34 protein-coding genes, 1 tRNA gene and 1 pseudogene (1 of these 36 running past the window's edge) are annotated in these 42,661 nt (G+C 59.1%); 16 read left to right on the forward strand and 20 right to left on the reverse strand.

The annotated features are described in order from the left end of the window. From LOM8899_RS08760 to purC, 8 genes are all read right to left on the reverse strand, one after another. Positions 1-958: the start of an Rne/Rng family ribonuclease gene (locus tag LOM8899_RS08760; RefSeq protein ID WP_093991885.1), read on the reverse strand. It extends 1,880 nt beyond the left edge of the window; the window shows 958 of its 2,838 coding nt (coding positions 1-958); the start codon lies at positions 956-958; its stop codon lies off the left edge, out of view. A gap of 426 nt (positions 959-1,384) precedes the next feature. Next, complete coding sequence (locus tag LOM8899_RS08765; RefSeq protein WP_211096175.1) at positions 1,385-2,011, reverse strand: transglycosylase domain-containing protein; 627 nt, start codon at positions 2,009-2,011, stop codon at positions 1,385-1,387. Between the two features lie 168 nt (positions 2,012-2,179). Beyond that, the gene (locus tag LOM8899_RS08770) at positions 2,180-3,514 is read right to left on the reverse strand and encodes a sigma-54-dependent transcriptional regulator (protein WP_168770503.1); all 1,335 of its coding nucleotides are present in this window, start codon (positions 3,512-3,514) and stop codon (positions 2,180-2,182) included. Positions 3,515-3,537: 23 nt separating this feature from the next. Next, positions 3,538-5,313, reverse strand: a complete 1,776-nt coding sequence (locus tag LOM8899_RS08775) for a sensor histidine kinase (RefSeq protein WP_093991817.1) — start codon at positions 5,311-5,313, stop codon at positions 3,538-3,540. A gap of 89 nt (positions 5,314-5,402) precedes the next feature. Next, positions 5,403-6,074: a phosphoribosylformylglycinamidine synthase subunit PurQ gene (purQ, locus tag LOM8899_RS08780; RefSeq protein WP_093991818.1), complete on the reverse strand. Its 672-nt coding sequence runs from the start codon at positions 6,072-6,074 to the stop codon at positions 5,403-5,405. A gap of 20 nt (positions 6,075-6,094) precedes the next feature. Then, positions 6,095-7,132: a zinc-dependent alcohol dehydrogenase family protein gene (locus tag LOM8899_RS08785; protein ID WP_093991819.1), complete on the reverse strand. Its 1,038-nt coding sequence runs from the start codon at positions 7,130-7,132 to the stop codon at positions 6,095-6,097. 4 nt (positions 7,133-7,136) lie between these two features. Then, entirely contained in the window at positions 7,137-7,376 is a 240-nt protein-coding gene (gene purS / locus LOM8899_RS08790; RefSeq protein WP_093991886.1) for a phosphoribosylformylglycinamidine synthase subunit PurS, read from the reverse strand. Between the two features lie 53 nt (positions 7,377-7,429). Next, on the reverse strand, positions 7,430-8,191 hold the full coding sequence (purC, locus tag LOM8899_RS08795; protein WP_093991820.1) for a phosphoribosylaminoimidazolesuccinocarboxamide synthase: 762 nt from the start codon (positions 8,189-8,191) through the stop codon (positions 7,430-7,432). Positions 8,192-8,329: 138 nt separating this feature from the next. On the opposite strand from purC, the gene LOM8899_RS08800 reads away from it, so the two are divergent. The 3 genes from LOM8899_RS08800 to bmt all read left to right on the forward strand — a co-directional run bounded on the left by LOM8899_RS08800 (position 8,330) and on the right by bmt (position 11,925). After that, the gene (locus tag LOM8899_RS08800; protein WP_093991821.1) at positions 8,330-8,644 is read left to right on the forward strand and encodes a DUF1476 domain-containing protein; all 315 of its coding nucleotides are present in this window, start codon (positions 8,330-8,332) and stop codon (positions 8,642-8,644) included. Between the two features lie 360 nt (positions 8,645-9,004). Beyond that, positions 9,005-10,897 (forward strand): phosphatidylglycerol lysyltransferase domain-containing protein, encoded by a 1,893-nt coding sequence (locus LOM8899_RS08805; protein ID WP_133064997.1) that lies wholly within the window; start codon positions 9,005-9,007, stop codon positions 10,895-10,897. An 11-nt stretch (positions 10,898-10,908) separates the two neighbouring features. Next, the gene (bmt, locus tag LOM8899_RS08810; RefSeq protein WP_093991823.1) at positions 10,909-11,925 is read left to right on the forward strand and encodes a betaine--homocysteine S-methyltransferase; all 1,017 of its coding nucleotides are present in this window, start codon (positions 10,909-10,911) and stop codon (positions 11,923-11,925) included. A 30-nt stretch (positions 11,926-11,955) separates the two neighbouring features. Here the strand turns inward: bmt and LOM8899_RS08815 are convergent, their stop codons facing one another. Continuing rightward, the gene (locus LOM8899_RS08815) at positions 11,956-13,278 is read right to left on the reverse strand and encodes an ATP-binding protein (protein WP_093991824.1); all 1,323 of its coding nucleotides are present in this window, start codon (positions 13,276-13,278) and stop codon (positions 11,956-11,958) included. A 42-nt stretch (positions 13,279-13,320) separates the two neighbouring features. Between LOM8899_RS08815 and LOM8899_RS08820 the strand changes: the two genes are divergently transcribed. From LOM8899_RS08820 to LOM8899_RS08870, 11 genes and pseudogenes are all read left to right on the forward strand, one after another. Beyond that, positions 13,321-14,229: an MBL fold metallo-hydrolase gene (locus LOM8899_RS08820; protein WP_093991825.1), complete on the forward strand. Its 909-nt coding sequence runs from the start codon at positions 13,321-13,323 to the stop codon at positions 14,227-14,229. A gap of 72 nt (positions 14,230-14,301) precedes the next feature. After that, positions 14,302-14,376, forward strand: a tRNA-Asn gene (locus tag LOM8899_RS08825). A gap of 652 nt (positions 14,377-15,028) precedes the next feature. Next, on the forward strand, positions 15,029-15,637 hold the full coding sequence (locus tag LOM8899_RS08830) for an alginate O-acetyltransferase AlgF (protein ID WP_133064998.1): 609 nt from the start codon (positions 15,029-15,031) through the stop codon (positions 15,635-15,637). A gap of 6 nt (positions 15,638-15,643) precedes the next feature. Then, entirely contained in the window at positions 15,644-17,032 is a 1,389-nt protein-coding gene (locus tag LOM8899_RS08835; protein ID WP_093991827.1) for an MBOAT family O-acyltransferase, read from the forward strand. 139 nt (positions 17,033-17,171) lie between these two features. Next, entirely contained in the window at positions 17,172-18,065 is an 894-nt protein-coding gene (locus tag LOM8899_RS08840; protein WP_168770504.1) for an alginate O-acetyltransferase AlgX-related protein, read from the forward strand. Further along, a complete protein-coding gene (locus tag LOM8899_RS08845) occupies positions 18,062-19,384 on the forward strand; it encodes an alginate O-acetyltransferase AlgX-related protein (RefSeq protein WP_093991829.1) in 1,323 nt (440 codons plus the stop codon). Before LOM8899_RS08840 ends, LOM8899_RS08845 begins: the two co-directional genes overlap by 4 nt. A gap of 158 nt (positions 19,385-19,542) precedes the next feature. Then, positions 19,543-20,934: an HlyD family secretion protein gene (locus tag LOM8899_RS08850; protein ID WP_168770505.1), complete on the forward strand. Its 1,392-nt coding sequence runs from the start codon at positions 19,543-19,545 to the stop codon at positions 20,932-20,934. Then, positions 20,934-22,520 carry a glycosyltransferase gene (locus tag LOM8899_RS08855; RefSeq protein ID WP_093991831.1) on the forward strand — a complete coding sequence of 529 codons (1,587 nt, stop codon included), beginning with the start codon at positions 20,934-20,936 and terminating at the stop codon, positions 22,518-22,520. The genes LOM8899_RS08850 and LOM8899_RS08855 overlap by 1 nt, the downstream gene beginning before the upstream one ends. 186 nt (positions 22,521-22,706) lie before the next feature. Next, a pseudogene (locus LOM8899_RS08860) lies at positions 22,707-23,051 on the forward strand (cupin domain-containing protein); the annotation flags it as partial. Between the two features lie 254 nt (positions 23,052-23,305). Then, the gene (locus LOM8899_RS08865) at positions 23,306-24,706 is read left to right on the forward strand and encodes a UDP-glucose dehydrogenase family protein (RefSeq protein WP_093991833.1); all 1,401 of its coding nucleotides are present in this window, start codon (positions 23,306-23,308) and stop codon (positions 24,704-24,706) included. 90 nt (positions 24,707-24,796) lie between these two features. Then, the gene (locus LOM8899_RS08870) at positions 24,797-27,277 is read left to right on the forward strand and encodes a DUF6923 family protein (RefSeq protein WP_093991834.1); all 2,481 of its coding nucleotides are present in this window, start codon (positions 24,797-24,799) and stop codon (positions 27,275-27,277) included. Between the two features lie 18 nt (positions 27,278-27,295). Here LOM8899_RS08870 and LOM8899_RS08875 read toward each other — a convergent pair whose 3' ends face one another. From LOM8899_RS08875 to LOM8899_RS08915, 9 genes are all read right to left on the reverse strand, one after another. Further along, positions 27,296-27,910 carry a response regulator transcription factor gene (locus LOM8899_RS08875; RefSeq protein ID WP_093991835.1) on the reverse strand — a complete coding sequence of 205 codons (615 nt, stop codon included), beginning with the start codon at positions 27,908-27,910 and terminating at the stop codon, positions 27,296-27,298. 187 nt (positions 27,911-28,097) lie between these two features. Next, positions 28,098-30,632 carry a response regulator gene (locus LOM8899_RS08880; protein ID WP_093991836.1) on the reverse strand — a complete coding sequence of 845 codons (2,535 nt, stop codon included), beginning with the start codon at positions 30,630-30,632 and terminating at the stop codon, positions 28,098-28,100. Positions 30,633-30,674: 42 nt separating this feature from the next. Continuing rightward, on the reverse strand, positions 30,675-31,184 hold the full coding sequence (locus tag LOM8899_RS08885) for a putative pterin-binding protein (protein ID WP_093991837.1): 510 nt from the start codon (positions 31,182-31,184) through the stop codon (positions 30,675-30,677). Positions 31,185-31,360: 176 nt separating this feature from the next. Further along, entirely contained in the window at positions 31,361-32,692 is a 1,332-nt protein-coding gene (gene glnT / locus LOM8899_RS08890) for a type III glutamate--ammonia ligase (RefSeq protein ID WP_093991838.1), read from the reverse strand. Positions 32,693-32,788: 96 nt separating this feature from the next. Then, entirely contained in the window at positions 32,789-34,132 is a 1,344-nt protein-coding gene (locus LOM8899_RS08895) for an FMN-binding glutamate synthase family protein (protein WP_093991839.1), read from the reverse strand. 10 nt (positions 34,133-34,142) lie between these two features. Beyond that, positions 34,143-34,826 carry a GltB/FmdC/FwdC-like GXGXG domain-containing protein gene (locus tag LOM8899_RS08900; RefSeq protein WP_093991840.1) on the reverse strand — a complete coding sequence of 228 codons (684 nt, stop codon included), beginning with the start codon at positions 34,824-34,826 and terminating at the stop codon, positions 34,143-34,145. 1 nt (position 34,827) lies between these two features. After that, positions 34,828-35,724: a class II glutamine amidotransferase gene (locus LOM8899_RS08905; protein WP_093991841.1), complete on the reverse strand. Its 897-nt coding sequence runs from the start codon at positions 35,722-35,724 to the stop codon at positions 34,828-34,830. 134 nt (positions 35,725-35,858) lie between these two features. Further along, positions 35,859-36,482 carry a helix-turn-helix domain-containing protein gene (locus LOM8899_RS08910; protein WP_093991842.1) on the reverse strand — a complete coding sequence of 208 codons (624 nt, stop codon included), beginning with the start codon at positions 36,480-36,482 and terminating at the stop codon, positions 35,859-35,861. 117 nt (positions 36,483-36,599) lie between these two features. Continuing rightward, positions 36,600-37,499 (reverse strand): SMP-30/gluconolactonase/LRE family protein, encoded by a 900-nt coding sequence (locus LOM8899_RS08915; RefSeq protein WP_093991843.1) that lies wholly within the window; start codon positions 37,497-37,499, stop codon positions 36,600-36,602. 197 nt (positions 37,500-37,696) lie between these two features. On the opposite strand from LOM8899_RS08915, the gene LOM8899_RS08920 reads away from it, so the two are divergent. Then, complete coding sequence (locus tag LOM8899_RS08920) at positions 37,697-38,464, forward strand: SDR family oxidoreductase (RefSeq protein WP_093991844.1); 768 nt, start codon at positions 37,697-37,699, stop codon at positions 38,462-38,464. Positions 38,465-38,479: 15 nt separating this feature from the next. Here the strand turns inward: LOM8899_RS08920 and LOM8899_RS08925 are convergent, their stop codons facing one another. Both LOM8899_RS08925 and LOM8899_RS08930 read right to left on the reverse strand, forming a co-directional pair. Next, a complete protein-coding gene (locus tag LOM8899_RS08925) occupies positions 38,480-39,436 on the reverse strand; it encodes a sugar kinase (protein WP_245820480.1) in 957 nt (318 codons plus the stop codon). A gap of 45 nt (positions 39,437-39,481) precedes the next feature. Continuing rightward, positions 39,482-40,225, reverse strand: a complete 744-nt coding sequence (locus tag LOM8899_RS08930; RefSeq protein WP_093991846.1) for an SDR family NAD(P)-dependent oxidoreductase — start codon at positions 40,223-40,225, stop codon at positions 39,482-39,484. Between the two features lie 458 nt (positions 40,226-40,683). Between LOM8899_RS08930 and LOM8899_RS08935 the strand changes: the two genes are divergently transcribed. Further along, positions 40,684-41,367 (forward strand): GntR family transcriptional regulator, encoded by a 684-nt coding sequence (locus tag LOM8899_RS08935; protein WP_093991847.1) that lies wholly within the window; start codon positions 40,684-40,686, stop codon positions 41,365-41,367. The last annotated feature ends 1,294 nt before the right edge of the window (positions 41,368-42,661 follow it).

Genomic DNA, 42,661 nt, shown 5'->3' on the forward strand with positions numbered 1-42,661 from the left:
CCTTCGTCCGCTGGCTGCCCGCCGTACGGATGATCAGCCCGGCGCCCTGCGGCACCTCCATGTGGCTGGCGATTTCCTTGAGCTTCTTGCGGTCCGCGATGTTTGTGATCTTGCGGCTGATGCCGCCGCCACGCGCCGTGTTGGGCATCAGGACGCAGTAACGGCCAGCCAGGGAAAGGTAGGTCGTCAAAGCGGCACCCTTGTTGCCCCGCTCTTCCTTGACCACCTGCACCAGCATGATCTGCCGGACTTTCACCACTTCCTGAATCTTGTAGCGTTTCGGGCGCGCCTTGCGCACCGGACGCACGTCTTCGCTATCGTCCTCGTCGGCGACGGATTCGATCGTCTCGTCCTTGTCGACCTGAGCCACGACGAGATCGGCGTCATCGGTGGCGTCGCTGTCGTCGTCCTCGCCCGCGGCGGGCGTTTCGACAGGCGTTTCGGCGACCAGTTCCATCGGAGAGGACCCTTCCGGCGCATCCCGGTCTTCCTTGCCGTCGTCATCCTCGTCGAGATCGATGGTTTCCATGCCGGAGACGTCGGCCGTCGCTACTGCGTCGCCCCCCGTCTCGGCAGCTTTGGACCGGCTCCGCGACCGTGAGCGACGCACGCGCTTGGGCTTGGCGCCTTCGCTTGCTTCGTCGCCATTGCCGTCGTCTTCGCTGGCGGCAAGCGCCCGCTCTTCTTCGAGCAGAGCTTCACGGTCGGCGACCGGGATCTGATAATAATCGGGATGAATCTCCGAAAACGCCAGAAAACCATGACGATTTCCGCCATAGTCCACGAAGGCCGCCTGCAAGGACGGTTCTACCCTTGTGACCTTGGCGAGATAGATGTTGCCCGCTAGCTGGCGGCGGGAGGCGCTTTCAAAATCGAATTCCTCGACTTTGTTTCCGTCAACCACCACGACGCGGGTCTCTTCCGCGTGGGTGGCGTCAATGAGCATTTTCTTAGCCATGTTATCCGTTCGCACGTCACCGTTTTTGAAGCCCCGGGGGGCGCCAAAGGCCGATGAAAGTGTCTGATTAGAGCGATTCGCGCGGCGGCATTCGACGACGGCCCAAGGGCCTTTGCGTCTTTGCCTGCTGTATTCGCGCGTTTCATCGCGTTTCTTCTCCGACCCCTGCCATCGGCAGGAGCCCATTCAAAGCCCGGCACTTGTCGTTGATACGCAAAGCGCCCGAGGGCAGGTCATCTGGCCCGAGTGGAGCCACATCCGTAAAACTGCCGAGAGGAGCGCGGATACGCTGCGCCACAACCCCAGGCAGAAAATCCAACCGCGCGGTCCCACGTCCCAGACATGGCCGCCCGTAGACCATACATAGGGTCTGTTCGCGTCAATTGACAATGCAAAAGTGGCGAAGCGCCGATCTTTCCGACCCTGCTAGAGATCGCAGCCCTCGAGCCACACGTCGCTGTGGCTCGCCGGTTCGCACTCCTCCTCCACGAGAGCGGCGATCCGGCCGGCACGCTCGATCAGCTCGGGAGCATCGACATCGGCGAGCTTCAGAGCCCCCGGCGCTATCATCACGGCGACCATCTTGAGGAAAGCGTCAAGCGGGACATCGCTCGGAGAGGCACCGAAATGGGCCTCACTCGCGGCGTAGAGCCCGTCGATCCACGTGCCGTCCGGCCCGGCGCCCATCGGAACCCGGTTCAGGAACAGCGCCAGGATCTGGGGTTTCGTCAGCGCCGCTTCCAGACCGATGGCGTATCCTGACTGGCGGATCTTGTGCAGACCGGGCGTGAAGTCCGCGAAACCGTCCGATTTGGCCAGACTCTGCGTGATGGTCGTCGCACCGGCACCTGGCGTGGTGAAATCGACACCATAATGGCTGCCGAAGGCCGGATCCTCGACCGCGAGAAGGATCGCCCGCCTATCAACGCCCAGCGCCACCCCACCCTGCCCTGCCGCGATAAGTGCATTGGCCTCTTGTTCGAGCGACTGCGCGTCGGCGCGTGCATCACGATAGCCGGTATAACCGTATCCCACGAAAAGAGCTGCGGCCAAGAAACATAGCCAAATGACAGTTCGGAATAGTCTTCGCATGGTAATCTCAATACGGTTTGGTGGCCTCGAAAGACCGTGGTGTTGGTATTGCCCTTCGGTGACCGGACAGCATTCTTCGTGGGAATATGATCATCTCCGGCGCCGACTGCTCAGCGCAGAAATTTGCCGCTACCCGACATAATCCGACCGTTGCAGTCCGTATTTGGCCATCTTTTCGTTGAGTGTCCTGCGCGGCAAGCACAGTTCGTCCATCACGGCGACGATGCTGCCCTTGTGCCGACGCATGGTATTGTCGATCAACATCCGCTCGAACGCCTCGACGAATTCCTTCAGCGGCTTTCCCTCGGTCGTCATTGCGGCCTGTGTCTCATCGGTATCGGCCATCAGGAGCGATGCGATCGTTCCTGTGCCGCGTCGGTTTTGCAGGACTGCACGCTCGGCCACGTTAATGAGTTGCCGCACGTTCCCCGGCCAAGGGGCTTGCAGGAGCTGCGCTGCCTCCTGGGCGCTTACCTCGGGGGCATCACAGCCATATTCCTCTGCATATTGCTCAGAGAGACGCGCAAAGAGCGTCAGGATGTCTTCGCCACGTTGCCGCAGTGGCGGAACGGTGATCCGCAGAGCCGCAAGTCTGTAGAACAGGTCGGGGCGGAGAACGCTTTCACAGGTCTTGCCTTCATCCTGAAGATTGCAGATGGCGACGATCCGGGTCTCGGCGGGCGTCCCCTGATCGTTGATCGCGGTCAGAAGGCGGGCCTGCATGGCCTGCCCCAGTGCCTCGATATCCTCGAGCACCAGCGTGCCACCGCGCGCCTCCTCGATCGCAGGCAGACCCTCGTCTTCGGCCGTGGGGCCAAAAAGGCGCCGGGCGAGAGTCTCCTCGTCAAAAGCCGAACAACTGATCAGAACGAATTTCTTTGACGCACGCGCACCGACAGCATGCAGCGCATGGGCGATCAGCGTCTTGCCGGTTCCGGTTTCGCCTTCGATCAGCACGTGTCCGTCAGCTTGGCCCAGATCGAGGATATCTTCCTTGAGCCGTTCCATGACGGGGCTTGCGCCGATCAGTTTCTTCATCAGAGCCGATCCGTCGCTGAGTTCGCGGCGGAGCGCCCTGTTGTCGAGCGTCAGTCGCCGGGCGACGGTCGCCTTCTTGGCCAGTTCGGTCATCCGGTCGGGATTGAACGGCTTTTCGAGGAAATCGAAGGCGCCGATCCGCATCGCCTCGACCGCCATCGGCACGTCGCCGTGACCGGTGATCATGATGACGGGCAATGTCGAATCGACCGACTTGAGCTTCTTGAGGAGTTGCATCCCGTCCATGCCGGGCATCCTGATGTCGCTCACCACGATGCCGGGATAGTCGGGGTTCAGCCCACGCAGGGCGTCTTCTGCACTGGCGAACGTTTCGGTATCGAACCCCGACAGGGCCAGCCACTGGCTGATCGACTGGCGCATGTCTTTTTCGTCGTCAACGATTGCGACTTTCATGGATTTGCTCATTGGCCGGTCCTCATGACTTGCATTCATTCCGCAGCGGAAATCTCTTGCTCTTGCTCTAACACCGGAAGTTGCACTTCAAATACGGCGCCACCGGCAGCCGCATTGCGCGCCGTCAGACGTCCACCAAGGTCGTTGACGATGCCGGATGAAATAGCAAGGCCCAAACCCACCCCATCACCGGGTTGTTTGGTCGTGTAAAATGGCTCGAACAGGTTCTCAAGATCTTCGACGCCGGGACCATTGTCGCGCACCGTCAACACGACCGTCTCGCCTTGGGCCAGCAAGATATCGATCTTGGGATCGCGGATCCCTTTGGTGGCATCCAGTGCATTGCGCAGAAGATTGATGATCACCTGTTCCAGTCGCAGCCTGTCCCCGAGGATCATGACGGGATCCGATGGCAGCGTGCGTGTGATATCAACCGAACGGGTTTTCAATTGCGGCTCCATCATAGCCAACGCGGCGGACACACAAGCCCTTGTATCCACTGGCTCAAACGCATCCGAACCCTTGCGGGCATAGCTTTTCAGTTGCCGCGTGATTGCCCCCATCCGGTCGATCAGGTCGTCGATCCGCTGGAACGACGACAAGGCCTCATCCGGCCGTTTTCGTGTTAGCAGGAGCCGCGCTCCGGCGAGATAGGTCTTCATGGCCGCCAGCGGCTGGTTCAGCTCGTGGCTGACGGCAGCCGACATCTCGCCCAAGACGGCCAGCTTGGAGGACTGTGCAAGCGTTTGTTCGGCCACTTCCAGAGTGCGCTCGACCTTCTCTCTCTCGGCGATTTCCTGCTGGAGCCGAGCGTTCAATGCGCGCAGTTCTGCCGATTCCCTTTGGAACAACACGAGCCGCGAAGCGGTCTTGCGCGAGGATACCCAAAACCCCATGGCGAGCAGGATCGCGAATCCCATGATCTCGAGCGCCAGCACGCCGTTCACACGTTCCCGGACCGAGGTGTAGGCCGTATAGCTGACCATCGTCCAACCCTGGAACGGCACGCGCAATTCGCGCCGCATCACCGCTTCGCCCCGGACGTAGGCATCGACAGGCAAGGCAGACCAATCCTGCGTCGCGCGGATTGCCCGCTCGATGGCTGAAGGCGCGGATTGCACCGCGAGCGCGGTGTCCTCCTCTTGCCCGCGCCAGCGCGGCTCCGTCGCCAAGATGATCTTGCCCTCGCTGTCCGTCACCAGGACGGCGTCGACCGTGCCCGCCCACGACCGCTCCAGCTTGGCCAGGTCGACCTCGACGGAGATCACGCCGAGCGTCACACCTGTCGATTCGATCCTGCGGGAATAAAAGAAGGCGTAGCCGGCGGTCTCACGCGGGATCGAGCTGAAGACGGTTGCGTTGGATTGCTGTGCTTCGACGAAGTAAGGCGCCTGGTCGTGGAATTCTCCGAGACGATTGCGGTCCGTCGCCGCGACGACGCGTCCGTCCCGGTCATAGAGCATGATCGACGCCGCGCCGATTTCATCGACGAACGACAACAGTCGCAGGGTCGAGCGCGAATAGTCCGCCGAATTCAGGGCCCCGATCAGCTCGGGATCCCGGGCCAGCAGTTGTGGAACGATGGAATTGCGCTGCAACTCGCTGAGCAGGTTGCCCGCATAGAGCGTCAGCCTCACTTCGGAGCGGTTTCGCGTGGTCTCGGTAAACCGTTCCGTCAGCAGCAGATTTGTCCAGTAGACCACAGCAAGCGCGGTCAGGCAGAACAACGCGACGCTGCCCCGAACCAGCCAACGCCGACGCGGGCGGGACAGTCGGGCCAAGCCGCGTCGTTTTGGAGCTGTCTGTGCCATGATCGGACTCTAGGCTGCGGACCAGACCACGTCCAGCGGCAGCACGATCAATCATCGGCAGCCTCTCGCCCAAACATCCGCCAAACGGATCAGACGCTGGCGAGGGCTCCCACCATTCCGGCAAAGAGCGGCTCGCCCTGAATGCCGCCATGCGCCTTGTCCACCGCCCTTTCGGGGTGCGGCATCATGCCAAGCACGCGGCGGTTTGCCGACAGGACGCCTGCGATGTCCTCGACCGATCCGTTTGGATTGTTCCCGGCATACCGGAAAGCGACCCGATCTTCTGCGTTCAGTGTCTCGAGCGTAGCTGCATCGGCATAATAGTTACCATCGTGATGCGCGATCGGCAGGGCGATTTCCTCGCCGCGACCGTATCGTGCCGTGAAATCGGACGCGGTGGTTTCGACCCGCAGACCCTGGCTCTTGCAGACGAATTTGATGCCGGCGTTTCGCATCAGGGCGCCGGGCAGAAGACCGGTCTCCGTCAGAACCTGAAATCCGTTGCAGACCCCGAGCACATAGCCACCCCGCTCCGCATGATCGACAAGCGCCTTGCAAACCGGAGATTGGGCAGCAATCGCCCCGCAGCGCAGATAGTCGCCGAATGAGAAGCCGCCCGGAACAGCCACGATGTCGAGCCCCGACGGCAGACCCGCCTCCTTGTGCCAGACCATCGTCACCTGTGCCCCGGCGGCCTTGAGAGCCACGGCCATGTCGCGATCGCAATTCGATCCGGGGAATACAATCACAGCGGCTTTCATCGGGCAGGCTCCTTGACGATTCAAGTTAGAAAATCGGTGATTACGGCCACACCGGGCGGTGTCGGCCCATTGAACGCGGCGAGTTCCCGGCCGGTCTCGGACAAGGCGATCTCGCGTGTCACCAACGGGGCAAAATCGATGCCGGATGCTTCGATGAAGCTCAAGAGGCTGGGATAGCGCCAGCTTGGCATGCCGCGCGTCCCGAAGAGCGCGAGATTGCGCATGTAGACGGCGTTCATGTTGATCTCCATGTGTGCAGTATGGCCCAACGGCATCCCCACCTGCACATGGCGGCCCAAGGGGCGGAGGCATTCGATCGACGCATTCGTCGTTTCCTGAATGCCCAACGCCTCGACACTGACGTGGGCACCGCCCCCCGTCAGGTCCGTAATTCGTGCGGCAGTGGAGCCCTCCCTTGCGTCCACCGCCGCCTCGGCCCCGAGGCTCAAGGCATAGCCGAGCTTCTCGGGAACGATATCGACCGCAACGACCCGCGCGCCCATTGCGCGACCGAGGATCAATGCGGACAAACCCACGCCACCAACGCCGTGGACAGCGAGCCACTCGCCCGGTTGCAGCGCCGCCCGACCGGTCAACGCGTGCCAAGCTGTCGTCACCCGACACCCCAGACCGGCGGCGATCGTCGGCGACATGCCTTCCGGTAGCGGCGTCAAATTATGATCGAACGGAACCGCGACATATTCCGCAAACGCTCCGGGTTCGACGAAACCCGGCAACCGTTGATCCGGGCAGGTGTTGCCGTTTCCCGACTGGCACGCCGGGCAAGAGCCGCAGGCCAGAATAAACGGCGCAATCAGTCGATCTCCGACGCTGTAGGTCGCCCGTGGCCCTGCGGCCACGACCTCACCGCAGTACTCATGCCCCCCGATCTGACCGGGCTTAATCCGCGGATGTTCCCCCACCCAGCCATGCCAGTCGGACCGACAAACGCCGCAGGCCAAGACCTTGAGGACCACACCATCGTCCGGGCAAGCAGGCTCAGGCATCTGTTCAATCGACAGATCGGCCCGGAACTCACGCAGGACGGCGGTGCGCATCACCTCAGGCGATCTCCACCCGGTAGCTTTCGATCACTGTGTTGGCGAGCAGCTTCTCGCACATCCGCGTGACATTTGCTTCCGCCTCGGCAGCGCTGGTCTCTGCCAGGTCAAGCTCGATGACCTTGCCCTGCCGCACACCTTCCACACCGTCGAATCCCAAAGCCCCCAAGGCATGGCGAACCGCTTCGCCCTGTGGGTCCAGAACGCCAGTTTTCAACATGACCGTAACGCGCGCCTTCATCATCTTGTCTCCGCTGGTGCCTTCATCTTGGCAAATAAACTCAATTCCGACAGTCAGTTGATCAGAGTCGGCTTGGGCCGATGCGTCACGTTTGACGGAAGAACACCCAAACGTCGAGCCACTTCGGTATAGGCATCGGTCAACGATCCGAGATCGCGGCGGAACACATCCTTGTCGAGCTTCGCCCCGGTTTCGATATCCCAGAGTCGGCAGGAGTCGGGGCTGATCTCATCAGCCACCACGAGCCGCGGGAACTCGCCATCCCAGACACGCCCGATCTCGATCTTGAAATCGACGAGCTTGATACCGACGCCGTGCATGACCCCAGACATGAAGTCGTTCACCCGCAGCGCCAGCGCAATGATGTCGTCCAGATCCTGTTGCGACGCCCAGCCGAACGCGATGATGTATTCCTCGGGCACAAGCGGGTCGCCCAGCTTGTCGTCCTTGTAGCTGAATTCAACGATCGGCCGTGGCAACAAGGTGCCCTCTTCCATCCCGAGCCGCTTTGCCATCGACCCTGCGGCATAATTGCGCACGATCACTTCGAGTGGCACGATCTCCACTTGCCGGATCAATTGCTCGCGCATGTTGAGCCGTTTGATGAAATGCGTCGGCACGCCGATCGACTGCAGACCGGTCATGAAAAACTCGGACAGGCGGTTGTTCAGCACGCCCTTCCCGTCGATAACGTCCTTCTTTGCGCCGTTTCCGGCGGTCGCATCGTCCTTGAAATATTGCACCAAAGTGCCCGGCTCAGGTCCCTCGAAAAGGATCTTGGCCTTGCCTTCATAAACCTTTTTCCGACGTGCCATTGGCTCTCCAGACTCTAGGCGCCAGACACCCGGGCGGCGCGATAGAATGCCTCTTACGCGAACCCCCCCTTGCGGGCAAGCCACCTGAGAGGCATATCATAGGGTCCATACCCTGTTCCAAGCCAAGGACCGCGACACATGTCCACCTTCGACGACCGCGAACACGCCTTTGAGGCGAAATTCGCCCACGACGCCGAGATGCAGTTCAAAGCCGAAGCCCGACGCAACAAACTGCTCGGTCTCTGGGCCGCCGATCTGATGGGCAAAACCGGCGACGACGCCGCTGCCTATGCACAAGAGGTGATCAAGTCCGATTTCGAAGAAGCGGGCCATGAGGACGTCTACCGCAAGGTATCAGGCGATCTCGCGGGCAAAGCCGACGAAGCGACCATCCGTGCCAAGATGGCGGAATTGCTGATCGAGGCCAAAGCCCAGCTTCTGACCGAGTTCTAAGCAAAGTGGCGGGCTTCTTGCCCGCCCACCCATCGGCCGAAACTGCGGGGCAGAGCCAACAGCTGGCCGCCTCGACCTTCCGCTGCGGCGTGTGACTTACGTCACTCATGCGGCTCATGTGGATGCGTCGAGCCTATCCCTTGCGGCCGAGCCGTCTTTCCGAAATCCATTTACCTTAAACCAGCCGCACATCACCCGATCGGTTTAACGCGCAGTTCACCGCCGCGCGGCTAGGTCTGCCAGACCAGCGGCGGCGTTCGCCCCGGTTCTTGACGGAGTGAGCCTTTGACGACGACCCTTCCCCAGAGCAATCCAGAATCCGCACAAGGCCAAGCAACCGCGCCGCAAAGGTCCCGAGGATTGGCCTCATTCCCGCGCCTTCTGCCTCGGCTGTTCGGCCCGGTGATGATGATTGTCTGTGGCCTTCTGTTGTTTCAGAAGACCGAACCGGGTTTTGGCTCCGAGGTCGTCACCGCGCTTGCAGACATCGCTCCGGGCGCTTGGCTGCTTGCAATCGTGGCCGCAATCGTGAGCCTCTGGGCAGTGGGCCACTACGACGCAATCGTGCACAGCGCCGCCGGCACCAGAATCGCGCCGGCCCGCGCCCGGGCAGCCGGACGCCGTGCCATCGCCGTCGGACAGGCGGTAGGATTCGGGACGATCACCGGGGCTCTCGTCCGTTGGCGGAGCTTACCGGAGTTGGGGTTGGTCGACCTGACGAAGTTCTCGGTCGCGGTCAGCCTATCGTTCATGGCAGCTTGGGCCGTCATCGCGGGAAGCATGGCCGTCATTGTCTGGGGCGGGGTTGCCGGTTCGGTCCTGTTGCTCGGCATTTGCCTGTTGGGAGCGCGCCTTCCGATCCCCAAACTGCCGGGCCTGCCCTACCTTCGTCGCGCACATCTGGGCGGGCTCTTGGTATGGACATTGGTTGATACGCTTGCCGCGGCGATCGTGCTGTGGGCGTTCTTGCCCATGGAGTTCAGCTCGTCGTTGCCCTTGTTCTTTTTCGCTTATCTGGCGGCACTCGGCGCAGGAATGATCTCTCAGAGCCCCGGAGGAATCGGGGCCTTCGAGCTGACACTCATAGCCTTGTTGCCGCATTCCGATCCGGCGGCGCTTCTCGCGGCAACGCTTGGCTACCGCCTCGTGTATCACATCGGCCCAGCCATACTTGCGCTGGTGATATTGATCCGACCGGCCCGACAGCCGCGGGTTGGCAACATGCAGCTCGACCTGTCGATCAACTCGGATCGCGCCCGACGGATCGCCGCACACCCTGATTGGGGGCTGATGGGTCAAGGCGCCTGCGTGTTGTTGTCTGGTGCCAGCCAACACGGATGGATGGTCAGACAGGCTCCGGGCACATTGGCGGCAATCGGCCCTGCACTCCGGCGTCCGGAGCTTTCGGAACTGGCTTTGGCGGCTCGGATGCGAGGTCGAATCCCGCTCCTCTACAAATGCAGCGATCGCGAAGCAGCCGCGGCCCGACAGGCAGGATGGAGCACGATGGTCGTCGCAATGGAAGCGATGCTTGATCCTACAGAGTTTTGTCTCGATCGGCCCGCCTTGCGGCAATTGCGGCGCAAGCTGAGGGGCAGTGAAAAAGCGGGGGTGACCGTCGAGGCAGAGCCTTGCGCGCTACCGTTGCACGAAATGGCCGAAATCAACAGGGAGTGGGCGCACGCCCACGGTGGCGAACGCGGGTTTTCGATGGGGCGCTTCTGCACCGATCTCATAGGCGATCAAGCCGTCATGCTTGCGTGGCAAAACGAGCGGCTGGTGGGATTTGCGACGTTTCACAAGACTGCCGCAGGATGGGGTCTCGACCTCATGCGGCACCGCACCGATGCTCCGTCCGGCACCATGCAGGCGCTTGTTGCCGCAGGAATCTCGGCGGCCAAATCCGAGAGCGTAGCCCACTTGAGTCTCGCGGCCTGCCCGATCGTGCCGCATTGGCCGGGCCTATTGGATCGGCTTCTGACAAAGCACAGAAAGGCGGCGGCAGGTTTGACGCAATTCAAATCCTCTTTCGCCCCGCGCTGGGAGCCACGCTATGCGGCAAGTCGTGACCCTGTCTGCCTGATGGCCGGCCTTGCCGCGGTGACATGGGCTGTTCACCGACCTGCCCCGACCGGCCAAAGTGACTTTCGATTTGAACTCGAGCGTCCAACGTGCGAAGCCTCGCCCACACCAGCGCTGCGTGACATTCCAACGTTAAACGGCCCTACAGCCGGGATGTCGCGCCTAGATTGAGGCCCGCCACAATGACCAACGCACTGTCCAAGATGCTCGACACTCACGATTGGCTTCTGGCCGACGGAGCGACGGGGACAAACCTGTTCAACATGGGATTGATGTCCGGCGACGCCCCGGAGTTCTGGAATGTGGACCATCCCGACAGGATCACGGCGCTCTACAAGGGCGCCGTCGATGCCGGTTCGGACCTGTTTCTGACCAACACCTTTGGCGGCAACGCCTCGCGCCTCAAACTGCACGATGGCCAAAGCCGCGTTTTTGAGTTGAACAAAGCCGGAGCAGAAATTGGCCGCGAAGTGGCCGATGCATCTGGCCGGACCGTGATCGTTGCGGGCTCTGTCGGCCCGACAGGCGAGATCTTCGAGCCGATGGGCACCCTGACCCATTCGGCCGCTGTCGAGATGTTTCACGAACAGGCCGAAGGATTGAAAGCAGGCGGTGCCGATGTGCTCTGGGTCGAAACGATTTCGGCGGCCGAGGAATACATCGCGGCTGCGGAAGCCTTTGCCCTTGCGGACATGCCGTGGTGCGGCACCATGAGCTTCGACACGGCCGGTCGCACCATGATGGGTCTGACCTCAGCCGACATGGTCAAGATGGTGGACAAGCTTGCGAACCCGCCGCTGGCGTTCGGCGCGAACTGTGGGGTCGGTGCATCCGATCTTTTGCGCACGGTCTTGGGATTTGCCGCGGCAGGCCCAACACGCCCGATGATTGCCAAGGGGAATGCAGGCATTCCGAAGTATCACGATGGTCATATCCACTACGATGGCACGCCCGAATTGATGGGTGAATATGCCGTCATGGCTCGCAACTGCGGTGCGAAAATCATTGGGGGTTGCTGCGGCACGATGCCGGAGCATCTGAGCGCCATGCGCAAGGCGCTTGAAACTCAGCCGATTGGGGAAGTTCCGTCATTGGAAGCGATTACCGCGAAACTCGGCGGGTTCTCCTCGGCTTCGGATGGCACTGATGGTGCGGGCCCGGAAGCCAGCCCTCGCCGCGGACGCCGCCGCAAGGCCTGACGCGACTGCGACGCCTGTCTGTTGGCGCGGCTATCGCGCGATCACCAGATCGGCGCGCAATCCGCCCAAGGCGTCGCTTTCGCCCAACCGCAGCACACCGCCGTGGGTTCGGGCGATATCGGCGACGATGGCCAGCCCCAAACCGACGCCGGAGCCCAAATCCTGATTGCGCGCGGGGTCGAGCCGCGTGAAGGGCTTCATCGCTTCGTCCCGATCCTGTGCTGGGATGCCGGGACCATCGTCTTCCACCGAAAACCGCAGCGATCGCTCGCCCGCCGTCAAACTGACAACCGCCTCGGAGCCATATCGCAAAGCGTTGCCGATAAGGTTCTCCATCGCCCTGCGGATCGCGATGGGCCGCAATGGCACCTGCCCCAGATCGGCGCTCGGCATAACCCCCAAGTGAGCCGCCTGCCCGGCCCTTTGTGCGTCCTCGACGATCTGGGTAATTAGGGCAATCGGGTCGGTCAGCTCCAGATCGTCGCCAGCGTCACCTCTGGCAAAGTCTAGAAAGCCATCCAGAAGGCGCTGCATTTCGTCGACATCGCGGATCAGGTCTTCCGCCTCGTCGTCGGCGAGGATCGACAATCCCAGTCGCAGCCTCGTCAATGGCGTCCTCAGATCATGGCTCACACCAGACAGCATCATTGTCCGCGCCTGCGTTTGTCTTTCGATGCGCGCACGCATGTCCAGAAAGGCCATCCCCGCGGCCCGCACCTCTGTGGCCCCGGACGGATGATACGGAACAGTCCGACCCTTGCCATACTCTGCCGCGGCTGCCGCCATGCGTTTGATTGGGCGCAGCTGATTGCGGAGAAAGATGAAGGCGATCAATGTCATGAAAACGCCAAGCACCACCATGAGAACCAAGAGCTGATGGGGATTCGAGGCTGACAATCTCACTCTGTCGAAATCGACCTGCATGATGCCCTGTGGCACCGTGATCCAAAGAGAGACCTTTCTATCGTCAATCAAATGCACGGCACCGAGATTGGGGACTTGCTCCCTGAGCGTCTCGATGACGGTCTTGCCCGACAGATCGTAAAACCGCCGAAGGTCATCGGCGGGCACCGACGACGCAGGTAGCTCGACCACGAACTGCAGAGGGTCGGCAATCGCCCGGGCCGCCGCGCGTGCCTCGTCGACATCTGGCGCAGCCGAGGCTTGATCCGCCAGGAAGGTCAATTCCAAAGCGATCGAAGCGGTCATCTGCTTCGTAACGCCTTCGAAATGCCGTTGAATGAAGCTGACCGATATTACAAGCTGCAAGCCGAGCACCGGCAAGATGAGAATGAGAAAGGCCCGTGCATACAGGCTTCTCGGCAGGTACTTCTTGATCCACTCGAAATTCATGCCCAACGCTACCGCTCAAGTGACCTGAACGAAAGACGCCAGATGCACGCCCCGCCTCCGCCAATTGGCAAATCCGAGACCCTCATCCCCGGTCTGCGCAGGGTGATCGCACCGAATGCATCCCCAATGACATATTGGGGCACGAACACCTACCTTTTGGGCAATGGTTCGGGCCTGTGCATCATAGATCCGGGTCCGGAATCATCCGCTCATCTCGGAGCACTGCTCGACGCGATCGGCACCGCACAGGTCAGCCACATCGTCGTGACTCATAGCCATCTGGACCATTCCCCCCTCGCCGCACGTCTTTCCGCGCTCACCGGCGCGCCGGTGATCGGCTATGGACCTTACGACGCAGGCCGCAGTCCAATTATGCAGCAGTTGATCGATGCCGGCCTCGACTCTGGCGGTGAGGGATTGGACAGGACTTTTACACCCGACCTGACCGTCAAGGATGGCGAGATCATTCGTGGGTCGGATTGGAACATGCGCGTCCTGCACACGCCGGGTCATCTCGGCAATCACATATGTCTGCGGTGGAATGACGCGATCTTCACCGGCGATCACGTCATGGGCTGGTCCAGTTCATTGGTTTCGCCGCCTGACGGGGATCTGACCGATTTCATGAAATCCTGCCAAAAATTGACCAAGCACAAGGTCGATCAATTCTTGCCCGGACATGGCCCACCCGTCACGAACCCGGCCGCTCGGCTTGAGTGGCTGATTGGTCATCGGTTGGCGCGCGAGGCACAGATCTTGGCGGCCCTTTCCTCTCAAGCCAAAGGCCTCACCCTGACTGCCTTGACTCGCATGGTCTACGATGACACGCCCACTCACCTTCACATGGCCGCAGCGCGAAACGTACTGGCGCACCTCGTTGATTTATCTGGCAGAAACATGGCCGGCTTCAGTCAACCAATCCGGGAGGAAACGCTGTTCAGAGTTATATGATCGTGAGACCAAGAAAATCGCGATTCCCCTCTGGACGAAGGTATGAGCCATTGCTATACGGCCCCTCGTTGGTCCGGCGTAGCTCAGCGGTAGAGCAGTTGACTGTTAATCAATTGGTCGTAGGTTCGATCCCTACCGCCGGAGCCAAAAATTCTAAGCTTTCGGAGAACTAAGCGTTGCGCATTTATGGTGCGCCTTGGAGTTTTCGTGAAGATCGCGAGCGATTGCACATACTGCTACCGGTCGTCGAAGCGACTGACGTCCGCGTCGGGCAAGCCGGCAATGCGGAAGCAGACTTCCGAATTCAACGGCGCGACAGGACGTTCATCGGGTTCGTCAATCACCCTCTTTTACGTGCGTTCTGATGCCGTCGATGTTTACCTCGATCCGTCGCGAGTGACCTTTTGATTGCCCGTACAAGTCGTGCTATTTACTAAGCGTTATTGATCCGAAATGCGAAAACGAGAGTCTATTTTCGCGCAATTGATCTAGTTCGGGAACACACATTGGCGCTGCTTTCACATGGCGCGGGCCGAGGTGAAGAGCCCAAAATGGTTGCCAGAGGTCCGGCGGCAAACAACTATCCTAGTGCCAATTTTTAATACTCGCTCCGCATCCCGGAAGCCCCGCTAATCTGAAAGCTCGACACGTCGCTATCTTTCGGGCTCTACCAGACAGCCGCGCTTTTTAACTTCTTTTGATTCAAAGCCTAACCTATCGGATAGGCCAAATAGACCCATGCACGTTGGATTTGAAATCCTCCCCACGGTAGCTCCGTCTTCGACAAGGAGTGACCGAAATGGTTTTTCGACAAAGCATCATAGCTGCTGGATTTCTGGCAACATCTGGCATCCTCAGCGGACCAGCCCTTGGACAAGATTCAGGGCTCTACGGGGAAGCCATCCCAGCCGATGCCGTATTTGTTCGGTGGCTCGAAGGATCGACTCCGCTCGAACGGTCTGCATTCGGATACGACTTCAGCGATGAGAATATCCCGGCCAACACCTACGCGGCGGTGTCTGCGGAACTGCTGCCCGACGTATCGATCGGTGGATACTACAGCGTGGTCCTCGGCGCGTCCGGCACGCCCCTGCTCGTGAAGGAACCGGAGCGCGGCGATCAGACGAAGGTTCACATGATCCTTGTGAACGGCGGCGCTACCCCGGTGACATTGAACATTGCTGGTGGTGGCGCGGAGGTCATCTCCCTCACATCGCAATCGGAAGCGAGCTCGCGAGCAGTCAATCCCGTGTCAGCGAGCCTCGAGGTTCGGCCGGAAGGGTCGGACTTGGCAATTGCACAGTTCGAAGTTGCCTTGCGCCGGGGGCAGAATATGACATTCGCCGTACTCGACGGTGATGTCATTCTCGTGCCCAGCGCCTTTGGGCCGGTCGTCAAGGCTGAGTGACGCGCAATGGTCTTCTCCTCCCAAATCTTCATTTTTGCGTTCCTGCCCCTATTCCTCGGGGCATATTATCTGGCACCAAAGCGCTGGCGTTCGCTGTTGATCCTTCTCGCGAGCTACGTTTTCTATGGCTGGTGGAAGGTCGAATACCTAAGCGTGGTCTTGGGCATTTCCTTGATCAGCTACATCGCAGCCAACAGGGCTCTGGCCGCACCGACGGCCAGCGCAAGATCATGGGCGGTCCGCATCGGTGTCGGTCTCGATCTCGCCGTGTTGGGATACTTCAAATATTCGTATTTCCTGCAGGATAATATGAACTCCGCGCTGTCGATGCTCGGCGTCGACCCGTCGCCGGCTGTTCAGATTGTTTTGCCAATCGGCATTTCGTTTCTCACCTTTCAATCCATCAGCTACATCCTCGACGTCGCTCGCAAGGACGCGCCTCCCGCACGAAATCTGGTGGATTTCCTCGCATTCTCGGCACTGTTTCCGCAACTGATTGCCGGACCGGTATTGCGGTATAAGGACCTAAGCGACCAGTTCTCGGAGCGGACACATAGCCTCGCCCTGTTTGCGAAAGGGATCCGGCGATTTGTGATCGGCTTGGCGATGAAGCTCCTGATTGCGGATACCGTCTCTCCGATGGTCGATCGGATGTTTGCGCTGTCCTCACCGACATTCGCGGAAGCGTGGCTTGGGGCCTTGGCCTATGCCATCCAACTTCTGTTCGATTTCGCAGGTTACTCTGCCATGGCGATCGGATTGGGATTGATGATCGGGTTCCGGTTCGTCGAGAATTTCGATGCGCCCTACACTGCCAAATCGGTGACCGAATTCTGGCGGCGCTGGCATATCAGCCTGTCGAACTGGCTGCGCGACTATCTGTATGTTCCGCTAGGCGGCAATCGCGACGGTGCCCTGCGCACCTACCGGAATCTCATGTTGACGATGGTTCTCGGGGGCCTTTGGCACGGCGCAAACTGGACGTTCGTCCTTTGGGGAGCATGGCATGGTCTGTTCCTCTCAATCGAAAGACTGTTGGGATCAAAGCATCGCGGCGCCGTATGGCCACGACACACGGGATGGCTGATCAGCATGACCGTAGTGGTCATTGGGTGGGTGATGTTCCGTGCTTCGTCGGTGGAACAGGCCTTAATCATGTATGCCGGCATGTCGGGCCAAACGGGGTTCTGGATCAGTGCTGAAACGATCTACTTCAACCAGCCGATAGAGTTTGCCGCATTGCTCCTGGGGGCTGGCATCGCAATCTACGGTCCCCGTATCCGGCAAGTACGTCTTCCTGCATTGGCAGCTGTCACCCCGACCATGCTCCTGTTGGTGTGCACGGTCGTCATGCAAGCCCGCACCCACTCTCCGTTTCTCTACTTCCAGTTCTGAAAGGCTCGCAAAGATGCTTCTTCATGCTTTGTCACCGGCCATGACGACCGCTTGTGTCGGGGTAATTGGCTGCCTAGCTCTCTTGAGCACCGATCTTCGACCGAAGGGGCTTTCTCCGATCGATGGCCACTATCAACGAATGGTCGAGTCCGAGTTCGAAGCCAATGCGCCCTTCCGGGATGTGTCTGTCCATTTCTGGACAGCGGCAAGGTTGGCCCTCTTCAATCAGGCCGATACGGATGTGATCATTGGCGAGGAGGACTGGCTGTTCACCGCCGAAGAGTTTCGCCGCGCGTCGTCTGAGGTCGATCTCGAAACCGAACTGAGCCGAACCATCGAACAGCTCTCAGCACTGGGCATCACGCTGATCCCGGTTATCGTACCGGACAAGGCTCGCATCTACGAGGATATGCTACCCCATGCCCGGCTTTACGAGATTGAGCTGCGGTATGGCCGATTGAAGACGTTGCTGGCCGACTACGGGTTTCCTGTCATCGACCTGGAGGTCGCGCTGCGCGACGGTCGAACAAGCGCCGAAACCTTCATGCGGACCGACACGCATTGGAGCCCAGCCGGGGCCGAGGTCGCAGCGAAGGCCATCGCTGCCGAGCTTTCGGATATGCACGGCGACACCGCAGCGTTTGAAACCACGACTTTGCAAGCGGTACTTTTCGAGGGAGACCTCGCACGCTTTCTGGAAACCGGCCCGTTCGCGACCTGGATTGGTCCGCAGCCCGAGGCCATTGCCGTGCCGGAAACCACTAGCACCGGTGGCGCAGATCTCTTGTTCGGGGACCCGACCATTCCAATCGCGCTGGTCGGAACGAGCTTTTCGGCCCGCGAAGACTTTAATTTCGCAGGGTTTCTGAGCCAGCACACCGGTTTGGACGTGATCAACCTCGCGACTATCGGCGAAGGGCCATTCGCCCCGATGCGCAGCTATCTGGCGTCGGAAACCCTTAAATCTTCCCCCCCATCAATCGTCATCTGGGAACTGCCGGAGCGATACATTTCCGTGAGAGAGACACCATGAAGAACATCGTAACGCTAAGCCTTGGTTTGCTGACTGCCTTGCCTGTCAGCGCAGAGCCATATTGCCCGGCATTGCTGGACGAAGCGCAGCTTGAAAACCGCTACAAACGCCTGGCACCGATCCACAACGATCGAGGCACCGGTTGGATTTTCACGTCCGATCAAATGGACACCGATTATGAGATGTCGGCCGAAGCCGAGATGCTAATGACGCAGGTCACTGCGCAGTTCGCCGCTCGCGGAAAGCAGTTCGCCATTCTGGTCGCGCCACCTCGGCCGCTTGTCGCAGGTCAACAGATCGTCGATGAAACCATTGGGGCGTCATCGCACTATGACGTCGCCGCGACGCATGACAGTTTCGACCGACTTATAGAACAGCTCCAGCAGACGGGTGCGATTGTGCCCAACCTGTTGGATGTCGCATTGGCCCACTCTGAGGAAGCTCCATACTATTTCAAACGAGACACCCATTGGACAAGCATTGGCGCGGCGGCGAGCGCCCTGGCGCTGGCGGAGGAACTGGACCTTCAAGTCACCTACACCACTGACGAAATCGTGGTGATCGACACCATCGAAGAGCGAGGCTCGTTGAGCGATATCGTCGAGGCAACCTGTGGTTCGAGGGCCGAAGGCGAGAGCATGCCGGTATACGACTATTCAACGGTGCAGGCGAACGGCAGTCTCGGCCTGCTCGACGATACTCCTGTATCCGCGCTCAACGCGACCCTGTTGGGAACCAGTTTCAGCGACAGATACCGCCGAGACCAATACCAGGTTGCTGATGCGCTTTCCGTAGCCCTCGATGCAACGATTGAGAACCTTTCCGTTTCAGGCGGAGGCCTGATCGGTCCAATCGAGGAGTTCATCCTGTCGGACGCGCTTTCGACCAGTGAGAGCGATCTGATCGTCTGGGAGTTCCCCTATACCGAGACCCTTGGCACGAGCGCTCTTCGCCAGTTGCTCGGTGCGTTGATGGCCGATGGCGCGACATCGATTGTCGAGCATGCCCTCACCGTTTCAGACGATGAAATCCGTCATGAGCTGATGTCAGCCGAACGGTCCGCCGATGTTCTGCACATCTCGCTCGATACGGTCGAGGCACAGCGACTATACATCGATCTGACGTTCGAGGACGGTACAAGCAAGACTGTTCAGCTTCGGCGCAAAGCCTCGATGCAGGAAGTGGCCCAGCATGCGGATTGGTGGGCCTATTTCGGACAATACATTTATGGCGAACCGGTTTCCTTGAGGCTGCGCATTGATCCGAAGGCCGGGGCACAAACCGCGCAAGTCTCGTTCCTGTCGACACCGCGAAACTAGGCAAATTCCCGCTATGCTTTGGTATAGGCCCTATGCTTCTGCGCCAGAGGCTAGCCTTCCGCTACGATGTGAAGCTCCTGCTCTCGGCCTATTAACCATGCTCAATAGGCCACGAGATGCAGGAGCATTTTGCCGTGCGGATTCGACACGAACGACCCATGTCAGACCTGACCTACAAAGTACGCGCCCCGCTCAAGCTCACCCTTGAGACGGGCAAATCCGTCGCGATCGAGAATTGGTCGCTCAGCGGCATCACATATCCTGAACCGGCCGACATTTTGCCAAAGGTCGCCCTGCTCTCGATTCCGTTCCAAGGTGTCGAAGTGCAATTTGATGTGCGGTTCGCGAACAGCCCGAACAAGGGCGAGTTGCTGTTCGAAGGCTTATCCGGGCGCCAAAGAGAAACCCTGGCAGTGTTCTATCGCTCGATCCTCTCTGGAAAGATGGCCAGCACCGAAGAAGTGATAACCAGTCTCGACACACCGGTCGACCTCGTTCCGATGGGCGAGACCGAGGAAGAAAGGTCGGTCGGGTCTGCCAACACGTCCAACCGGCTGCTTCGTATTCTGTGGAACGCCTTCTTCTATCTCGGGTTGGCTTTTCTCATTTTCGGCGTGATCGGCACCCAGATCTTCAACCGACTGTCCCAAGTGTCACTGGAGCATGCACGAATTTCGGCGCCCCTAGTCGAACACCGCGCAACGGAAGATGCCTTCATCGACGCGATCCTGGTCGAGCAAGGTCAGCACGTTTCCCGTGGCGACACGCTGATCCGTTTGAACCTGCCAAATCAGGAGAGCGCACTTGAAGACATCAGGGAAGATATCGAGCGAGCCGAACGAGATGTCGCGGCGGCTTTGTCGAATCTGATGAACCATCAGACGATCCGTCAGCAGCAACGCCAACTGCTGGCCGATGCGTATCAAAGAGCGGTTTCCGCGCACCCCAACACGCGGTTCGGCAGTTCGACGAATATCCGACGCATCTTCTATACCCGATGGCAATTTGACCGTTTCGACCAAGAGACCCAGCTGGCACAGGGAACCTATTTCGACACCGAGCGCGATTTGCGTCGACAATATGAGGCGACCGATACGCGCCTGTCTCGGCTCAAGCGCGACTTGGGCAACACCAAGGATATCATCGACGCGATCAACATCGTCGCTCAGGTCGATGGGATCGTTCAAAGCGTAGAGGTGTTCAAAGACCAGTATGTCTCTCGGGGCGACGAGGTTCTGACCATCGAGGAGGATGCCCCACGAGTCGTTCGCGCGTGGCTGAACGAGGCTCGCAGCGAGGCGATCTTTGTCGGGATGCAGACCAACATCCGCTTCAATGACGGTTCGGGAACGCGGTCCGTCGATGGCCAGATCACGGATATTACAGCCGGCATAGATCTACAGGCGACAGACGAATACGGCCTCATCGTAACAGTTGCCATTGATGATCTGCCCCCCGAAGACTTACGCGGGCAGTTCCGACCTGACGCTCCGGTATCGCTGTCGGCCATCAAAGACTGGGGATGGCTGGAAAACTGGGATCGGAAATAATGTCCATTCCGCACTCCGAGTACGCCTTCGACAAGGACCTGACGGTGAAACTGCGTGACCTCAGCCGGCCCGCGGCAAAGGGCTTGGCAAAGTGGCATGTTTCGCAACTGATGCTGCTGTTACTTTTGATTTCCGGTCTCGGCTGGATGCTGACGGGCCTTCCCAATCGCTTCCTTCAGCCCGACGTGATGCACATCACGGTTGTTCTTGGATCTTTGGGGCTCTGGCGTTTTGGCTGGTGGTTCACACATGCCGTTCGCGCCGAGATCTATCGCAAGCTCGTCTGGCCCGGAAAACGCGAGGCAGCATCGCAGCTTTGGGCAAACGGCTGGCGACCCGGCCGGTTACATATCCAGATGACGACCTATTTCGAAGAACCGGCAATCACAAAGCGCGTCATCGGCTCCATCCTCGGACAGATCCGTGCCGAACAGATCCCAACGACGCTCTATATCGGAACCGGCTCTTCCTATGATGAAATGATCATAAGGTCGTTCGTAGAGACGCACGCCGCCGACATTCCGGACGATCTGGCGGAGCTCGTGTTCATTCGCCAGAACCAACCCGGCAAGCGCATGGCGATCGGCCTGATCCTGCGGGCGATCAACCGCGCGGGCGTCGATCCCAACGACTTGGTGATCTTCATGGATGGCGATGCGCTTTATGGCAACGATGTCTTGGAAAAGACGCTCTCCATGTTCGGAGCAGACCCCGAATTGCAGGCTCTGACGACCGATGAAGAGGTCATCTGCTATGGTCCTGCCTGGATACAAAGCTGGCTGAACATGCGGTTCGCTCAACGACGTTTGGCGATGCAAAGTCATGCGCTTTCCAACAAGGTTCTGACCCTGACGGGCCGCATGTCCGTCTTTCGGGCGGAGCACATGTTGTCGGAAAAGTTCATTCGCACGATCGAAGCCGATCACCTTGACCACTGGCTATGGGGGCGGTTTCGCTTCTTGTCCGGAGATGACAAATCGACGTGGTATCACATGCTGACCCGCGATGCGAAAATGACATACGTTCCCGACGCGACCGTCTACACAATCGAGGTCATCAAGGAAAACGGCCTCGGCCGAATGGTGCAGAACTTCCGCCGCTGGTCCGGCAACATGCTCAGAAACGGCAGCCGGGCCATCGCGCTTGGCCCCCGCAAGGTCAACCCGTTTATCTGGTGGTGTCTTGTCGATCAGCGCATCGCGATGTGGACCATGCTGGTCAGCCCGGTCATGGCAATCCTCGCTTCGCTGATCGATCCGGTCTACATCTGGAGTTGCCTGATCTGGATCGTCGCCAGCCGTGTATTGCTCTGCCTGTTCTTGTTTCGATACAGCAGATCGATTGACCTGAGCTGGCCGTTCATCCTCTACCTCAATCAGATCATCAACGCTGCCGTCAAAGTTTTCATGATCTTTCATTTGAGCAAACAGAAGTGGTCGAATCGCGGCAATCAGTCTGCCGGCGCGGGCAAAGGCTTTGCCTCGCAGGTTCAGAATGGCATGGCCAAATTCCAATTGGTCACGACGGTCAGCGGTTTCGTTCTGGTTCTCGCGATCTATGTCGGAATTGTCTCGGCGCCCTTCTGACTATCCTTTGGGATAGGACGCACCGCCAAAGAGCGTTCCTCATAGCCATAGGCAACAAGGAAGATTTGAATCCAATCCTCTACAAATAGGCCAGTAGCGTATTTGTGGAGACCGAGAATGAATGCCCATGTTGAACCGATCGAATTTCGCAACCTGACCAATGGGGATGCACATGATGGTCTCTGCCACCGCCCTTGGGGATTCTACGAATCCTTGAAGATGGGAGAGCGGTTTCAGATCAAGCGCATCTGCGTCAAACCCGGTGGCACTCTCAGTCTCCAGAGCCATATGCACAGGTCCGAACATTGGATCGTCGTGGAGGGCTGCGCCAAAGTAACCGTCGATCAGGAGGAGACCTTGATGGGCGAGAACTGTTCGATCTTCGTGCCGCTCGGCGCTGTTCACCGCCTGGAAAACCCGGGCAAGGTCGATCTGACTTTGATCGAAGTCCAGTTTGGCGCCTACCTCGGCGAGGACGACATCATCAGATACGACGACATCTACGGTCGCGCCACCAAAGGCGATGCCTGACGATCAACGTCGTTCCAGTTGGACGCAAAGCCATCACTCACGGAACGCGTCCAAACGGCCCACAAGTGGATCACTCCGCTTGTGGGTTTTTTTTGTATCTGGGTGATCTGATCAGGCGCATATCCCAACATGTCCGAACGGATAGTCGCACTGCCCCAAATCGCGAAGCAGTATCCATTTACCGAAAAGACTATTTTTATTCAAAGTCTTATCCATCTTTCAGAAAATTCGCCTAACACTGAAAGACAGACGACATGATGGATATGCAACCCTTCGACACGGCACTTGCCACAGCCGTCCCTCTCTATGAGATCAACGAGAAGGCTGCGATCAGCGTTGTTGGTCTTGGCTATGTCGGCGCGGTATCGACGGCCTGCCTGTCGAGCCTCGGGCACAGGGTCGTGGGTGTAGATATCGACACCCTGAAAGTCGCACAAATCGGCGCAGGACGATCACCGATTCACGAGAAGGATCTGGAACGGCTGCTGACGGAAGGCGTCCGGGACGGCCTAGTGAGTGCGACAGACGATCTGGAAGCCGCTGTGCGTGATACGGATGTGACATTCGTTTCCGTGGGTACACCCACCTCCGCCGATGGCGGCTGCGACTATAGCTATATCGAAGCCGCGGCCCGCGCCATTGGCAAGGGCATCGCCGAGAAGTCGGATTTCCACGTCGTCGTCATGCGTTGTTCAATTCCTCCGGGAACGACGTTGGGCCTCATGACGCCCATCATTGAAGAGATCTCTGGCAAGATCGCGGGCACGGATTTCGGCGTTTGCTTTAATCCCGAATTCCTACGTGAAGGTGTTGCGGTCGAGGATTTCTATGCGCCGCCAAAGACCGTGGTCGGCGTTACCGATGATCGGAGCGCAAATGTCATGCGCAAGATTTACGCCGCCGTCGACGATAACGTCATACTGACATCAATCGAAACCGCCGAAATGGTGAAATACGTCGATAATGTCTGGCACGCCACGAAGGTGACCTTTGCCAATGAAGTCGGCCGCTTGTGCAAGCCTCTGGGCGTTGACAGTCACGAGGTCATGGACGTTTTCGTGCAGGACACAAAGCTGAATCTCAGCCCCTACTACCTGAAACCGGGCTTCGCATTCGGGGGGTCTTGCCTGCCGAAAGAGGTTCGTGCTGTCGCACATATCGCCAACGAGATCGGGGTCGACCTCCCGCTTGTCCAGTCGCTCGGCAATTCAAATCGGGCGCACATCGATGCGGCAATCAGGATGGCCCTCGATTGTGGCGCAAAGCGGGTCGGCATTCTCGGCATCGCGTTCAAACCAGGCACTGACGATCTGCGTGAGAGCCCAATTCTCGAAGTGATCGCGGCACTGCATGAAAGAGGGATCGAAGTTGTCGCACACGACAGCGCCATTACTCCGACAACGCCCCTGACCGGACAGTTGAACTATGTCCGTCACGGCAGTCCGGGTCTTCAAGCTCTCGCGGCCAGCCTGCCCGCCATGCTGCGCGAAGACCTGTCCGAAGTGGTCGAGGGGTCGGAGCTTCTTATCGTGACCCATCGGAACCCGGCCTATGAAGCCGCGCTTCAAACTGTCGAACATTGTGACGTCATTGACCTTGTTCGCATCTCTGACACCGCGCCGCAGGCCCAGAACTATCACGGGATCGGTTGGTAAGAGGGCACTCCCTACTCTTTGCCTCGACACCGTCCCTTGATCCGAGGCTCTTCGGAGCCCCTCCGTCAAACATACATCTAGGAACCTCAAATGTCCGAAACCTACGGAACCAGCCATGACGACATCATCACGGCAAGCCAGAACGACGACGTCATCATCATAGGGTTGGCGGGCGACGATACGATCACAGGCAGCGCCGGAGACGATGTTCTTGTCGGAGACTTTCTCGCCAATAACATTCTAATCGGCACGGAAGGTGCCACCAGTTTTGCGCAATACAGTGAAAGCGATGCATGGACGACCAGCACCGATCAGAACGGCGCAACCTCGATGTCTCAAACCGTCCAGACCCAACCCGGCGCGGTCTACACGGTCAGCTTCGATCTTGCGGCCAACTACGGGGCCGGAACGGTAAGCGGTGCCGTGGAGGTGCTGTGGAACGGTGTCGTCATCGACACCTTCGACACCAATAGCGGCGCGTTCAGCGCGCACGACGTCACCTTTGAAGGCACCGACGGCCCTGGCGAATTGACCTTTCGCTCCGTTGAGTCGGCAGCAGGCTCTAACGGCCCCGAGATCAACACCGACGGACCCGTCTTCTATTATGAAACGGTCGTGGAAATCGACGGGGTGACCCTCAACGTCAAGGCGTTTGCGCCCGGGCAATCCAATATCTACCAAGTGCTCGACGGTCAGCTGAACGTCTATGATGTGGAGACCGAGACCTACACACCGGCTGGAGCGGACGCGACCGTCAATATCAACGCGATCGGCTTCAACCAAGAAGACGACATGATCTACGGGATTGCCGTTGGCGACGGATACGATGCCCTCGGCAAGGCGGTGCAACCGTCAGACCTCGTGATTATCGATGCAGCCGGTGACTGCTACGTCATCGGCAGCACGCCCTACAAGGCGTGGACCGCCGACTTTGACCACAACGGAAATCTGTGGACATTCCATTCCAGCATGGACCGGGTCACGATGATCGACGTCGACAACCTGGATGCCGACGGCAATCCGGTTTCGGTGACTTTCAAGTTCCCATCCGACATGGTTACCGACCAGATGTGGGACGTTGCCTTCGATGCGGCCTCACAGTGCTTCTATGGCATCGTTAAGCCAACCGAAGAAGGCGGGCCCGGCCAGCTATATACCATCGACATTTCCAACGTGTCTGAGGGCGGAGAACCGACATTCACGTCAATTCCGATTGAAGCAACGCTGATCGACGGCGAAATGGTCTCTGGCCTGCCTGCCATGACCTTTGGCGCCCTTGTTATCGATGGCGACGGCAACCTCTACGCCGGGGGCAACGGTGGCGACCACGACCTCGACAACAACACGGCGACGTCAGGCGGAATATACCTCATCGAGACCGATCCCGACACCGGTGCGCTCTATCTGACGCTGGTCGCAGACGCCCCCAAGGCTTATTCGAACGACGGCGCAATCGATCCCCGATCTATAGACCCGTTCGCAGAGGTCGATGAGTCGGCCGGTATTCTGATCCGGGAACCGGAGATGATTGAGGTCGCAACGCCGAGCCAATCCTATGACGACGATATCAACGGCGGCGGCGGGCAAGATCTGATCGATGGCGGCTTAGGCGAGGATGTGCTCGTCGGAGCCTCGCTCGGCGATACGATTTCCGGTGGGGACAGTGACGATACGCTCTATGGCGGAGCGGGGCCGAACGCTGTCGATAATGGTCTGATCTCTGTCTATGACGACGCTGGCATCCGCTATGACCAGTACGGCAATCTTCTTGCGGAAGACGACGACGTCTTGTCAGGTGGAAGCGGAAACGACCTCTTGGATGGCTCGGCCGGGCACGACATTCTCTACGGCGGCACAGGCGACGACAGCCTGTCGGGCGGCTCCGGTTCGGATATTCTCTACGGTGGTCTCGGGGCGGACGTCATGACTGGCGGTGGCCAGGACGACACGCTGTTCGGCGGAGAGGATGACGATGTGCTCGACGGCGGGTCAGGCAATGATTTGCTCTACGGAGACGACGGGGCCGATATCTTGAACTCCGGGTCTGACGATGACGCTGTTTATGGCGGCAAAGGCAACGATACGATCGATGCCAACTCAGGCAATGACTACGTCGAAGGCGGCTCCGGCGACGATCGGATCAAGTCCGGCAGCGGCGACGACGTCGTTCTGGGTGGGGACGGGAAAGACTATATCAACGCCCATTCCGGTGCAGACATCATCGACGGCGGCGCTGGCAGCGACAAGATTTATGCCGGAACTGGCGAGGACATCGTCACCGGCGGCAGCGGAAGCGACACATTCGTATTCAGGTCGACCGATCTGGATGGCCAAACAAACACCATCAAGGATTTCACCAGAGACGGCTCCGAAAACGACCGGATCGATCTACGAGATCTCGACGTGTTGGCGGCCGGACAATCCGAGCAGGACTGGATCGACGCAAATGTCACTGTCAGCACCGGCGGGGACATCACCATCCATCTCGGCGACACCGAAATCGTGCTGTTGGATCACCTTGATCAAGGCGAGTTGTTCGTGTCTTCGGTGACAGACGGGTTGATGTTCTAGGCGACCTGCCGGGCTGTGTCAGAACAGCCCGGCTTCTTTTGCGATCATTGCGGCGTGGGTCCGGTTCTTTGCCTCAAGCTTCCGGCTCAATGTCTTGACGTGCAGTTTGACCGTGACTTCCTGCAAATCGAGCTCCCGCGCGATCTCTTTATTGGCCAGACCACGGCAAAGGCCGCCGAGAACTTCGAGCTCCCGGGAGCTGAGGCCCTTCGCCAATGGGTTTACATCCTCGACGACCTCCTCGGTCATGAATTTGACCGGCACATACGTCTCGCCGGCGACCATGAACCGAACCGCGTTCACAAGTGATTTGGCGCCCATTGTCTTTGGCAGGAACCCGATGGCACCGGCATCGAGCGCCTCCTGTGCAATTGCTCTCGGCGCGGAGCCGGACATGACAGCCACGGGCTTTCCTGCGGATGCATCGATTGCTTTTGTCAGCCCTGTCAGCCCGTCCATCCCCGGCATCGCGTAGTCGAGGAGCACCAGATCGTAGGGTCCGTTCTTGGCGATTTGATTGCACGCATCTCCGAGGTCCGGCGAAGCATCAACCGACATATCGGCCTCGTTTTCCAGAAACATCGCGAGGGTATCGCGGACCAATTCGTGATCGTCGGCTATGAGTATCTTCATCTAAAATGCTCCGTTCAGGGGCAGTACGCACACTGTTAATTTTCAATCTACTATCAGGTCGATTGACCGGAGCGCAGGGGGAATTTCCCGAACACCTACGCAACGAACGCAACGTATTCGGGGATATCGACTATTTCGTGACGCGATACGAGATCCGCTGCACAATCTCAATCTGCGGCTGGTCCGGTCAGGCGACAGTCAGCGCGGCCTTGGTGCTCGGCCAAAGGCTCTCCAACGCTTCGCTGACCTCGCGCTGCATCTGACGATCAGCGCCTGTGGCCGCCTCTTCGAGCGCTTTCAGCAGATCATGCAGCTCTGTCGCACCGAATATCGCTGCACTACCGGCAAACCGGTGCGCCTTCGTCGCGTATTCCGCGGAATCGAAATTTGGCGGTTCTGCAAGCCACGCAATGAGATCATCGCCTTCGGCAAAGAATCTGGTGCGCATCTTGGCATAGGGTTCCTCTCCCAAGGCTTCTTTGATCTCAGCTGTCTGGGTCGCGTCGATCGCGACGGTCGGTTCTTCGTCACGAACCGCCGATCTGCTTGTCTCCGAGCGCCGCAGCATCGCATCTAGGGCGGCCTTTCGAAGCGGTTTGGTCAAGACGTCCGTCATGCCGTCCGCCAGGAAATTTGCGCGGTCTTCGGCAATTGCATTCGCCGTCAGAGCAAAAATGGGCACTTGGGCATTGGGGCCGTCCCCTGCCCTGATCGCCCGCGTCGCCTCACGTCCATCCATGTTGGGCATGTTGATGTCCATCAGGATCACGTCGAACGCCGTTGATTGTGCGGCGTCGACACCTTGTTTGCCGTCATGGGCCTCGGTGACGTGATGCCCCATGGCCGACAACATTTCCCGAACGACTTGCCGGTTGATCTGATTGTCCTCGACGACAAGGATCGACTTGTTCTCATAGTTGGATTGCGCATTTTCGGCGCTCTCGACCGCGTTTGGCCCGGGAAGATCGAAGCTCAGCCGCACCCAGAAGGTGCTTCCCTCACCATAGACGCTTTTCGCCCCTACCTCACCGCCGAGGGCCGTCGCAAAGCGTTTTGCGATCCCGAGTCCAAGACCGGTGCCACCGGCCAAACGGGAATACGACGCGTTCCCGGTTTGAAAGTCATCAAAGATCAGTGGCTGCGCACTTTCTTCGATGCCAATGCCCGTATCGACGATCCGAAACTCGATATCGGCCTTTTGATCTGAACGGTTCTTGGCCTCGACGATGAGCTCGATCGTCCCGTCCTTGGTGAATTTGACTGCGTTTCCGATTAAATTCAAAAGGATCGGCTGCAATAAATCGCGGTCACTCATGATCATTGCGATCGGCTCTCCGACCCAGCGCCAGCTCAATTCGGTGTTCTGTTCCTGTGCCGGTCCGCTTTGATTGTCGATCAATTCCTGAAGAAACGCGTTCAAATCCATAATGCGGATGTCGGGCTGCAGCTTTCCGGCATCGTATCTCGTGATATCCAGAACATCCGTCACGTGGCTCATCAGCAGCCTGCCCGAAGCATCCATGTTGGCGATATAGGCGCGCTGTTTCGGGCTGACTTCGGTCTCTTGAAGTAGACTAAGATTGCCCAGCAGCCCATTCAACGGGGTTCGAATTTCATGGCTCATCACAGCCAGGAATTCCGACTTTGCCTTCTCGCCGGCAAGGGCCGCATCCCTGGCATCGATCAGATCGGCCTGAGCCTTTTCACGGGCCGATATATCCCTGAGAAACGCGATGAAGATCTCCTTGCCTCTGATCTGCGCCGTCTGGATTGCGAACTCTACAGGAAATATCTCGCCGGTGCTCCGCTTTGCCTCCAACTGCACGCGTCCATGACCAACGACACGCTTTTCACCGGTCCTGTGCATCCGATCCATACCCGCCACATGCGCATCCATGAGATGGTCCGGTATGATGACGTCCTTGATATTCTTGCCGCGGACGTCCTGAGCATCATACCCAAAGATCGCCTCGGCCGCCGCGTTGAAATCAAGGATCGCGCCGTCGCCGTCGGTTGAAATCACAGCATCAAGTGACGTCGATACGATCGTATTGATCCGCGCATTTGTTTCGCGGTTCTCGCGCTCCCGTCGCGCGATACGCGCGGTGACGCTGTTGAGGTAGAGCGCCAGCCCCGCAAGCGTGATGATCAGCAGGACGACTAGAACGGCCAGCCGAAACATGGTTGTCGAGATTTCGGATCGCCGCTGATCTGCGGACTCGGCAAAGTAGGAAAGCCCCGCATTCGACAACTGTCGCACGATGGGCCGCATCTCTGACGTTTCCGCTGCAATCCGGGCAAGCGAAGCGGTCAGCGTGGCATCATCTGCATCGATCAGAACGGCGGTATCATCCAGAAATACTTGGACCTGCTGTAGCGGAACACCGAAACGCTCAAAGGATCTCAGCGGCTCGTAGAGATCACCTTCGCGCAGGATCTTCACACGACTGTAGAAGACATCGAACTCTCTGCGGAGCTGCGCGAGCCCGACACCGTCTTGCATGGCAGCACGGGTGAGATCCGTCTCGAATTCGAGGAACTCGACCTCGACCTGCGACAAGGTCCATTGGACGTTGTCTGACGTGGCGGTGTCGAGCAACAGAATGTCTCTCGATACTTCTCGTGCGAGAATTCCGATTGCAAAGAAGCAGATCGTCACCGCCAGAATGGCGGAGTAGAACCAGGGGCGGCGTCTCTTGCTTCGTTTCTGACCCTCGCCCATAAAAAGCACCTCACAAACCGCTCGAATGGCGGCCCGTCGCTTTTAGTCGACTATTTCAATCCGGTCGAGTTGCCAGATGCTGCGTGAGTAGACCACTTCTGTCCGATACTCCGCCGAGGAATCGAATGGATAGACAATCCAGAGCGGCCCCTTGTCGCGAACAGACATGGGCCTACCATTCTGCTCATACGCAATGATCGGGCCACCTTCGACCGCATCCGAGACAGGGATTTCCACAGTGTAATCGTTGATCGCCGTTGCGAAGAGCATCCCATCCTCGACCCCGATATGCTCCATCATGGCTGCCAGCGAGACCCCGACGAACGTCTGCACACCATCGGTCCAAATGGTGCTGGTCTCAACTTCGGTTGCCTCGATGTCGCGCAACATCTCCATGTCGAAGGCAAGCGCGTCATCGACATTATGGGGGAGGTCCGCCCCGCTTATCCGAAGCACCACCTCTCCTGTCGGAGCAGGCGGCGTTTCAGCCGAAATGAGCATAGGGGCGGCGATGAGGGCGGCCGTCAGCCCAAAGAATGTCGGTATGCGCATGTTGAACTCCTAGACTTGCAAAACGACTACCCCAATCGAAGGGCCCGCGCATGTTCAACGACGTATACCTCACTATCCCTTTGTATAGGTTCGTGACGACGGCCTATTGGGATATCCGATCAATTGCATAGCAGGTCGGTCGTGGCCTGCCGAAATTTGGTCACGTTGCGCAACACTCATATATCGAGCGTGTTGGCTTTCTCCCACTCACTGAAATGCGACGTGAAATCGTTCCACTCCTGATGTTTCAAATTCAGAAATGCCTGCGCGAAATCGTCACCCATCGACGCTTTCAATCCCTTGTCCTTATTGAATGCCCTTAGCGCATCCAGCATGTTCAACGGCAGCTTTGGAGCACCGCGCACCTTGTGACCTTCGGCATACATGTCGATATCGTATCGCTTTCCCGGATCGGCGTTCGTGCGAATGCCGTCCAGCCCCGCCGCGATGATGACGGCCTGCAAAAGATACGGATTTGCCGCCCCGTCTGGAAGGCGAAGTTCAAATCGACCCGGCCCCGGCACGCGCACCATGTGTGTCCGGTTGTTTCCCGTCCATGTGACGGTGTTGGGCGCCCAGCTGGCGCCGGAGACGGTGCGCGGCGCGTTGATCCGCTTGTAGCTGTTGACCGTCGGATTGGTGATCGCTGCCATTCCGGTCGCATGGGTCATGATCCCGCCAAGGAAAGCGCGTCCCTGCTCGGAAAGACCGAGCTCGCCGGCTGGCCCCTCACCCTTGTCCGTGGCGAAAACATTGGTCTTTGCGGCTTCGCCCGGTGCGTCCCAGACGGAGACGTGCACGTGGCAGCCGTTGCCGGTGAGGCCTTCGATGGGTTTCGGCATGAACGTCGCGCGCAATCCGTGCTTTTCGGCGACGGATTTGGCCATGAACTTGAAGAAGCTGTGTTTGTCGGCCGTGGCCAGGACATCGTCGAATTCCCAGTTCATCTCGAACTGGCCGTTCGCGTCTTCGTGGTCGTTCTGGTAGGGTCCCCAGCCGAGCTCCAGCATGTAGTCGCAGATCTCGCGGACCACATCGTAGCGGCGCATCACCGCTTGCTGATCGTAGCAAGGCTTGGCGGCTGTGTCGTATTCGTCCGAGATTTGCGACCCGTCTGGTGTCAGCAAAAAGAACTCCGCTTCGACGCCGGTCTTGACGTGAAGCCCCAAGGCGGCGGCGTCTTTTATCTGCTGTCTCAGCACGTTACGCGGCGCTTGGGCGACGTCTTCGCCTTCCATCACGCAGTTGCTGGCGACCCAAGCGACCTCGGGTTTCCACGGTAACTGGATCACCGAGGACGGGTCTGGCACGGCCAGCATATCGGGATGGGCCGGGGTCATATCGAGCCAGGTGGCGAAGCCCGCAAAGCCCGCGCCGTCGGCTTGCATGTCGGAAATCGCCTGTGCGGGGACCAGTTTGGCCCGTTGCCCCCCGAACAGATCGGTGAACGAAATCATGAAATATTTGACGCCGCGTTCGGCTGCGTAGCTGGCCAGATCAAGGGTCATGGGCTCTCCTTTTTCGGTGTCAAATTCGGGTTTTGCGTTTTGGATAATGCGTCGTTCTGCCGTCGGTATCGCGTCGGTGTCATTTGTCGGTTTCGCCTAGTAGCCGCCGCCCGGTTTGCCGGGATACCACTCGGTTCCGGCCAGCGGCACCTGCGCCATTGCGGCGGCTTCGACCGTCAGGGCGCAAAGGTCCTCTGGCTCCAGATTGTGCAGATGATTGTGACCGCAGGCCCGCGCGATGGTTTGCGCCTCCAGTGTCATCACCTTGAGGTAGTTTCGCAAGCGTCGCCCGCCCTCGATGGGATCGAGCCGTGATGCGAGCAACGGGTCCTGCGTGGTGATCCCGGCCGGGTCGCGCCCCTCGTGCCAATCGTCGTAGGCACCTGTGGTGGTGCCAAGCGCCTGATACTCGGCCTCCCATTTGGGGTCGTTGTCCCCGAGAGCGACAAGCGCCGCCGTTCCGATGGAGACCGCGTCCGCTCCGAGCGCCAAGGCCTTGGCCACGTCCGCCCCAGTGCGGATGCCGCCGGAGACGACAAGTTGCACCTCGCGGTGCATTCCCAGATCCTGAAGCGCCCGAACTGCGGGCCGGATGCAGGCCAGCGTCGGCAGGCCGACGTTCTCGATGAAGACGTCCTGCGTCGCCGCCGTGCCGCCCTGCATCCCGTCGAGCACGACCACATCGGCCCCGGCCTTGACCGCAAGTGCTGTGTCGAAATAGGGCCGCGAGCCTGCGACCTTAACGTAGATCGGCACCCGCCAGCCGGTGATCTCGCGCAATTCGAGGATCTTGATCTCGAGATCGTCTGGTCCTGTCCAGTCGGGATGCCGACACGCGGAACGCTGGTCGATGCCTTTGGGCAGGGTGCGCATCTCGGCCACCCTGTCGGAGATCTTTTGCCCCAGAAGCATTCCTCCGCCGCCCGGCTTGGCCCCCTGCCCGACCACGATTTCAATGGCGTCGGCGCGGCGCAGATCGTCCGGGTTCATCCCGTAGCGCGACGGCAGATATTGATAGACGAGCTTGGTCGAATGCCCCCGCTCTTCGGGGGTCATCCCGCCGTCGCCCGTGGTGGTCGAGGTGCCTGCCGCCGATGCGCCGCGCCCCAGCGCCTCTTTGGCCTGAGCCGACAGAGCGCCGAAGCTCATGCCCGCGATGGTGATCGGGATGTCGAGGGTGATCGGGTTCTTGGCGAACCGTGTTCCCAGCGTGACCGAAGTATCGCACCGCTCCCTGTAGCCTTCGAGCGGATAGCGCGAAATTGACGCGCCGAGGAACAGGAGGTCGTCAAAGTGTGGAACTTTGCGTTTTGCGCCGCCGCCGCGAATGTCGTAGATGCCTGTCGCCGCAGCCCGCCTGATCTCGGCGTTCACCGGATTGGTGAAGGTCGCCGACTGGATCGGAGCGGTGCGTGGGGCCTCTTTGTCAGAAGTGCTCATGGGGTGATCCTCAATAGGCCGCGGCGTTGTCGATATCGAAGGTGTAGAGCTTGCGGGCAGAGCCGTAGCGCCGGAACTCTTCTGGTTTGGCATCGCTGCCGGCCCGCTCGAGCAGATCGGCGAGGATGGCCAGATGCTCGGGCCGCATCTCTTTCTCGATACAGTCAGACCCGAGGCTTTTGACGCTTCCCCGCACAAAGAGCCGCGCCTCGTAGAGCGAGTCCCCCAGCGCCTCGCCCGCGTCGCCGCAGACCACAAGATTGCCCACCTGCGCCATGAAGGCCGACATATGCCCGATATTGCCATGCACGACGATGTCGATCCCCTTCATCGATATGCCACAGCGGGACGATGCGTTGCCCTTGATGACAAGAAGGCCCCCACGCCCGGTGGCCCCAGCGTATTGACTGGCGTCGCCGTCGATCACCACGGTACCGGACATCATGTTTTCCGCGACCCCCGGCCCCACGGAGCCTGTGACGTGGATCGCGGCCTGCTTGTTCATCCCCGCGCAGTAATAGCCCGTATGCCCCCGCACGGTGACCTCGATGGGGGCATCCAGCCCGCAGGCCACCGCATGGCTGCCGCGCGGGTTGAGGATTTCCCAAGCGGTCTGATTGTCTGCACCTGTCTGCGCTTGCAGCGTTTCGTTCATCTCGCGCAGCGGCGTGGTGGCAAGGTCGATCTGCTGCATCTTAATGGCTCCAGAAATAGACGGTCGCGGGTTCCGGTTCCCAGACGCGGGCCGCCTCGATCCCGGGCAGGCCCACCATCGCCCGGTATTCGGATCCGAACGCCACGTATTGATCCGTTTCGGCCAATACGGCCGGTTTGCAGGCAATGGGATCGCGGACCACGCCGAACCCCTCTTTTGTGCCGACGACAAATGTAAAGAAGCCGTCCAGATCGGTGAGCGAGGCCTCGAGGGCCTCGCCCAGGGTCGCGCCGTTCTGCATCTTCCAAGTGAGGTAGGCGGCGCCGACCTCGGTGTCGTTCTCGCTCTCGATCCGCACTCCGTCGCGCCGCAGCTTGCGCCGCAGGTTGTTGTGGTTGGACAAGGAGCCGTTGTGCACGAGGCATTGGTCCGGCCCTGTCGAAAACGGATGCGCCCCTTGGGTGGTGACGGCGGATTCTGTGGCCATCCGGGTGTGCCCGATGCCGTGGGTGCCTGCCATCTTCGACAAGGCAAACCGCGCGGCGACATCCTGCGGAAGGCCGACTTCCTTGTAGATCTCGATGGCGTTTCCGTCGCTCATCACCCGGATCTGACCGGGCCGGCCGGCGATGACTGCGCGGGCCGCCGCTGCCTGACCGGCGGGCAAGATCACGACGGCGTGGCTGTCCTTGCGGTGCAGGTCGACGGACACGCCGAGCGCGGTGGACAGGTCTGCCGCCAAAGTGGCGAAGTCGTCGTCGGGCGCGTCTGACTGGATCGTGAGCTTGGCCAAACCGTCCTGTTCGGCCCCGTAGATCGCGATTCCCGCACTGTCTGGCCCACGATCCGTCATCGTGATGAGCATGTCGGTCAATAGCGCGCCGAGTTGAGGTTCAAGAGATTTGTCTTTGAGAAATAGCCCGACGATGCCGCACATGGTTCTCACACCTTTCCGAACGTTGTCGGGAAAAGTGTAGCACCGTGATTTGCGACACTAAACCCCTAGGAATAATTTTTTCCCACAGGGCAATTATCCACTCGGATTCAACGGTCCGGAGTCAGCCCCCTGCCTTACGGCGTTTGCGGATAGGAGATGATCGAGAGATACCGGGCGGGAAGTTTTTGCAGCACTTCCGGTCCGTGCGGTGCATCGGCGTCAAAGAAGAGCGTGTCGCCCGGCATCAAGACGTAAAGGCTGTCGGAGTGCCGATAGACGACTTCGCCTTCCAGCATGTAGATCGTTTCGATCCCGCCGTGCTGAAACGCAGGGAAGATATCCGATTCCGCAGTAAGGGTGATCAGGTAGGGCTCGACCATCACGCCACTGGCATTGGCGCCGATATGGCCCAGCAACGTATAGTGATGTCCGGCTCGCGTGCCCTGCCGCTCGATCTCGACACCTTCACCCGCCTTGGTATGAACCGCCTGCCGGTGCTCTTCAAACCGGCGAAAGAAAGCCGTAAGCGGAACGCTTAGCGCATGGGCAAGCGTTTGCAGGGTGGTCAGGGAGGCAGAGGTATTGCCGTTCTCGATCTTTGACAGCATCCCAATCGACAGCCCCGTGAGGTTCGCCAGTTCGGCCACGGTCATCGCCTGCTGCAATCGGTAGGCCCGGACTTCACGTCCGATGGCGACTTCGAGCACTTTCTCGCGCTCTTCGGTCTGCTTGTGGGGATCCTGCTTCAATTTAACCAAGGGTCGGCACTCACTTCGCTACATCGATAATCACTTCAACTGTCTTTCTCACTTTGTCCGGTTTCCGGCCTGTCGTCCGCAGCGGCGGAACCTCCCGGAATAATTTCCTAGCGCGACTCAGGGCCGCTGCACACCGACTCTATTCAGCGTAACCCGATACAGGCTCGTCGTCGCGGTGATATAGAGCTCGTGTTTCGCGCGCCCGCCGAAGCAGATGTTGGACACCAGTTCCGGCACCAGAATTTTGCCGAGCAACGTTCCATTCGGCGCGATGCAGTGCACACCGTCTGCTGCGGACGACCAGAGATTTCCGTCAGTATCGACCCGCATTCCGTCGGCACAGCCCGGATCAATCGTGTGAAAATGCTGGCCTCCGGACAAAGCGCCATCCGGTGCACAGTCGTAGACCCGGATATGCTGCGGATCGTCGGTAAACATCCGACCGGTGTCGGCCACGTAGAGTTGTTTCTCGTCCGGCGAAAATGCCAGCCCGTTGGGGCAGGCCATATCCGTCACCACAGGCTGCGGTTCGCCGCCATCTGGATCGATGCGATAGACGACGCACGGGTTTTCCTGTTCTGCGGCGAAGCCTTCGTAGTTCGTGATGATCCCGTAGTGTGGATCGCTGAACCAGATCGAACCGTCCGATTTCACGATCACATCATTCGGTGAATTCAAACGCTTGCCGTTGAACTGATCGGCAATGACCGTAGTCCGTCCGTCATGCTCTGTTCGTGTCACGCGACGCGCACCGTGTTCGCATGAAATCAGCCGACCCTGGCGATCGCGGGTATGGCCGTTGGCATAATTCGAGGGGGTACGATAGGTCGACACCCCCTGCCCCGGCGTCCACCGCAAGATCCGGTTGTTCGGAATATCCGAGAACAACAGGCAATCGGCATCCCCGAACCAGACCGGCCCTTCGACCCAGTCGAACCCCGTGGCGAGTTGTTTCACTGGAGCGTTGCCGATCACGTAGCTCTTGAAGCGTGGGTCAAAAGCCTCAAAAAACGACATCTGGCAAATCCTCCTGACACCTACCCCCGCCGATGCTAGCATCTCGAACGGGAATTCCAAACGGCGGTTGTTCTGTTTTTCGGCGGGCCGAACACGTAACCGGGCGCCGACGGGGACAAAGCGTTCTGCCCTCGGTCGCCGCGCTATGTATACTGACCGCCTGAACACCATCCAGAAACCAAGGAAAGCTGCCCAACATGAGCCTCACACTTTTTGATCTGAGCGGCAAACGCGCCCTTGTGACCGGGTCTTCGCAAGGGATCGGCTATGCGCTGGCACGGGGCATGGCCGATGCCGGAGCGCATATCGTGCTGAACGGACGCGACCGAACCAAGCTGGACAAGGCCGCCACGGACCTGAAGGCCGATGGCCATGACGTGCAAACGCTGTTGGTCGACGTGACGGATCATGATGCGGTCCGCATCGCCGTGGACGCTTTCGAGGCCGAAGTCGGCCCGATCGACATTCTGGTGAACAACGCCGGCATCCAGCACCGCACCCCGCTGGAAGATTTCCCGGCAGAAGCGTTTGAGCGCCTGCTCCAGACCAATGTCGCGTCGGTGTTTCACGTCGGTCAGGCGGTGGGCCGCCACATGATCGCTCGCAACGCCGGCAAGATCATCAATATCGCGTCGGTCCAGACGGCCTTGGCCCGCCCGGGCATCGCCCCATACACCGCCACCAAAGGCGCGGTTGCCAATCTTACCAAAGGCATGGCGACGGACTGGGCGCGATATGGATTGCAGTGCAATGCCATCGCCCCCGGCTATTTCGACACCCCTTTGAACAAGGCATTGAAAGACGACCCGGATTTCAACGACTGGCTGTCCAAGCGCACCCCCGCCGGCCGCTGGGGGCAAGTCGAGGAACTGGTCGGCGCCTGCATCTTCCTCGCGTCGTCGGCCTCTTCTTTCGTCAATGGCACCACGGTTTACGTTGACGGCGGGATCACCGTCTCGCTTTGACCGGCGAAAACGCGATCATGGCGTGCCGAGCAAGCTCATATCCAACGTGACGAGGGCGCCACGTTGCGCAATCACTTGTCTCGCGACCCGGCAGGCGCGATCGATGGCGTCCTCGACCGAGGCGGTTTGGGCCAGACCGGCGAGAAAGCCCGCGTTGAAGCTGTCACCGGCGCTGGTGGTATCGACGACGACACTCACCGGCTCTGGCACGACCTGGCCCGTTTGAGCCTCGTGCCAGTAGGACACCGCCGCGCCACCATCCTTGACCACGATCGACCGGCACCCGGCCGCACGATACCGGGTGATCGTGCCCTCCGGGCTGGCGTCCCCGAAGTGCTCGGCTTCTTCCTCGAACGACGGCAACACGATGTCGCTGGCAGCTGCTCCCTGCATGATCGTCTGTCGCATTTGGTCCCGGTCGGACCAGAGCTTCGGCCGCAGGTTCGGGTCGAAGACGATGGTCTTGCCCGCCTCGCGCGCGCTGGCCAGAGCGCCGAACAGGTGAGACCGGGCCTGCCCGGACAGGATCGCCAAGGTGATCCCCGACAGGAACAGCACGTCGGCGTCAGAGAAGGCAGCGTTCAAGAGGTTGGGATCGTCGGCCAGCTGCCGCGCCGCGGATTGGCTCCGCCAGTAGGAAAAGCTCCGCTCCCCCGCATCCAGAGAGATCAGGTAGAGACCGACCGTACGATCCGCACTCCGCTGAATGTGGCTGGTATCGATCCCGATGCCGGACATCATCTGGACCATTTCATCCGAAATCTGGTCCTGCCCGACCCGACTGACATATCGCGCCTGCCAGTCGGGTTGCAGTTGCCGGACATACCAAAGCGTGTTGAAGGTATCGCCCGCGAACGACCGTGTGAATTGGCCCGGCGCGGCAGATGGCGCCATCTCGACCATGCACTCGCCGATGGTGGCAAAGCACATCGCCTTTGAAACCGGCCCCGACAAAAGTGGTTTTGAATGCATGGTCTATACCTTGATCAACAATGCCTGACGGCCTGCCGGCCGCTATCAGCTGAAAACGACGCCGCCGTTTATGTCCATATTGGTTCCGGTGATGAAAGCGCTGTCATCACAGGCAAGAAACAGCACGAGATTGGCCACGTCTTCGGGAACGCCCTGCCGTTTGACTGGCGCTGCGGCTTCAAAGCCCTTGCGGGCCGCGTCAGCGGTGTGAATGTTGTGAAAATCGGTGTCGATCATACCGGGGCATACCGCATTGACACGGATCTTCGGTCCGAGTTCCTTGGCCAACCCGCGCGTCAGCGTCATGACGGCACCTTTCGACGTTGCATAGGCGACCGAGCCGGGCCCGCCTCCGTCGCGGCCAGCCTGGCTCGCGAGGTTCACGATCGCCCCCGTTTTGAGATGTGGCAGGCAGGCCTTGATCATCAGGAAAGTGCTCGTCAGGTTGAGCTCCATCACCGCATTCCAATGATCCAGAGACATTTCGGCGATGGTCTTGCGGGCGATCAGTCCGCCGGTGTTGTTGACGAGTACGTCTACGCCACCGAATTCGGAGACGGCGGTGGCAACAAGTGCATCGACGCCCTCCTGCGTGTTCAGATCTCCCTGCAGCGCAATCGCCTTGCCACCGGCAGCCTTGATCTCTGCCACGGCGCTGTCTGCGCCGTCGCTGCTGGCGAAATAGTTGATGACGACATTCGCCCCTTCGGAGGCGAGCTTGAGGGCGCAGGCTCGCCCGATGTCACGCCCCCCGCCGGTGACGATGGCTGTTTTTCCAGCGAGTTTCATGCTGTTTTCCTTTAGATGAAGCGACTTATGCCCAGTGGGCAGAGATTCTGGAGGCTCGGTTGTCGGGCGGTACAATTGAGGCCTGCTCTGTCCGAGCAATGGGAATTGTCTCTTGGTCTGTCATGATCCCTCCCCCACATTCTTGGCGTTTTCCGGCAGTTATTCGTCAACTGCACAGGCCGAAAGCCCGATATTTGATCCGACCCAACGAATCGCGCCCTGACAACTGGCATACTAGTCGTTTTCATCTGGCATACTAGTTGCGATTTGGGCTATTATTGAAATTGGTACCGTTCGACATGCTCGTCTGATTGCAACACCGCTCCTACAGGACAGTCGGGGAAGACGACGCACAGTGGAATGGGCGGTTCGCATCTGGTAGTCATTGACCTGCCCGGTCTGGAGGCTGGAAAACACGCGCCCTGTCGACTATGTGAAGAGAAGGAAGGGTTGAGTTTATGCCGCAACAAGCACGAATTAAGGATCGCCGGACCAGTGTGGATGTCGTTTTCGATCATCTCTACGGGGCAATCGCGACCCTTGATCTAAGACCAGGTGACAAGATCTCGGAAGCCGAGATCGCCGCCCAGTTCGGTGTGTCGCGGCAACCGGTGCGCGATGCATTCAGCCGACTTGAAAACCTCGATCTGTTGGTGATCCGTCCGCAGAAGGCGACGGAGGTCAAGCGCTTCTCTTTGCGGGAAGTGACCAAATCGCGATTTGTCAGAGCGAGCGTCGAAGCGGAGGTGATCCGGCGAGCCGCAAGGGAGGCGAGCCCGAAGGACGGAGACGTGCTGGACACTTGGCTGGCAAAGCAGGCCAAGGTCGTTGAGGCCGGAAACTATGAGGAGTTCGGCAAGCTCGACTACGCCTTTCACGAAGAGCTCTGCAAGATCGCGAAAGTGGACTTTGCGTTCGAAGTCATTTCCTCTGAGAAAGCCCGAGTGGACAGGTTGTGCACACTCAGCCTGTCCAAGGAGGATCGTATGGGTCAGCTTTTGGACGATCACCGCAAGATCGCGGACCGGATAAAGGCTGGTGATGTCGATGGCGCAGTCGATGCCGGAATGATCCACCTGTCACGGCTCGACGCAACGATCGAAGCGATCTTCGAGAGAAATCCCGACTATTTCGAAACGTGAGACGCGCGCGTTTCGTTTTTCGACTGTTGGCCGTCTGATCGACTAGGTCGCCGGTGTCCTCAGCTAACTTCCCCCGCCCGCTACGCCCAAATCCACGACTGCGCGCTGGAGTGGGTCACCGAATTCTAATCGACGCTGTTTGCGGTCGCGCGATTGGTCAACGGCGTCTTTCTGGCTTTGGATGCAACACAGACTTCGTTTTCTGGGGTTTTGACAGCAAAAAGCCCCGGCTTGGAACCGAGGCTGCTGCGAGGCTTTGGTCGCCGGAGGGCGATTTGACCTAGACCGAACAACAGCAGAGTTCTCAGAAAAGACAAAGAAAATTTGATTTGACCAAGTTGGTCGCCCTGTCCACTTCACCAACCCGCGACCCCATCATTGCGAATTTTGCCGTACATGTGTTGGACTTGACCAGAACACACCGGCCAGAACCGCATAACTCATTACGATTAAATCACTATTCTGAGAGGCGGTCTTCTACGGTGTTTGACCGAGCCAGAGAACGTGACGTACATTCCCTACTAATCCCCTACTGAACGACTGCTGAAGTCCCAGGGTCTTTGGGTCCCTCGTGTTCGTTACTAGCGTTTCTCAAGATCCGGAATTTTTTCTTTTGAGGCAGCCCTCAGTCCTTTTATCCCGCCTGGTTCGCCTTAAGGTGATACTTGGCGGCCCTTTTGGCCGTATCCAATTATTTGTAATGACGTAAGAGTCAGGGCAGTCAGAGATGGAAACAGGCAAGGTCCTACGTCACATTCGATAGATTCTGAAGGCTACATTGCGGGAAGTGTTGGAGGCAACGGCCTACCCAAACAGAACGAAAAGCCCGTCGCCAAGCTTCCAAGCATCTACCATGATGTCGAAAAGACGGCCCAGGCGATGAAACAAATCTCAGAAAAACTGTTTGTAGATGACGCGGATAGAATTGAGTTCTACCGCGCCCAAGAATGGATCTCCGCATGCGCCAACCAAGTCAGTCTTCCCGTAAACTTTTGTGGTGGCATCCTCATCGTCCGACTTTGTCGGCGTTTGCTTCCGACCGAATATCAAACAGATGAATGAACCGCTGCGGTTCATAGTCTCGCGGCAGCATACGACTTTGCATTCTTGGCACTAGGCCACTCGGACGATGAGGCCGACTGACCTGAGTCCCAAGTTTCCTCCACCTTGCGGAGAGTCTTTGGGTTTTGGTTGATGGCCTTAGGCGGCCAGTTTGTCCATCATCGTTTTCTCTGCGAATTCCCTCGGTGTCAGGTTTTTCAAAGCCGAATGCGGTCTTTGATTGTTGTAGTTC

This window comes from Flavimaricola marinus (assembly GCF_900184895.1).
In the GTDB taxonomy this organism is placed as follows: domain Bacteria; phylum Pseudomonadota; class Alphaproteobacteria; order Rhodobacterales; family Rhodobacteraceae; genus Flavimaricola; species Flavimaricola marinus.

Excerpts from the sequence above, each read along its gene's own strand:
- LOM8899_RS08770 (WP_168770503.1), bottom strand. The coding sequence starts at position 3,514 with ATGAGCAAATCCATGAAAGTCGCAATCGTTGACGACGAAAAAGACATG.
- LOM8899_RS08775 (WP_093991817.1), bottom strand. The coding sequence starts at position 5,313 with ATGGCACAGACAGCTCCAAAACGACGCGGCTTGGCCCGACTGTCCCGC.
- purQ (WP_093991818.1), bottom strand. The coding sequence starts at position 6,074 with ATGAAAGCCGCTGTGATTGTATTCCCCGGATCGAATTGCGATCGCGAC.
- LOM8899_RS08785 (WP_093991819.1), bottom strand. The coding sequence starts at position 7,132 with ATGCGCACCGCCGTCCTGCGTGAGTTCCGGGCCGATCTGTCGATTGAA.
- purS (WP_093991886.1), bottom strand. The coding sequence starts at position 7,376 with ATGAAGGCGCGCGTTACGGTCATGTTGAAAACTGGCGTTCTGGACCCA.
- purC (WP_093991820.1), bottom strand. The coding sequence starts at position 8,191 with ATGGCACGTCGGAAAAAGGTTTATGAAGGCAAGGCCAAGATCCTTTTC.
- LOM8899_RS08800 (WP_093991821.1), top strand. The coding sequence starts at position 8,330 with ATGTCCACCTTCGACGACCGCGAACACGCCTTTGAGGCGAAATTCGCC.
- bmt (WP_093991823.1), top strand. The coding sequence starts at position 10,909 with ATGACCAACGCACTGTCCAAGATGCTCGACACTCACGATTGGCTTCTG.
- LOM8899_RS08815 (WP_093991824.1), bottom strand. The coding sequence starts at position 13,278 with ATGAATTTCGAGTGGATCAAGAAGTACCTGCCGAGAAGCCTGTATGCA.
- LOM8899_RS08820 (WP_093991825.1), top strand. The coding sequence starts at position 13,321 with ATGCACGCCCCGCCTCCGCCAATTGGCAAATCCGAGACCCTCATCCCC.
- LOM8899_RS08830 (WP_133064998.1), top strand. The coding sequence starts at position 15,029 with ATGGTTTTTCGACAAAGCATCATAGCTGCTGGATTTCTGGCAACATCT.
- LOM8899_RS08835 (WP_093991827.1), top strand. The coding sequence starts at position 15,644 with ATGGTCTTCTCCTCCCAAATCTTCATTTTTGCGTTCCTGCCCCTATTC.
- LOM8899_RS08840 (WP_168770504.1), top strand. The coding sequence starts at position 17,172 with ATGGTCGAGTCCGAGTTCGAAGCCAATGCGCCCTTCCGGGATGTGTCT.
- LOM8899_RS08845 (WP_093991829.1), top strand. The coding sequence starts at position 18,062 with ATGAAGAACATCGTAACGCTAAGCCTTGGTTTGCTGACTGCCTTGCCT.
- LOM8899_RS08850 (WP_168770505.1), top strand. The coding sequence starts at position 19,543 with ATGTCAGACCTGACCTACAAAGTACGCGCCCCGCTCAAGCTCACCCTT.
- LOM8899_RS08855 (WP_093991831.1), top strand. The coding sequence starts at position 20,934 with ATGTCCATTCCGCACTCCGAGTACGCCTTCGACAAGGACCTGACGGTG.
- LOM8899_RS08865 (WP_093991833.1), top strand. The coding sequence starts at position 23,306 with ATGATGGATATGCAACCCTTCGACACGGCACTTGCCACAGCCGTCCCT.
- LOM8899_RS08870 (WP_093991834.1), top strand. The coding sequence starts at position 24,797 with ATGTCCGAAACCTACGGAACCAGCCATGACGACATCATCACGGCAAGC.
- LOM8899_RS08875 (WP_093991835.1), bottom strand. The coding sequence starts at position 27,910 with ATGAAGATACTCATAGCCGACGATCACGAATTGGTCCGCGATACCCTC.
- LOM8899_RS08880 (WP_093991836.1), bottom strand. The coding sequence starts at position 30,632 with ATGGGCGAGGGTCAGAAACGAAGCAAGAGACGCCGCCCCTGGTTCTAC.
- LOM8899_RS08885 (WP_093991837.1), bottom strand. The coding sequence starts at position 31,184 with ATGCGCATACCGACATTCTTTGGGCTGACGGCCGCCCTCATCGCCGCC.
- glnT (WP_093991838.1), bottom strand. The coding sequence starts at position 32,692 with ATGACCCTTGATCTGGCCAGCTACGCAGCCGAACGCGGCGTCAAATAT.
- LOM8899_RS08895 (WP_093991839.1), bottom strand. The coding sequence starts at position 34,132 with ATGAGCACTTCTGACAAAGAGGCCCCACGCACCGCTCCGATCCAGTCG.
- LOM8899_RS08900 (WP_093991840.1), bottom strand. The coding sequence starts at position 34,826 with ATGCAGCAGATCGACCTTGCCACCACGCCGCTGCGCGAGATGAACGAA.
- LOM8899_RS08905 (WP_093991841.1), bottom strand. The coding sequence starts at position 35,724 with ATGTGCGGCATCGTCGGGCTATTTCTCAAAGACAAATCTCTTGAACCT.
- LOM8899_RS08915 (WP_093991843.1), bottom strand. The coding sequence starts at position 37,499 with ATGTCGTTTTTTGAGGCTTTTGACCCACGCTTCAAGAGCTACGTGATC.
- LOM8899_RS08920 (WP_093991844.1), top strand. The coding sequence starts at position 37,697 with ATGAGCCTCACACTTTTTGATCTGAGCGGCAAACGCGCCCTTGTGACC.
- LOM8899_RS08925 (WP_245820480.1), bottom strand. The coding sequence starts at position 39,436 with ATGCATTCAAAACCACTTTTGTCGGGGCCGGTTTCAAAGGCGATGTGC.
- LOM8899_RS08930 (WP_093991846.1), bottom strand. The coding sequence starts at position 40,225 with ATGAAACTCGCTGGAAAAACAGCCATCGTCACCGGCGGGGGGCGTGAC.
- LOM8899_RS08935 (WP_093991847.1), top strand. The coding sequence starts at position 40,684 with ATGCCGCAACAAGCACGAATTAAGGATCGCCGGACCAGTGTGGATGTC.